Below are 57,671 nucleotides of genomic sequence, written 5' to 3'. Positions count from 1 at the left end.
TGCGGCCAACACTGGCTGTGACAATTCTAATGACCATATTGAGCTGTGCATTGGTAGACAGTCGTCACGGCCTATGTTTCTTGTCAGAGTGAGACAATGACGAGCAATGCCATTGATTTATGTAGATTGGCGCCATTGGCTCGATAGTCGCCCACGAGATCGCCCGAAGTGGATTTCGGGTGTTTGTTCTGAAGGCCGGACGCTCCCCCGGGCCTCGCTGGCGACTGTCCAACAGCGAGGGTTGACCTTCGTCGGAAATGCCTTTGTTTCCGGATATTTGAGCCAATCAGGAAAGTGGATGAGTGATACCCGATGAGTTTACAGGACTTCCGCTCTGCCATCCCCGGCGGCAGGGTCTTGGAAATAACTACGACGACAGGCTGTATCGTCGGACGTTCTTATTGTCCGCAGGACAAGTTTGCCGCGCGGCAAAGAGCAGTATCTCACATCAAGCATCTTTGCCTTGAAGATTTCAAGCGATGTGTGGGGCGCGTACCAGCAACTGTCGACATTAGCTTTGCCGGCTACTCGGAGCCTTGGCTCAATCCGAAGTGCACCGAAATGGTCGAGCACGCTTGCGCATGTGGCCATGGCATCCGAATTTTCAAGACACTTGTAGGAATGAACGGGCGAGATCTACGACGCTTGCAAGCGATGCGCTATAGGGTTTTCATGGTCCATGTCTTCGATGATGGCGCCTACATGAATAGCCGCCTTGTCGGGCAAGAGTATCTCGATTTGATTCGTGAACTGGTCGACGCAGATATTTCCTCGATTCGATTCGTAGCCTCGGGAGAGGTCCATCCCGATCTCGTTGAGATAATCCCTTCCGGAGCGCTAATTCGCACGCCGCCGCTGAGTAGCAGGGCCGCAAGCGTCGATCCGAAGATGGTTGAATCACGCGAGCCAGCGATTGGACCACTGACCTGTGCTGACGAACGACAGTATCGGAATGTCCTTCTCCCAAACGGGGACGTTACTTTCTGCTGCATGGATTTTGAGCGGCCTCACGTTTTGGGCAATCTTCTGCACGACGAATACGAAGATCTCTTCAAAGGGCCCATTTTTTGCGAAATCGTCGATCGCATGAACGGAATGAATGGCTTTCTGCATTGCAGGATGTGTGAAGCTGCCGAAAAAAAAGCGTCGACATGCTGACTCGGATAGCTGCGCACCGCCTTGATGGTGGGCCGGCGATTGCGCCCTGGCGGCGATATGAAGTCTCTACATGCCCGGTCGAATTTGAGATGAGAAAGCACGTGTGGGCGCGCTTGCGGGTGAGCTCGACATGCTCGTCTAAGCACCATGGTCGATCATCGCGGATTGCGCGCGAGAGCGGCCGATCGCCTCGAGAACGCTCCCCGCCGCTCCTCAGGCTGCAGATGGCCGCTGGGAATGGCACGTGCGCAAGCCCCCTTCTCCGAGCTGATCCGCAGGATTGTCCCAGCTGGCATCTCGGCCACTGTGGCTCAAACTCATCAGACAGTTGGAAAAACGTCCGTGGTTGTGAATCATTCTGACTGTTCAAGCGCTCTCGCCTTTAACGATGCTAGGCGAGGTGTGTATGCATTCGCCGCACTTTACGGACTTTCATCACTGCGATCATTGGCATTGTAGTGACGCATGCGATGGATGCGTTTCGATCAAGGCTGTCATCTAGGGCGGCCTAAGAAGCGTCGGTAGGCTTTTCTTTGAGAACGGGTAACGGCTACAGTTTCTTCATGGCAGAGCGAGTGACGGTTTTCTTCTATGGTCTGTTCATGGATCCGGAAGGCCTGGAGGCGAAACGTCTTCGGCCGCTCAACGTCAGGCAGGCCTATATCGAGCGATTTGCACTGAGGCTGGGCGATCGAGCGACGTTGCTGGCCGATCCGGATGGGCGGGTCTACGGCACAACCGCGACTCTCACCCACGCCGAGTTAGATCGGCTCTATTCAGAGCCGAGCGTCGCAGCATATCGACCTGAACCCGTTCTCGCCCAATTTTCCAATGGCACGGCCGAGCTTGCGCTTTGCTTCAATCTTCCGAGCATCGCGCAGGAAAAGACGACCGAACCGAACTACGCAGCTGAACTACGAGCAGTCGCCCGCAAGATGGGGTTGCCGGAGTCATACGTGGCTAGCATCGGAAAGAATGAGTAAGGGCTCACGGCACCGCCTCGCGATGCGGCCAGTGCCAGTTTGCAAACGGCCATCGCCGAGCTGGACGCATCGCACGCACTAACTTGCATCGGACGCATGAACCGGAATCGCCACCGCGCCGGAGGTAGCAGTCTAGCCTACGATCTTTAGCGCTTTGCGAGCTTGCGGCGAGGTGTCGGCTGCGGCTCGCCGTGGGTCAATGCCATGGCACTCCTGGCCATCATCATCAAACCGTCGACAGAAGACACTGCAGGCGAGCTGCTATGAGAAAGCTCAGCATCCTTCAGGCACTTCCTGACGCAGTTGTGGAGTCGCGCAGCCTGCAGGGGCTTGCCATGACGCGTTCGAAATCCGTCAACGGTCCCGGTGGAGAGCGCACCAACGGATCGGCCGCGGAATACTGGCCATCCGTTTTCCCGAATACGTTGCTGTAAAGGTGACAGCGCACAGTCGAGAAATTGCCATCCCAGGACGTCCAGGATCGTCGTCGAGCAGCTAGGCGATAAGATCACCGTAGCAGACGTCGTGCTCATGAAGAAACTTGATTTTCCGGCGACTTAGTTTCAGCTCAGGCAAGGTCTTGCTTGTCATCCCGATCGAAAGAAGGTGTCGGACGGATGCCTAGCCGCCGCCACGCTCCGTATCAGCGTCAGGGATCGAAGCCGCAAGGACCTCGCGGCCTCAGTCCGCGCGAGCGCGGCTGTCGGAGCGAAGGCGCCCGAGGTTGAGGCCATCTCACAACAAAAGCTGCTGAACCTTTTGTTTCAAAAGCGCATCGTCCAGACACACCGCCCATTCCAGCAGCATCTGTCTCACCGTCGTCGGCAAGATGCCGTGAAGCGCAAGTCGATTCAGAACGAGAGATCGGTCCCTGTCAACACGCGCTGCGGTGAGGTCCGAAAGCAAGCGTACGTCATATCCCCGCTCGGCCGTTTGCAGGGCGGCAATAAAGATTTCCTCTTCGAGCCAACTTCCTCCATAGAAAATGATACCGGTTTGGGCTGAAGCCAGATTGTCTGTGAACCGGCGATCCCGCCAAATGGAAAGGGGGTCGACGTCCAGCTGCATCATCGGCTGGGTGAGTTGCTGACGAACGTCAATCCCGGCCGGTTGGCATTCGCCGATAACCGTCAACGGGACGGCGAACATCTCTAAGCCTGTGTGCAGTAGTGAGAAGCTGCTGTGACGCGCGGCAAGACCGGCCGAAATTGGCGTCTTGCCGCGCGACAGATTAATCAACACCACATGACTATGTCGTGGGTCTGCGAACATTTGCGTGCCAATCACCTTTTCCGGGCTCAAGAGGCGCGTGCGGTCAGGCGGCCGCGTTGACAGGATCGGGTGAGAGAAGCACAGGACCGCTGACGGCGGCTCGTTCGTACATCCTGTGAAGCGCTTGTTCGGACGTGTCGAGAAACCCGGCAACGGCCATCGTCGATCCGACCTGCTGTGGCGCAGCGATCCGTCTCAATGGCCAGCCTGCTCGCCGGAGAATGCGCTCCATACGCGTATCGGTGACTGTCACGATGTTGTCTGCGCTCGCGCCGCGTGCCGCCTCTATCATCGCGGCGAAAAGGATAAGCGTGGCGCGGTTGAGACTATTGGCGGCCTGCTCGGTGATAAGCCTAGTGTCGACGCAAAAGCGCGAGCTTTCGAGAATTCTTTCGTCCTGCGGCGCGAGGGTCCCGCCGAGCAGGACGGGAAAGGTGTCGGCCAACATGGTCGGTCCCATGGTCGGAAGCAGACGAACCGAACCAACCGGCTCTCCGCCGTCTGACATCAGAATGAGATAAGTCGGCCCGAGCGTGTCATACACATCGAGCTCAAATTCACCTGAGACGGACACGGACCAGTCGAGCCTGTCCATGAAGACACGGCGCCGCAGCCGATACATCGCCGCGAGCAAGTCCAGATGCCGACCAAATTGAGGTGCGTGAAGTCCAAGGGCATGCATGCCAATCTCCCGAAATTATCAGGAGGCCTCAAGACCAGAAAGGAACTTTCTAATCGCCTGTTAGATTTTACAGGTGGGTCTGGTTCAGCTTGATTTCGCTAGATCTTTTTGGACAGAGTACAATAAATAATGAACGGCGTGACAACCGCGCCAGGTCTGTTTTGCATCTTGCGAAATGGGAGGGTGTGGATGATTACGACAACAAACCGCGTCGCAAGGCCTCGGCGACGCACTGGGCAATAGATGCTGCACCGAGCTTGCGGCGAGCGTTCTCAAGATGAAAAACTACCGTGCGCGGCGCAATCTGGACCAGCACCGCGATATCCGCGACGCTTTTTCCCTGTGCGGTCCATGCAAGGCATTGACGCTCGCGCTGAGTAAGTTCAGTTCCGGAACGTTTATCGGTGGAGGGTACAGCAAGTTTGCTGGAGACATGACTATGAAAATACACCCCAGCGAGTTGTACGAGGCCCTTCCAGTCGGCCACGAGCCGCTCCAGGTGAACGTCGCGGTCGTCCGTCGCCAGCGTAAATGCAGCCATCCGTCCAAATCCGCCCCTGATCGGCACAGTGACGCCTGACCTAATGCCGAAGGTCGCCGCTTCATCGAAGAAGCGGCGCTGCTCGCGATTTCCGACCGGGGCTGAGCCCCCTCCTCCCCAACTGAACAATGCGTGCTCGACACGCGCGCGGCGCACCACAGGGTCAAGCTGCTGATATCCAAGCTGGAAATAGCGGCTGGTCCAGGATTTGGGATAGGACGAAATCAACGTTGGCGCGTCGCCGGTCAGGCGCAGATAGGCAAATCGCTGAAAGCCGAGCTGCTGTGTGAGTCGTGTTGCGACACGCTCGAATTCATCCACGTTGACTGCGGTCTGGATACTATCAATGAATTCCTGGAAGATGCTTTCGACCCGGCTCATTCCGGCTCTACCATCTTGAACACACTAGCCGTACTTTCCTGAGCGCGTTCGGCAAAGGAGCTGTCCGGCAACAGGTCGCGCGATCTACCGACCGATACAGATATGTCCCACGATGCCGCGCGGCCGAGTTGGAGGCGCACCGGCGCTAGTCCTTGCTCCTAGCGCAGCTGCTTCGTCCCAGGCACACGTGTAATAAACCAGAACCATGCGCCAACCTGAACTGCAAGGTTCACTGCAAAGGCGGTCTGGTAAGCAACTTCCGGGTAATGGCCATGCTCAGGCGTCCAATGCTGAAACACGAAACCGAGAAGAGACTGGACCACAAACGCGTAACCGATGTGAAAGACGTTAAGCGCCGCATTCGCACGTCCACCAAGCTCTTTGGGGAAGAAATCGAACAGAATCGCGCCGCTAAGGACGGTTGCAGCGCCGGCAGCAGCGATGATGATCCACGGAGCGGATGATGGCAGAGGGGCTCGCAGGATTATTGCCAGTTGGGCAGCGAAAAACAGAATTGCGACCGAGCCCAAGAGCGCCTGTGGTCCTATCCCGTATCGCCGGAGCTTCTGAGCCGCAACCCCTAGCACCAGGGCGCCCGCACTCAATGCAATTGCCATGGCAAACAGATTGCGAAGCAATCCCGACCGGTCCAGGCCCTCCACATCCGAGAACCACTGGGCAGCCCACAATCCCTGTAGCGCCCAAGCGGTACCAATGCAGCTCGCAGATAGGGGCGCCAAACGCCAGAAGCGAGGATCAGCATAAATCATTCTCAGTCCAATGGTGGTCCCCTTCGCTGCCAATGAGCCCGTGGCCTCTGGCACGACAAGGAAAATTGCAAGCGCACATCCAGCCGATGCGATGGCTAAGAGTTCAAACAATCCCCGCCAGCCGACCGAAACGAGCAGGTATTCGGCCGGCAATGTCCCCGTCACGCCGCCAAGTGCAGCCAGCATGACCATAAGGCCATTGAGCATTGGGACCTGCTCGGCGGGAAACCAGAGAACGACCGCTTTCAATCCGGCCATCAATGCTGCGGAAACGCCGAGACCGATCAACGCCCTGCCGAGAAGAAGAAGCAAAACGTTGTCAGCGATGGCAAACAGCGCTGCGCCGGCGGCGGCTGCCAAAAGCACGACACTCTGGATTCGTCGTGGGCCGTATCGGTCCAACAATATCCCGATAGGAATCTGGGCCGCCGCAAAGGTCAGGAAGTAGATGGACGTCAGGAGACCAAGTTCATCGGCACCCAAACCAAACTCGAAAGTTAGCGGCCCAGCTATCGTCGCATTGATGTTACGAAAGAGAAAAGAAAGGTAGTAAGCAGCGACGAACGGCAAGAACACGCGAAAGATTAAAAGCCAATCTGCGTTGAAGGCTCGTGACCGCTGTTGCGCCGTCGCACGCCAGGGCGGCAAAGCGAACCGCGATATCGCGCCACGGATTGTTTGCTCGGCTCTTGAATCGGGTTCGTGCTCGCACCATGCCCCTCCGGCAGAATGCGGGGTTTGTGGTTTGTTGCCGGCGACAGTCGTTGCACCGGCCTTCTGTTCCGGGTGTGTTGAGCGCGTCAGCGCTTCTGGCCCCACCGGTTCTGTTGCAACATGCTCCCGCTCAGTCGAATTTACCCGCTCGATTGTCTCCTTTATAAGGGAAGTTCCTAGGTTAACCCGCCTTGTCACCTGGGTAGCAAATTCGTCGAAGCGCGCGAGCCCGAGGGTACAAGCGTTAGGTTGGTCGGCAGCTGCAAGCGGCGGCGTGACCGCGAGAAGAAATCGAGCCTGAAGCGCAACAGTCTCGCTTACCATTCGCACATCGTCATGAAGCTGTTCGAGGTTCCGGTGTATGGCGCTCAGCCGCCGATCAATTGAGGCCTCTTTGATGTTACGATCAGGGTCGAGGAAATGAGCGAGCGCAGCCTCAACGATCGCCGATTTGGTCGCCCCTGGACTTTTTGCTGCGACTGCGAGCCGCGCGGCGACCGGCTCCGAAAGATAGACACCGATGCAGGGCTTCATGGAAGCGCTCCGTCGAAAATCAATCGAGCGGCTGTAGACTTCTCATGGCTTGAGACGGACTGTTTCCGCCGATCGAGATGACCCCAGCTTCCTCGCTCTACGGAGCTGAAGAAACCTTCAACATGCGCATTGAATGCCGCAGGCTCTTCGAGGTTGATGGCATGGCCCGTATTGGGGCAGACCCAAATGCCGGCGGACGAAAACGTGGATTTGAGCATCAAGCTGGTTTCAAGACATGCCGTGTCTTCGTCGCCCACCGCGAGCAGCACCGGTAACGGTATGTTTGAAAATTGATCTCGGAAGTCGTACAAGGACGGTCGCACGGCTTGGCGCTGAACCAGAGTATTGGACATCCCGCGTGCAGAATGCTGCTTTAATCGCCCCCCAAACTGTTGCCAGCCCTTGAGGTCTTTGTGCTTCAGTCGAATGCGCGTGGAGTGGCCCGCCATTTTCTCGGCCATGGCATCGATACCTCGTGCCGTCAATGTGCGCGCCAAAACCGTCGCGCTTCTTGACCAACTTTCCCGATTCGACGCTGGAGATCCTAATCCTGCTCCGGCTGCAACGATCGCACTGGCCCCTTGGCGGTACCACAAACCAAAAAGCAGAGATGCAAAGGCACCCATGCTCGATCCAACCACGTGGGCTCGACTGATTGATAGACCGCGCATAACGGCATCAATGTCATGGACGGCGAACTCCCAACCGTACGCGGCTGGATTATCGGGAACGTCGCTCGGCGGATATCCCCGCGCATTGTAGGCGATACATCTATAGCTACGGGAAAAATAGCGGATTTGTGCTTCCCAGCTGTGCAGATCCGATTCAAACTCATGAACGAAAACGATTGGATAGCCGCGACCGTACTCTTCAAAGTAGAGCTTCATTCCACCTGACGCGATAAAAGGCATCACCACCGCCGATCTTTTGGAGCGTCGGCAAGGCATGCCGCGCATCGTGTGGCGTTATGGCCGAGCAGCGACAAAAACGGAGGTGTCGCTTATTCATGATCGGTTTTCGACACACCTGCTTTTCGTATGCCTCGAAATAAAGCTGTCCAATGATTAGGAGTTGGCTGCGGCGGAAGAATCGACCTCCGAATGGCGAGATAGTGACGTCTCAAGCCCGGCGGTGCTCTGAGATCGAAGATCGCCTTGGCATGACGTGCACCAGTGCCGCGGACCTGGCCCTTACCTTCGTGAATCGATGCAAGCTTTCGGGCTTGAATGGCCCTAAAGCTTGCAGCGCTATTTCTGGCATCCATCTCACGCTTATAGGAAGCCTGGAAAAACGTGCCCCATCGCTCCATGCTGTACTTCGCGAGAGAAGGCCCCTGAATTAGGGTATCCGTGCCGCCGCAGCAGACGAAGGTGGCATTGCTGTCCTTCTTGGTGCACATTGCCCAATATCGGCCGCCAACGCCAACGCTGAGATTCTTAGTGATGATGTAGGATGATTCCTTCCAATTGGACGCCCCCGCCAGCGTCCGCGATGATCGTAGAAAGTTGTTCTCTGGCGAAGGGAGATGGTGGTCGCGACCACTGAAATCCGTCCACGGCAGGTAAGCCGCGTCGACGCTCACGCGCCAGCGCTCAAGCAACATGGTCTCGGCGCTGAGGCCTATGCGCGGCGCGTTCCAATCGGTGTCTTGGCTGCCTATGAGCCTTCTGTCACTCGGCGTCAAGCATGGATACGGCGAGACGGTCTGCACGCATCCTACCGAGTCGGACTTCTGGCCATAATAGATCCATCTCACAAATGCGCCCACCTTGTAGGTGCTGCCGCGCAGGAAATCGTAACCGGCATCGGCCGTGTAGTACATGAATTTTCCGTTCGCCTGGCCTGATATCGTGTTGCTGTAGGCTTCGCGGTAGCCGACGCTCGAATCCTCATCGTTCATCTTTCCTTTGTTGAAGCGCCCGATGCCAACATTGCTCTTCAGGAAGCCTCCCAGGGACTGTCAAGACGTCCGAACAATTCGCCGGAAACTCCGTCCAGCCCATCATACGTGAGCCTTGAACTAGGAGTGCCGGCATCTCCAGGCATCAGGGGCGCAAGAATGTAGTCCCATTGGAATTTTCCCCGGCTGAGCCAGAGCCGTGAGCCGCCTTCGAGTGACCAATCGCATATATGCAAAAGGCGCCGCTTTGGCGGTCGCGCTTGTCGGGTACAGGAGCGCATCGGACCATTCCGGCGCCCTCGGATCCATGCCAAAACGATAGTTCAGACCGACCTTTCCGATGTGATAATTGCTAGATAAGCTGCTTGTGTTGGCTGGGACGATTGCAAAAGGCGGAACCTGCACGGTAGAAGGGGTCGCCACATCCGGCCCGCCAAACCCCATGTAGTCGTACTCAAATTTGACGGACCAAGCGGCCGTGAGCGCTTGCTCAAGGCCGACACCGACGGTCCCACCGAAACGACCGCAATCGAACTGCGTTGCCCCCGCGGGAAGCCCGCAAAGTTCCCTTCTCTAAATTCGTTGTTATTGGCGATTTCGCCGCGATTGTTTTGCCAAGCGACGCCTCCTTTGACGTAGGCCAGCGTATGGCCCTGAGGGCCAAAAGCGTAACCCGCACGAGTGGTCCCTGTGACAAAGCCGTTTGGACCTGCCGTGCAGGTCGCCATCACAACAATGGGGGAGAAGGCAAGACAGGTATTTGTACCGTCCGAGACGGCGCCACTGGCATCCAACTCAAGGCCAAAAACCCAGCGGTCCCCCTGCCAATCGTAGCCGATCTGACCTCCGGCGAGGAACACAGGCGTATCGACGACATCGCCGTAAATTGACGGACCGTAGGGATCACTGAACGAAGTCAAGCCGGAGCCCCCCGCCGACGTGGCCGCCGATATATCCTCCGGTCCAGCGCCACAGTGCCGGTCGAGCCTTTACTGCCGGCCTGAGATCCGCCGAATTGACAGCGCCGCTTACTACGACCGCAGTTGCTGCGGCCCCCCAAAAGAGAAGTTCAGATCGCATATCAACTCCCAACACACAACGCGCGCGCCACCTGGCAACGGGCCGAATGGCCGACGTTATGAGCGCCGCTTCGACGCCGCTTATGGGGTGTAGGATCTATGCCAGCGGACGCGACGCGCATTCCCTGCGGGTTTTGGGGGCGCTGTCGTCTTTGCAACAAGACCGGTGGTTGTTGAAACAAGCCGCGCGTCTGATGTCGAACACCAGGCGCATGCTGCACACCGGCACTTGAGGCGGATTGAATAGGTGAGCACTTGTGAAGAGGTTCGTCTCTTGATCCAGTCTCGCGCAATCGTTGCAATGAGATATTGCGTTGAGCGAGTAGTACTTTCGGGGAGTCGGTCAATGTATGGTTTTAGAACCGTTTCCGGAGAAGTCGCGCAATGGCTTCCACATCGTCCTTCGCTCATCCGCGGAAATCTTTCTTGGTACGTTCAGCACGTCTTTCTTTGGTACGTTAAGTACGAAAGTGATGCACCACAGACACAATGTGAAGGTCGCGCAGAAACATACTCTTAAAGCGATCTCGGGGATTACCTATTCTCTACCCTAGACAATGCACGCGGAGTCATGCCTTGAACGCGTTCAGAATACGAGTCCGACGATGATCAGCGAAGATTTGGCAGCCATGCGCACTCATCGCAACCGCATCCACTACTATCGCAGGTTACTTGAAGCTCAGCTGACCGAGCCTGAGCGCCAATATGTCGAGATGCGCCTTTCTGAAGAGCTTTGTGCTTTCGAGGATTTAAAGGCCGCTATCTTTCCCCTAGTTTTCACAATCTCAAACCCGCCTACGGTGCAACGTTGTGCGAGAGCTATATCTCTCTCTTATCCTGTTGATAACAGCGGACTTGCACCTGATCGCCCTCGACAAACAGCACAAACGCGGAAGGGCCATCACGAAGCTGATCCTTGAGTGGTCCTTCGGGGCCAAAAAGCGCAGAGCCGCACGACACGATGTCCACCGGATCCGAACACACGTACGGCATATGCAAGTGCCCGTGAAGAATGATTGAGGGCTTGTTGTCTTGGGCCAACTTCAAAACGCTATCTGCGTCCAGGCAACGCAAAAACATCCTCGCGGCGCGGCCAATACTCGCCGGAGGGATCTATGTGATGGTGCACAAGCACGAGGAGCGGTTGCGAGCTGCATCGATTTTCCGCGAGTAGTTTTCTTGCCGCGGCCAACTGGGCAGTCCCGACAAGGCCGAGCGCATTGGTGATGGGGGAGTTAGACGGCCTCTGATTGCTGTCAAGAATCAGGATGTCAACGCCCCAATTTGCGCCGCTGATGAACGCCGAAAAGCCTTATCGGGTTCGCAGACAGCCGGTTTAGATGGTTTAGCACTTCCTCATGCCGATAGGAGCTGTTGCCGAACAAGCTCTTCAATAAGAATAGCTCCGCCAGATAGGGCACGACTCCCCGAGCCTCGCGTCTCATTTTCTTGAAATGATAGTCATGATTTCAAGGGGACGCACACGAACGGCGGGTCCATCTTCTTCACTTCCGATTCCAGTCGCAACCAAGCCTCGGCGGCGCCTGTATCGGTTGCGTCGCCGCAGCACAGTATGATCCGGGGTCGAGTTCGGGTGATCGCTTCAAGCATAAAGTTCAGAGCAGGTTGCGAATCCTTGGCGCCTTGCAACGTTCCTTCGCCGGGGGCGGTCAGATGCAGGTCGGAGATCACAAGGATACCGCCAGATGCATCGGCCTGGCGGGAGCGACGGCGTTGATCGCCTATCTCTGATGAAGGAGATCAATATCCGGATGCTTAAGGACGTGCCCTAATGACCAGTTCGTAAATCATTCGCGCGCTCAACGCGAAGGCGCCCAGGGCAAATATCAGATAAAACACTGCAGCGACCACATCGCGAAGCAGTCCGGTGAAAAAGGATCGCGTATCACCCACACTTGCGCATAACAAATCACCAGCAGGTACGCCGCAACCTGCAAGGCGAACAGGCCGCAAAGAAGGCTGTATACGAGGTTAAAAATCCGCTCGGTTACCAGGCCGTAAACTCGTGCCGATGGCCTTCGATCGCATAGGGCCGCACTCGACAGAGCCAGCACCAGAGCTAGGCACGCGAGAGACAGCACCATACCGCCCGGTATTATCCATGCGGGCCTTGCGAAATCATGCTCCGAACAAAACAAGTTGCCAGCAATGACGAGTGTCGTCGGATGTAAGCAGTCGTCCCGTGGTGATCAACGAAAAGAATTGGTTCACCCCGGTCGTGATGAGGCCGATAACGACGAGCCAAATTACGAAATCGAAAAGCGACCGAAATGCTCTTAGCAAGCGCCGCAGAACTCTTATTATGGATTCGCTGACATCTCCCATCTAGGCCACCGCTGTGACATTGTAAGCACCTGACTTCTTGACATTCGTGCGGGCAGCAAGACTGCCGGAAAGGGACACTGGGCGTCCCGGATTTGTTTTGGCAAAACCCAGAAGACAACTCCGTATCGAATGCGCGTGTCTGCACGTTATTGGTACTGAAATAGTCCAGAAGCGTTCGGGATACGGTCGTCTTGCCAACCCCACCCTTGTCCGCACCTACCACAATCACAACCGGCTTTGTCATGGAATCCCCCTAAAGCACTCGCTACCGCCGACCGCGACGTGTGCAATCAGCTAATCTCTGCTTTGGATGCGAACATGGCAGAAAGAAGGGATAGTGGAATATTTGACGCCTCACCAACGCGATTGGTGTAGAGTTTCTTAGTGCGAGGCCATCAGTGACGTTGGGATACGAACGACTAGTTGCTGTGAGCGGTGTTCCACGTCAGGTTTGTGAGCATGCGAACCAGCCGTTCTCGGAAAAAAGCCGACTGCGGCGATGATCACCGCGACCACCATCAGATGATCACCGCGACCACCATCAGATGATCACCGCGACCACCATCAGAAGTACATCGCCGTTATATAGATGAGCATCAAACAGCTTGAATCTCACGTAGCGTCAGGTTGTAGGCTTGGAAGAACGATGACCAAGGCTAACCACGCAGGCATCTATGCCTCAAGTGAAAAAATCAAGTTTGATCGGCATGGCTTGCGAAGTCGAGCTTCTCGCTTGCGGATGATGACCGATTATTCAGGTATAGCTTGTGCCAGGAGGGGAAGCGCTCTCAGCGGTTATTGAAATGACACTGAAGGCGAGCAAAGTCGCAATGTGGCCTGGGGAGTCCCCGCGAGGAACGTTGAAGCGCTTCCACCCCGAGATCACCGAGATCGTCGACATGACCACGACTGCGGATCAGATGAAGATCTTCGACACACTGAACTCAGGGCTATCCGTCACCGTGATCGACGCCCGCGAAGGCTTGCTGTCCCCGGCGCTGGCATCCTTGCGCGACATCGGTTTTTTGGATGCCGCGAGGTCCGGCCAGATCACCTTTGCCGTATTCCATATCTTGGGATCCTCCATCGCTTCTCTGGATGAGATCGCTGAGACCGCCGGTTTCATGACTGGTGCAAAGTATTTTCTGGTGAAGAACTTCATCAACGACACTCAATTCTTCCAGTGGGACCAGTCGACCTACAACTCCTACTTCCACCGAATCAAGAACGCGACCGAGCTGACGATCCCGAAGCTCAACGAGATGGCCTATGAGCAGGTCGAAGTTGCTTCCGTCCCGTTCGTGAACTTTGTAGCCAATAAGGGTCGGAACGAGGATGCCGCGAACCACTCCTTCGTGCTGCGCGGCTATGTTCGGCACTGGCTCGCGAATGTCTGGCGCGAATATGATCGCATCAACTTGACCGACTTGGCCGGCGCCAAATGCCGACCATAGCTGATCCGCGACCGCGAGCGGGGTCATTCTCGTCGTCTCCTTACCATGAGAATTCCGAGCAGGCCGAACCCTCTCGCGAGCCGTAGCGGAAGTCGAGAAGGCGCTCCAGCGCACCGAGGGCTATGGCGATTTCAGCAACGGACTTACCCTCGAAGGTGAGATGCGCCTCCTAGAACAAGATGGAGGAAGTCGCTGCCCCCGTTCGCCATCGATTGCGGAACTGCGGCCGCTAGTGTTCTCTCCAACATGCGGCGACATTTCATCGACCGCAGTTCGCTAATGAAATCTCCTGCATCTTGGCTTTGACCGCGCCGAGCGTGATCGCTCGGCGGCTAGGATCGGCATCGTCCCGCCCATTGCCGGATAGATGCGGCTATCTGGGCGATTTGCTCGGCCGAATGCCGGCGCGAATTCCGTTTCGTGCGGCCGTACTCGCTTAAAAGGGCCATGTTTCTATAGCCGGCTTATTCGCCGGTGCGACCATGTAGCCCCTGCAAGTTCGTTTATGGGCGGGGAAAGCCCTATTTTCTATGAGCAAAGCGCAACCCGCCGTCAAATCTGGGCGAATCGGGGGTTCCCGCGTACCCTCCCGGGCGCCTCCCCGTCGCCAGGCCGCAACGACGACAACGCGCGAATCAGCGTCGGCGTGATTTCAAGACCAACCTTCTGCGCGCGTCCTCAAAGAGTGATGCACAGCATTCATGCCTTGCGTCGGTGCTCGTCTCCGACTCCTGCAAAGGCGCACATCGAGTACGCCATGGGAAAGTTTTTCGAAAAAACGGTTTCCCGCTGCGCAACGTCCTGCCGGACAACTAGCAGCGGCGATTGTCAGCCTTGGAACCAATGTCAGCAACTTGACGCTACACACACTTACGAAGTGCCGTCAAAAACCTGCAATTCAATTCGGCACGCCGCTTGCTTCGTTCGCGGCATCCTCACAACAGCAGTGCGGTGATCTTCAGGAGCGGACTCGCCGCAGTTTTCAATCGAGGACCTTGAACACCATGAACAAGCCTACCATGCCTCAGTCGGTTACGGCCGCACCGCAAACCGAGGCGCTCGGTGTTTTCTTCGAACAGGCCTTCGAACGGCAAATCCGACTGAGCCCGATGAGAGAGGCCGCCTTGCTGGGGCGCAAAGATCGCCAGCATCTATGGGACGAGATCGACGAACCAGCACGGGACCAAGCGGTTCGCGAGATTCGGCAGGACCTTGATCGACTGCGCGCGGACTTCGATCCGCAGACGTTGCCGGACGCGGCCAAGCTCAGCTATCGGCTATTCGAGAGTAACTGCGTGACAGCGCTAGAAGCGGACAAGTTCCGGCATTACAACTACCCGCTAAACCAAATGGGTGGCTGGCAATCGTCCATTCCGGCCTTCCTGCTCAACCATCATCCTATCGACGCTGTCGAGGATGCGGAGGCCTACATCTCTCGCCTCGAGGGCGTCCGCAGGTTGGTCGCACAACTCATCGACGGTGTCGAGCTGCGTTCTCGCAAGGGGATTTTCGCTCCCAGATTTGTTTATGAAAGGTCATCCGGGATTGTCGCAATCTTCTGAGCGGCGTGCCCTTTCATGCTTCAGGAAAGGACTCGACGTGGCTTGCGGACTTCCGCACCAAGCTCGAGGCGCTGCCAATATCTTACGCGAAGAAGCCCAAGCTTATTGAAGCAGCCATCCAAGCGATGATCAGGTTCGTCCAGCCGGCTTACGTCGATTTGATTGCGGCGGCGGGCCGGCTCGAAGCCTCGTCCAGCACGGACGACGGCGCCTGGAAGCACCCCAACGGACTTGAGTTCTACGCGCAGGCGCTCAGGCACATAACCACGACGGAGCTGTCGGCCGCACAAATCCACGAGTACGGGCTGGAGGAGATCGCCCGGATCCACGGAGAGATGGAAAAGATAAAGAACTCGCTTGGCTTTGGCGGCGAACTCGCCGCTTTTTTCGAGCACATCAAGACAAACCCCAAGTTTGTCTATCCCGATACCGAGGAGGGACGGAGCACCTACCTCCGCGAAACATCCCGCATTTTGGATGCGATGTACCGCAAGCTCGGCAATTCTTTTGGCAGGCTTCCCAAAGCTCCTTTGGTTGTCAGGCGCGTCGAGGCCTTCCGTGAGAACTCTGGGGCCCTCGCCTTCTATCAGCGCCCGCCGGCTGACGGAAGCCGGCCCGGTGTCTATTACGTCAACCTGTCCAGAATGGAAATCCTGAAGACGTTCCAGCTCGAAGCTCTCGCGTACCACGAGGGCGTGCCGGGTCATCACATGCAGAATGCGATTGCGAGAGAACTAACGGGAGTTCCCGCCTTCCAGAAGTTCGCCTCGTACACCGCCTATTCGGAAGGATGGGCGCTATATGCTGAATCGCTTGCCAAGGACATGGGTGCGTATCGCGATCCGATGTCCGATTTCGGACGGCTCGCGGCGGAGCTGTGGCGCGTTATAGCGCGACAATCTGGATGGGAAGCTGGCGACAATCAGGATGGCGAGTCGGTGTCGCGGCGAGGTGATGATCGCCGCGATGATTGTCGCGCGCAAGAGTTTTGTTGAACTCTGATTGTCGCGGAGCGTCAATCAGCGACGGTTTTGGGTGTCGCGTGCGATGTCGGGCGACCGGGACCGCGTTTTCGTTCGAGGGCGGTCCGCCTGCGATAGCTCTCGACATTCATCTCGACGATGGTGGCGTGGTGAACGAGGCGATCGATGGCGGCGAGGGTCATCGCGGGGTCGGGGAAGACCTTGTTCCATTCGCCGAATGGCTGATTGGCGGTGATCAGCATCGAGCGCCGCTCGTAGCGTGCGCTGATGAGCTCGAACAAGACGCTGGTCTCGGCCTGGTCCTTGGTGACATAAGCGAGGTCATCGAGGATCATGAGATCGAAGCGATCGAGACGATTGACGGCCGCCTCGAGGTTGAGCTCGCGGCGCGCCACCTGGAGCTTCTGCACGAGATCGGTGGTCCGGGTGAAGAGGACGCGCCATCCGTTCTCGATGAGGGCCAAGCCGATCGCTGCCGCCAAGTGGCTCTTGCCGCCGCCGGGCGGGCCGAACAGGAGCAGATTGGCGCCCTTGCCCAGCCATCCATCGCCGGCGGCGAGCGCGGTCACCTGCGCCTTGGAGACCATCGGTACGGCCTCGAAGTCGAAGTTGTCGAAGGTCTTTCCGGCGGGCAGCCGCGCCTCGACCAGGTGGCGCTCGATGCGACGGCGGCCGCGTTCGGCTATCTCGTGCTCGGCGACGCTGGCGAGGAAGCGGGCGGCCGGCCATCCTTCCTTGTCGGACTGCTCGGCAAATTGCGGCCACAGCACCTTGATGGCGGGTAGCCGCAGCTCGTTGAGCAACAGATTGAGGCGCGCTGTATCGACGGTGTTGGCCGTGCTCATGCTGCACCTCCGATCTCGGCGGTGGCACCGATGAGGCATTCATAGGTGGTGAGCGGTGCCAGATGCACGACGACGTTCGGCACGTGAGCAAGATCAGGGGCGAAGCGAGCGCGCAGCCGGTTGAGATCGGGCAGTCGGCCGGCGTCAAGATCGGCCGTGAGCTGATCGGCGAGTTCGGCCTCGCAGCCGCGCTCATGCGCAAGGGCCAGCAGATCGACCATCAGCCGGCAAGCTTTCTTGTCCGGCAACCGTTCGCGCAAGAAGTCGAAGGTTCGGCGGTACGCATCGCGCGGGAACAGCTGATCACGATAAACCAGATTGAGCAGCGCCATCGGCTTGCGCCGCAGCGAATGGATCACGTGCCGGTAATCGACGATCTGATCATGCTTGCCGCTCGGATGCGGCCGGCCGCGCGACAGGGTGAGGAGATGCGTACTACCGACGAACACGTCGAGGCGATCGTCATAGAGGCGAACCCGCAGCTGATGGCCGATCAACCGCGACGGCACGGTGTAGAACACCTTGCGCAAGGTGAAGCCGCCGGTCGACGTCACGCGGACGATCACTTCCTCGTAGTCCGAGGTGCGCAAATCCGGCAACGCCTGCAGGGCGGTGCGCTCGTGATCGATCCGCTTGGCGTTGCGCGCATTGCGGCGGCTGACGATCTCGTCAATGAAGCCGCGATAGGTGGCAAGATCGTCGAAGTCGGCGGTGCCGCGCAGCAGCAGCGCGTCGGCGATCGTCCGCTTGAGATGGCCATGCGAGCTCTCGATCGACCCGTTCTCATGGGCGATGCCGCGATTGTTGCGGGTCGGCCGCATGCCGTAATGGGCGCACAGCTCCTCGTATCGCCGCGTCAGATCGTCCTGAGCATTCCGGTCGAGATTACAGAAGGCGGCCGACAGACTGTCGGTGCGATGGTCCCGCGGCGCGCCGCCGAGCGACCACAGAGCGTTCTGCAGTCCTTCCGCCAGGGCGACGAAGCTCTCGCCGCGGAGCACAACATGGGCGTGCTCAAACCCGGAATAGGCCAGCCGGAAGTGATAGAGACGATGACCAAGCGGCACGCCCGCGATGGTGACGCCCAGTTCGCCCATGTCGGTGAAGTCGGACAGGCCGACCTGACCCACTTCGTGGGTCTGACGGAAGATGACTTCCTGCTCCTTGCCGTGGATTGCCCGCCAGGAGCGGATGCGACGCTCCAGGGTGCGACGGATGCCGGCTCCGAGTTCAGGATGGCGTCGTAACAACTCCTCGAAGATCGCAATCGGCCGCACGCCAGGGGCTGCCTTGAGCATCGGCACGACCTCAGTCTCGAACACGTCGGCCAAGGGATCCGGCCGGCGGCGGTCGCGGGCTCCCTTCCTCCGCGACGGGAGCCTTCTATCCTTCTCGAAGCGATACGCGGTCGAGGTACTGAACGACGCCTTGGCGGCGGCCACTGGCGGGGTATCTGTCTGACGGTACTTCATGTAGAGCCTCATCTGGTGATTGGTTATGTGTCGGCCTGGCAAGCGAGTGATTCCTCTTGGCGGAAGAACCACTTGCACAACCAGCCGGCCGCGATCACCAGTCGGCGCGGTCCCCTGTGGATCGCGCCGACGCCGGGCTCGTAACTCCGGTCGGGCTACGCCCTCCCTGCGTCACGAGCCCGGCGAAGCTCTCTCATCCTGATTGACGCTCCCTTGTCACCCTGATTGTCGCGCGGCAGGCGCGCCGCGCGGCTTGTGGTGGATACCGGCATCCACACTAGTCGCTGGACGCGCCAACAAGCGATCGACTACCTACGCAAGGTAACGCCGAACCCCTTGTCCGAAATCATAAGTGAGGTGGAACGCTATGTCGTCATCCCGGGTCAGGCTACTGCGTACAAGGTGGGCATGCAGCAATTGCTCGCCTTGAGGAGCAAGGCAAGTTCTCAGCTGGGCCGGGCGTTCGACACGCGCGAGTTCCACGATGTCGTCCTCGGCAGCGGTGCACTTCCCTTTGGACTCCTCAGCGAGCTCGTTGATCGCTGGATTGCAAGCAAAGGCCCCGGCGCAACTTCTCGCGGCTAGCGTGCGATGCGCGCAGATACAAGGCGGGACGATCTGATCCTGCTTCTGTCGCGTCATCTGGGCCGGACGAGAAACGAGGAGCCATCTTCCGGGTGGATTATGTGCCGACGGTCCAAATGAATCTGGTCGCCGAGGATCGAGCGGGCCGCCCGCAAAGAGGGTGAAATGGGTAGAAATTTCGATCTCCTGCCCCAGACATCTGAAAAAGGAACTGTCCACCCGTAACTTGGCCGCGGCCGAGGAAGCCGCGGCATTTTTGATTGGTTGGGCCGCGGGCGAGACGACGTGTCCTGCGCCAAATTGATCCAGGTCAATCGTGCGGTTTGGAACGCAGGGCCAAGGGCATTCCAAGCGCCGACACGAGAACAGTGGCAGCCCCTAGCCACTGTCTTGCAGTCAGGGTTTCCTGAAGGAAAACAGATGCGAAGATGGACGTAAACATCGGAACTAGCGGCAGCAACAGCGCGGCCGCGGTCGCGCTCATGCGCTCCAGCGCAAGGCCGTAGAGAAGAAATGGAATTGACATGAGCAGCAATCCGGATGCGACCACCAAAATAACATCAGTGATAGTTGGCGTGAGCGTCGGCAATGGACGAACACCAATCCATACACATCCCACTGCTGCGAACGCGACGATTTGGCTTGCTGTCGTAAGCCGCAGCGCATCGATCCGACGCGACATCAAACGGACTGTGACGCTGTAGAGTGAAGCAAATAGAACACCGCCGAGGACGACGCCGACTCCCAGTCCGCGCGTTGCGTAGGGATCGGGTTCAGAGTGTCCAGCTCAGCAAACCAACTCCGGCAAAGGCCAACAAGCAGAGCAAGCCGACGCCCCGGTTGGGGGTCTCGCCAAGGATCAGCCACGCGAGGAGTATGATCATTGGCGTTTCAACTGCGAACAGGATCGCTTCCACAGAAGCCGGTAGCATCGTCAGGCCGAAGATCGACAAACCAGACGCAAGCGCCGGCTGCAGGAGGCCCGGAAGGCCAGCACGCCAATCGCTCAAGCGTGGCGGCGCGCCTGACCAGATGGATAGTACGGTCAGGCTTGCGGCACTCACAGCCAACTGCCCTGTTAGTAGCGAGAGCGGCTCGATACAGCAGAGGGCGCGGCCTTGGACAGGACGTTGCCGATACTCCAACTAGCCATCGCAAGGGTTCCGCAAAGAAGCGGTACGAAAAGGCTAGGCTGGTTCATCGGATGGCTTTTCGCTTGCATCAGAGCGTGTGACACCCAGGTTCGTGCAATAGATCAGCAGCCGCGGATAACTCCATGGTTGGCTGACACGTCGCAATCAGCCTCCTCCAGAGATAGCGACCAAGGTTCTGGATGGTACCGGATCTGCGAGATAAAGAACCAGGGTGCTAACGTTAGGCATCGCTTGTTTGATCGTGAGGTTGATCACGATGACCGAACGGCTAACGGCCGAGTAATCCAAATCGGCCCGCATCCGTGTGACGCATCGAGCAAAGGAACCAACCTAGCCGCTCCGAGAGAGCTACTCAGCATTTTATCAAAAAGCCGGCCAAGCATCAGGAGCTGCGATCAGGCTCGGCGTCGCCATCTTTTTTGAGCGTCGGCCACTCCTCTGCGCGTCGGGCTAGCTTCTCATATTCCTCGGCGATCTTAAGGAGCCTATCTCTGGACTTGCCTTCAGCGAACGACACCGCTTTGGTCCGCGTCGCTTCCGCACGGCCTCGCCAGAATTTGGGATCGTAGAACGGATCTTTGGGTTTCATGTAGATGAGATGCACTTCGTACATGAAGAGAATGCGACACCAGCCCTCCGTATCATTACGTAGTCGCCCTCCCCGCACAATTCGCAAGGGGCGCGATTCGCTTGAGAAAGCCGAAGCGGGTGCACACGTATTGAGCTGTTGATAAAGTTGCTTTGCTTATGCCTCACACAGCTCGGTGGCAGCCGGACCCAGCAAGATACGACCCATAGGCGCCACGATCTCCTTCGAAGGCGCGCTAGGTCGAGTTTCTTCCAGGACGAACGTGTAAAGGCGGCACATCTAAAGCGCCTGCCATCTCGGGAATAAACGCTCTTCGCTTTCGAACTGCTACCGCCGCGCGCAGTTTACGCTGACAAGGATCGCAAACCTATTCAATGTTTCGATCTCTCCACTTGCCTGCTTAAAGGGATCAGCCGTGCTGGAGCTGTCGCTTACGTGCACGGCTCCGCTCGGGCTAGATGGGAATGGAACTGAGATTTGCCGTGAAAGGCCTCTCACTCTATTCGCGCCAGATGGCTCTTGGGCCTGCGAATTTTAGGTATATCCACACCAGCAGTCCTGGCGAGGGCTTGAATCGCACGTAGCGTCAGATTGTACGATCTTAAAAAACAGGTGGCGCCGCCTCTGGCCACCTCAAAGCTTCCCGCCAAGTGATGAGAATTGCTAATGCCCCACACTCGTGAGCTCACGTCGCAAAATCACGATGCTCGAGCACTTACCCGAAAGCGAACTGGTCTATCGGCCGCATCGCAAACTGGCCACGTTGCACCCGGAACAGGATGCGAATTTGGCCCGATCTGCGCAGCATGTGGGTGATAGCCCCGGCTGTTACAGACCGCTCCTGGTTCTCTCTCCTCAACCAGATGCAGCTTCGGGAGCATGTTGGAGGTCGCTCAATCCACAATTGCCCCCGAGGTATATCTTACCGCTATCGTAACTTCTTTCGTCTAGCCGGGTCGCAATCGTTGTTTCGCTCGGCGTTGGCGGCTCTGGCTCATCGGCCGTTTAGCCGCCTCGATGCGCTCGGAAATTACGGTATCTACGAATAGGCGACCGAAGCACCGCTGCGATGGGTGTGCAGATACGCGAGTACGCTTCCGCGGCCGTCAATGCTTTGAATGGTTCCGACCTGTTTCGCGGTAGACAGGTCATGCTGCGCTTCGCGCAGAAAGAACAATACCGCAGGATTTATCGACTTGAAGAGGATATCGTGAATCAAAAGCAGCGAACGTATCGGTCTTGGTTTTTCAAAGTACACCGCTGTGCAGCGACACTTGCTGTTGCTGCTGTGACGACAATGGGTCTATGCGCCGAACAGGCGGGTGCGCGAGATCGGCTGGCGACGCCGGAGGAACGAGAGGCTTGCACACCGGACGTGCTTCGCCTTTGTAGCAGCCACATACTTGATGCAGGAGCCATCACTGCCTGTCTCAGAGCCAAGTTCGTAAACCTGAGTGACCAATGTCGCTACGTGATATCGTTTCGAGACTCTGCCAAGGGAAAGGAAGGCTCGAAATGAGCCAGCGCCATAGCCCGGCGGCTTCGATTGCCCACGTTCGAGACTAGCCCCTGGGGCTGAATCCAGGAGGGTAACGCCGAATGGGGACAGATGAAAGGGCGCGGGCAATTGAGGCTGCACCAACCGCTTGCGAATGACGGAATTCTCGGCGCTGGGCACTTGCTTGGACGAACAGGCGAATGCGTAAATTACCTTTCCAAACCATTCTGATCGCCAACAGAGGCGAGATTGCCGTACGAATCATCAAGACCTTGCGAGGGCTGGGGCTTCGCTCTGCAGTTGTCTACCACGATGCGGATGCGGGGACGCCGGCTGTCGCCATGGCTGACACGGCGATTGCAATCAGCGGTCGCACGCCGATTGCCGCCTATCTCGATATCCCGCAAATCATTGCTGCTGCCCACAAGGCGAGCGCCGACGCTCTTCATCCGGGCTATGGATTTCTCTCCGAGAATGCTGAGTTCGCCAGGGCCGTCACAAAGGCGGGCATTGCTTTCATCGGGCCAGCTCCGGAAAGCATCGAGCTGATGGGCGACAAAATCAGGGCCCGCAACTTCGTTCAGCGGAACGGTTTTGCGGTTGCACCTTCGATCGAAGAAGATGATCCAGCGACATTCACATTCAGGGCGCGAACTGTTGGCGTTCCTTTGCTGGTGAAACCATCGGCTGGAGGTGGCGGCAAGGGCATGCGGATCGTGCGCGACCTCGCTAACTTGGAGGATGCGATTGCGCAGGCGCGCAGTGAGGCGCAGAGATACTTCGGCGATGGCCGGCTTTACGTCGAACGATACGTCGAAAACCCGCGGCACATCGAAGTTCAGCTGCTCGGCGACTCCTTCGGAAACGTGGTCCATCTCTTCGAGCGAGAGTGCTCGGTGCAGCGCCGGTTCCAGAAGGTCATCGAGGAGGCGCCGTCCCCCGCACTGTCGCCGGAGTTGCGCAGGCGGGTCTGCGAAGCTGCCGCGGGCATCGCGCGTGCCGCCAAGTACCAGAACGCAGGCACTGTCGAATTCATCTACGGCGGCGGAGAGTTCTATTTTCTTGAGATGAATACGCGTCTGCAAGTTGAGCATAGTGTGACCGAGATGATCACCGGCATCGATCTTGTTGCTCAACAGATCTATGTCGCCGCGGGCCGCGAACTTGGATTTTCGCAGTCCGATATTGTCTCGAAAGGACACGCGATCGAGGCTAGACTGTATGCGGAAGCCCCGGAACGCGGATATGTTCCGACGACTGGCAAGGTACTTGTTCTTGAGTATCCGGACGGCGACGGCATACGGATCGACAGTGGCGTCGTGCAAGGCCAGCAGATCACGACAGCGTTCGATCCCATGCTCGCAAAGATCATCGTGCATTCGCCGACGCGCAATGAGGCTGCGCTGAAGGCCCATCGCGCGATCGGTGAACTGGTGCTTCTCGGCTGCGAGACAAACGCACACTTTCTCACACGTATCCTCCGCGACGAGGCTTTTCTGAGCGGACACGTCCATACGGGATATCTTGAGGAAAATCCGCACATCGCATCGGGCGAAGCTGCGTCCGACTTATCGGCCTTCCTCGCCACAGCCGCCCTCCTGACGAGACCTGTCCGCGAATCGGCAGATGCCGTGCCCGAGCTTCACGCCGCGCTGGGCAGCTGGAGAAACTGACGTGAAACACTCTTTTGAAGTTGATGGCGTAGATTATCAGCTATCGCTTTCACGCTGCCAACGGGGCTATCGCCTTCGCTTGTGTAATAAAGTGATTGCCCCAGTCGCGCTCTCCCAGCAAGCCGAGGGTTGCGGCGTCCTTACCATCGCTGGCGAAAGCGAACCGGTCAGGTTCGCCATCGACGGCGAGGTCATTCACGTGCATATCCGCGGCAGGACGCGGATTTTGCACTACCGCGACCCGTTGAGAACGCTCGCTTGCGCGAATAATGAGGCGGATCATCTTCTGACCCGCGCGCCAATGCCGGGCCTCGTCGTGACGACCAGCGTTTCGCCTGGTCAATCCGTTTCCGCAGGCACGGCGCTCATGAAAATCGAGAGCATGAAGTTGGAAACCATCATACGCTCTTCACGGGACGGCGTGATTGACCGAATCCACTTCAACGAAGGCGAGAGCTTCGAGCGAGGCGCAGTGCTGGTTACGCTCTCCGATGAAGGGCGTTGAGATGCAGCGGATCGCTTCTGCAGCGGATGTCAAATCCCACGACTTTTGCCTCAACGAACTCCACAACAAACGACTTGCGGCCGAATTAAAGGAACGGCAACGTGCCGCCCGCTTCAACCGTCCCGAACGGGACCTTGAGCGCCTGCGTCGGCAAAACAAGCTGTTTGTGCGTGATCGGATTGAGGCTTTGCTCGATCCAGAAACTCCGTTCCTCGAGCTTTCGACGCTAGCCGCTAACAAGGCTTACGACGGCGAGGTGCCTGGAGCAGCGCAGGTTGTCGGCATCGGCATCGTATCGGGTCGCGAAGTCATTGTTCACGCGGATGACGCGAGCGTGAAGGGCGGCGCATGGTACCCGCTATCTGTCAAGAAGATCGTGCGCGCTTTGGATATAGCGATCGAGAACCGTCTGCCCGTGGTTCATCTGTGCGACTGTGCTGGAGGATTCCTGCCTTTGCAGGCGGAGTTCTTCGCGGATCGGTATTACGCGGGTCGAATCTTCCGCAGCCAATCCATTCTCTCAAAGATGGGAGTGCCGCAAGTCGCCATCGCAATGGGTCATTGCACCGCGGGAGGGGCGTACGTACCCGCACTTAGCGACTACAACATCATCGTGGAGGGAACGGGCGCGATTTTTCTAGGGGGCCCCCCAGTCGTGAAAGCGGCCACGGGCGAAACGGTATCCGTCGAAGAGCTTGGCGGCGCTCATATGCATACCAGCGTGTCTGGAACGAGTGATTATTTCGCACACTCCGAGATGCACGCGATTGCCATCGCGCGGGACATTGTCGCTCGTTTCAATCGTGTTACGAAAGCCTCGATCAATAGGGTCGCTCCTGAGCCGCCCGCTTACGATGCGTCTGAGTTGTACGGCATTCTTCCCAGGGATCCTCGAGTGCAGTTCGACATGCGGGAGATTATCGCCCGTCTGGTCGACGGCAGCCGATTTCACGAATACCAGCCTCGCTATGGCGAGTCTTTGGTGTGCGGCTTCGCCCGCCTCTATGGATATCAGATCGGGCTTATTGCAAACAACGGCGCGCTGCTCAGCGATAGCGCGCTGAAGGGCGCTCACTTCATCCAATTGTGCGACAAGAATCGAACGCCCCTGCTGTTTCTGCAGAATATCACGGGTTTCATGGTCGGCCGCGAATACGAACGGCGTGGCATCACCAAGGATGGCGCCAAGCTGATCATGGCCGTCTCTGGAGCGTCGGTGCCTAAATTCACGGTTATTTGCAACCGCTCCCACGGAGCGGGGACATTCGCTATGGCGGGACGAGCTTTCGATCCACGCTTTATGTTCTCCTGGCCGCAGTCTCAGATTTCAGCGATGGGTGCAGAGCAAGCGGCAGGCGTGCTTACCCATGTCAAGGCAAGACAATTGGCCCGGGCGGGTGGACGTTTATCGGAACAAGATTTGGCGGCCATTCGAGAGCCTATTGTCGAAGAGTATCGGGAACGATCGAGCGCCTACTATGCAACTTCCGAAATCTGGGACGACGGCATTCTCGATCCCGTCGACACCAGAAACGCGCTCGCAATCGTCCTGAGCGCTTCGCTCAATACTCCCATCGAGCCGCCACGTTACGGCGTCTTCAGACTGTAGCGATCGGATCAGGCGCAAAGCGAGAAGGCGCTGATCATGCCGATCCTTCGATTTGACGGCTTCCAAATCGGCGGCTGGGTCTACCTCCACACTCACGGAAAGGAAGATAAGTGGAAACGCATCACCTTCGCCGCGGCCTTCAGCCGATGAGAGCCGGATCTGAACTCAATGTGCTCCAGTATCGATACTTTCGAAGCAGCTAGAGGAGACCGGGTTCGAACCCGCTCCGGTGGCGACCACTGAGGCGCTGATGCATCAGCGAAGTTTAACGCAACACGCGCGACCGGTTTCAGAAACGTTCTGTGCCAGCACCAGGTCATCACACGAATGGGATTCATCAGCTTCCGACGCCGATATGTCCTTGAGCGAACGCGATTTGCTGTCTCAAGCACGCAGCTTGCGCTTATCGCCTTTGGGGCCCGACTAGCTTTTCGCCTCTCAAAGGATCAAATCCCGCGACCCAAGCGCCCGAAGCGACGTTCTCGTCGCCCCGAACGGACCGAAGAGCACACCTAGTGGACAAGCCCAACAAACAATCAACATTTGAAGAACACTTCGATCAAGGGCAGGCGGTAAAAGACGGGAAATGGCATCACGGCCTGAACCGCGAAGCTACTCAGCGCGCCCCTCGCAAGGTCCAAGTTCGCACATTTGTCAGAGAGGCTGCCCTCGATTCAGTCCCGATTGCGCTTCGCGCTCTGATATTGATCAACTGTGGAGCTGGGCTTGCAGTCTTGTCATCTCTCGAAGGCGTAGAAACCAGAGCCACAATCGATCTGAGCCTTATCGGCGCCCTCTCTTCAGCAGCGATGTACTTCGCGTTGGGGGCTGCGCTCGCTTTCCTTGCAATGTTCGCCGGCGCCGCTGCTGAAATGGCGGTTTCGAGGCTCAGGACTTGTGAGCCACAACGGATCCAAGAGGCGCGCCGCTTGCGCGCTGCGAACGCCGCGCACATTTGCCACGTCTGTTCGTTTATTTCCGCGCTGGCCTCGCTAGCTTTATTCACTTCTGGAATGGCCGAGGCGAGCTCCACACTGCCGATGCTTCTGCAGAGGTAAGCTGCCCAAGCGCCTTTGGACTTGACTAGAACCGAGCTCGCGAGCTGAGAACTGGCAGGAGCCCCTCGCCCATGCAGTGCCCGAAATGCAACTCCGATGATTGGTGCGAAATCGCGTCACATGATCCCTGGAGCGGCCGACCGATGATTGCCTGCAATGTCTGCGGCGAATATACTGTGCACAAGCCGGCCGAGCGCGAGGAGGCGTACGCGGTCATTGCCGGCGCCCTCACTGGCGAGCGCCAACACGATGCGCCGGCTGATGCGGGCAAGATCCTGGATGCCCTGGAGAATGCTGGTCTAATGATCGCGCGCACCTGAAAACGAATAAAAGACCGACCCGTCCATGAACCACACCGTTCTAAGCCCGCAGACCAGACGTCCCGCGGGCCGATAAAAGGGGACTATCGAGGCGGTGCGTGATCGTAATGCGAGGCTTCACGCCGCTATCACCGATCTGAAGCGGCAGGTCGAGCGAGTGGCATCGAGCCAGCACGATCAGCATTTTAGGCGACTATTTCCGTACCCCACCCTCTTGCGCCCGCACCACCTCGAGGAGACCACATTCATGAATGCTGCGTAATGGCTCGCGGCTCTGAGCCGCATGTATTGCACAGTGGAAGATACGCTCGCTCGGGGATTGGTGCGCGATCCGGTGGAGCTGCTGGGTAGTTGCGCCGAGATCTATGCAAGGTCGAGGGGCCCGGTCACGTCATTGTGCGTGTCGTTCTTGGGGCAATAACAGTCGCCGTTGTCGACACAACTTGGCTAGGTCACGGCGGGTTTCCTTTTGGATTCGTTCCTCTCATTCTTTGCGCCCCATCGTGATCTTAAGCTTCTTGGGTTCAATAATTACAGCGTCGACCGTCACGTGGTGGCGATGTCGCGCGCGGCGCAAGGAGCGGAAGCACGATTCAGGAGGCTCAGCCGCTTTGAAGTTGTCAGCCTCGACGATCCAGAAGCTAAACGACTTCCAGACACTGCCTAGCGACTGTTACGAGTTCTCGACTTCGCGCCTGCCTGTGCGGAATCCGGGCCTTTGTCGTGAACAGCCGGTAAGCGATCGCCATTGTCCGCGGATGCTCCGGATGGACGATTGCGCCCTCGAGCCCATCTGACACGACAACGCTAGGTGTCGTGACGATCTCGATGAAAAAGATCCTAGGATAACCATGTAACCTACGGGCCGTACGGCTGTTGTCGGCGATAGTCGTCCAGCCATGTTCGTCAGCCCAAGCCAGGATGAGTTCTGAAGGCTTGATCTGGCGTCCATCCCGATCGATTCGATAACCAGCATGAATGTGGGAAGTATCATGACTTGCGCGAGGACCCCTGCACTGGTGGCCGCCGCGCGCGGCCCGCTCCTCGGCCGCCAAGATTTCTCAGTCGTCCTGGTCTGCCCGGAAACACGCGCAGAACGTGTTTCCATTCAGCTAAACTGCCCTGGGAGGGCGGTTTCTCAGAGGGCGGCGGGCTGCACTTGGTCGCTTGTGTCCCCGTCACTCTGGAACGCGCGAGATTGCATATTGGGCGGCACAAACGTTTCAGCCAAGCCATTAAAAGGGATTGAACCTGACGCTGCGTCAGGTTGTAGGAATCAATTATGACCAAACCTACGCCACGCAAGCCATGGCTACCGGCTGACGCGCCCGCCGGGTCGCCGAACGCATGAATGCCAATTTGCAACTGACGCCTGTTCGAATCGACCTTCCGCTGATGAAGCCGGAAGGCTGGCAGATCATGCCGCCTGTCGATTTCGCATCCGACGAGGGCAAAGAGCTGAAAGAAGGCCCTCAACACATGTTGTGCGACAAACAGCGCGCGGCCTTTGTCACTAAGCTGGAACATGGAGGTCGGCACATCGATCAAAGAGGCTACCTTCGCCCTGGCAAAACGCTGGCAATAGCTACAACCAAGCACGTTCGAAAGCACGATGGACGCCCTCAAATCGATTATTGGCAAGCTCGCCAGTGGCGCCACGTTGACCTGCGAGGAGACGGCATCAGCTTTTCACAGCATGATGTCGGGCGAAGCCACACCCTCGCAGATGGGCGGACTTCTGATGGCGCTGCGGGTGCGCGGCGAGACGGTGGACGAAATTACCGGCGCCGCTTCCGCGATGCGGAGTAAGATGCTGCGAGTCAATGCGCCGCACGATTCCGTCGACATTGTCGGCACTGGCGGCGACGCTTTGGGCTCGGTCAACGTGTCGACCTGCGCCGCTTTCATCGTCGCTGGTGCTGGCGTACGGGTGGCCAAACATGGCAACGGCGCACTGTCCTCGCGCTCGGGCGCTGCTGACGTGTTGGCGTCGCTCGGTGTGAGGATCGACATCACCCCTGAAGACATCGCTCGCTGCGTGCGCGAAGCCGGCATCGGCTTCATGTTTGCGCCGGTCCATCATCCCGTTATGAAGCACGTCCGCCCGACCCGGCTTGAGCTTGCGACCCGCACCATCTTCAATCTGCTCGGACCGCTGTGCAATCCGGCGGGCGTCAAGCGACAGATAGTTGGGGTGTTTTCGCGGCAGTGGGTGCTGCCTTTGGCGCAAGTGTTGAAGACTCTTGGCGCTGAGTCGGTGTGGGTGGTGCACGGCTTGGACGGACTTGATGAGCTCACCTTGACCGGCCCGACCTTTGTTGCCTCGCTTGAGACCGGCGAGATCCGCACCTTCGAAGTGACCCCCGAAGAGGCCGGTCTCCCCCGCTGTGCCAGCGAGGGACTGAAGGGCGGCGATGCCGATGCCAATGCAGTGGCGCTGCAAAGCGTGCTCGACGGCACCCCAAGCCCGTATCGCGATATCGCGCTTCTCAATGCGGCCGCGGCATTGATCGTGGCCGGCCGTGCCAAAACCTTGAAGGAAGGCGTCGCTCTTGGGCAGAAATCGCTTGGTAGCGGTGCCGCGGCGGCGCGGTTGAAACACCTAATCGCAGTATCCAACGCTTAACAGCCGAGCCTAACCGATGTCCGATATCTTGACGAAGATCAAAACCTACAAGCGCGAAGAGATCGCAGCCGCCAAGCGCGCCTTGCCACTTTCAGAGGTCGAAGCGCTGGCGCGGCAGGCCTCGCCCCCGCGGGGTTTTCTCGCCGCCATCTGCAACAAGCACGCAGCAGATGAATATGCGCTGATCGCCGAGATCAAAAAGGCCTCTCCCTCCAAAGGCCTTATCCGGAGCGACTTCGATCCGCCCTCGCTAGCCAGGGCCTATGAAGGGGGCGGCGCGGCCTGTCTGTCGGTGCTGACGGACACGCACCTCTTTCAGGGGGACCCTGATTTCATGGTCGCGGCGCGCGCGGCAACATATCTTCCGGTGCTGCGCAAGGACTTCTTGTTCGACACCTATCAGGTGGCAGAAGCGCGCGCTCAGGGGGCCGACTGCATCCTGATCATCATGGCGGCGCTCGAAGACGAAGCCGCTCGTGAGATAGAGGCTGCGGCCATGGCCCATGGTATGGATGTGCTGATCGAGATCAACGACGTCGACGAGATCGATCGGGCGCTAAAACTTCGCTCGCCGATGATCGGCATCAACAACCGCAACCTGCGCACCTTCGAGACCTCTCTTACGATCAGCGAAGCGCTGGCGCCGCTCGTACCGAAGAATCGCGTGATCGTCGGCGAAAGCGGTATCCGCTCGCAGGGCGATGTTCTGCGTCTTTCGCGGCTTGGCATTTCGACCTTCCTGGTCGGAGAAAGTCTGATGCGGCAGGCTGATGTGAGGGCGGCGACCCGCGCGCTGCTCTCGCGCGAGGCGGCGGTTTCAACCGGAGCGCAGTGATGCGCGCAAAACCTCCCAGCCAAGCTCCCTTCGCTCCGAATACTGCTCGGCGTCGCCGCTGTTCGACGACGGCTATTCAGCATTCAGAAGGTTCGCGGAACTCAATCACGTCAGCCCGGAGCCGTGGTCTCCCTTGTTTTGAGAGGGCCGATAAGTGCAGCCGGTGATGGAGAGGCGAAATGCACCTTTTGAACGAAATAGCGGTGCCCTAGCCCGGGGATTTTAACGGCAGAATCATGGAAAGTTTTCAAAAATCGAGTCGGAGATTCGTCAGATGAGTGCGGTCTATGCTGTGTTCAGCTGCATCGCCAGATCAGTCAGATTATCGGTGCCACCAAACGCGAACAGCGCGGAGGCAACTTCAACGGTCGCGAACCTACGCAATCTCCGCATGCCTCAAAGGTTCGAAGTCAAACGCCACTCTGGAGCTAGCCTATGAGCTGCCAATCGCCTCCCGGGATAAGCGATATTCGGTCAATCGAGGCGATCGAGTTTCGCCAAGCCATGCGAAATCTGGCGAGCGGCGTGTCCATTGTAGCGACCGGAACGGCCCACGGACGGCGCGGCTTAACTGTCAGCTCTATTACCTCGATCTGCATGGAGCCTCCCTGCCTGCTGGTCGGCATTAATGCCAGTTCCGAAACTCACGACGCGATACTGGCCAACGGCACTTTTGGCGTGAGTCTTCTCGGCGGCAATCAGCAGGACCTCGCACTGCGTTTCGCCGGCCGGCATGGCGCAAACGGTGTCCATCGTTTCGATACAGCGCCATGGGATCAGGGCGTCCTTGACGTACCAGTACTGCAAAGCGCAGTTTGTGTGCTCGAATGCGTCTTGCATCACCACCAAATCATCGGCACTCATGGGATCTTTATCGGCCGGGTTGTCGCGACGCGAGCAGCTCAAGGCAATCCACTCATCAGCTTCCGTGGCGAGCTTCGAACGCTACTGTACGGCTGAGTGCGTGTTTTCACCGCAATTCGCTATTCGTAACGAAACTCTGCGGCTAGGCTTACGTTGAAAGCCGCAATGAAGGAGCCGAGTTTATGATCTTAGAATACTCGCCCGAGAGAGGGGTGCAACTGGCGGAGCCCTTCGATTTTTGCGGGTTTAAGCTCGTCTTGAAGGGCCCGCATGCCGCCAAGCCTTCAGACTTGAAAGGGATCACGCTCGTTGACCACGACAACGCGCTGGTGCCTATTGATTTATGCCTATCCTGCCTGGCTGCCCCAAGGACAACGAAACCTGGGAAGCAGCCTATGCCAAGATGGTCGCAAGCGCGCGCGAGCGCGGCTGGATTGACGCTAAAGCAAATGCGATTCGCGCACACATCGAAAGAAGGTTCTGATCAGAAAAATCCGAGGCAGCTCGCATCCTGAGTTAGTGCCCTGCATGCGAGTGACACTCGTCCCTAATCTGTCTCGATAGCGACTCCTTTGGCAGCTCGGCTTCTTGCCCAGAAGCGGACAGCATGATGGCGGCAAGAAGATCAGCCCTGAATGGGAACCCGCCAGGCATCAGCTGCGCCGCTCACCAAGACGGCGCCCTTAAGGCCTTGGCGCTGGCACGCTAGCCCGGCTCGGGCCAGATGAACATATGCACACGACGGCCGCCCAAAAGGACTTGAATCGCACGTGGCGTCAAATTGTAAGATCTCAAAACAGGTGGCGCCGGCTTCCGGCCGCGCCGCGCTCAATCCGAGAAGCGTGGTTTTGTTCTGTCCGCACAGCCCCCTGGGAGCTGGTATGGCGACAAGATCGCGCAAACGCATAAAAGTCGACTGGGTTGCAGAAGCTCCCAAGGAGCTGTGGCGGCAAGCTTCGCTCGCCAGGATCGGCGCGACATAGAAGAGATTTCCGAGTATCTCGGAGCGGGAATGTGAAAAGACCTGACGGCTCCAGGAAGGTCTTGCTAGTCAACCACACTGAAGGCCAATGCCGGGCCATTGTCGGCCTCAAAGATGGAGATGCCGGAGCCGCCTATATGTGTGGCGAGCCTGTACTGAGAAGATCGCGCACGAGACTCTCGTCATGGTGCGCTTATCACCATTGTCGGATGCACGCAGCCCCTGTCGGGCAAAACTGAAGTACGTGAGCAAGAGCCTACACTTTGAGTCTCCGGATTACATCCACCCTATCTGAGGCCCCATGGCTTCGTCACAAGCTGCACTCTTGCAGATACCTGACGGGAGACGCCTCATCTAAGACAATAAAGCCGTAATTGATACCTTTCGAGCGACGTTGAGGAGCTCTCATTGGCCGCTTCGGCAGGGAAAGTACTGCGCAAGCCAGGGAAAACGGAAGACTAATGATTGATCTCTGCACGCTGATTGAGCGCAACGCGGCGTTCTCTCCCGACAAGCCCGCGATCCGTTTCCAGGGCGAGACCTTGAGCTACGCGCTCTTCAATCAACGGATCGAGCAGGTCGCGCGCGCCCTAAAAAGCCAGCTCGGTGTGGAGAGAGGCGATCGCGTCGCGATCCTCAGCCTTAACCGGCCTGACCATCTGGTGCTGCTCTATGCGTGCGCGCGGCTCGGCGCAATGCTCGTGCCACTGAACTGGAGGCTTGCGCTCGCCGAGCAGCTCTTCATCCTTTCCGACGCCGCCCCCAGGGTGCTGGTGGTCGAACAAGCCTTCGAGGCACTCCTGCCGGTGCTGGCGGAGCAACTGCCGGATATCTTTGTCGTCGGCTTGGATTTTGTGCCCCTCGGCGGAAGTAAATGGGATGGCCTGCTGAACCGAGGGCGCGGCGATGGTCGCAATCCGCACACGGACCTGTCCTGCCCGCTTCTGATCGTCTATACCTCGGGCACCACAGGGCGGCCGAAAGGGGCTGTGCTGCGCCAAGAGGCGTTGCTGTGGAATGGGGTTATGAGTCAGCACATGCATGGCCTCACCTCGGCTGATCATGTCTTGACAGTGTTGCCGCTGTTCCACGTGGGTGGCCTCAATATCCAGACGACGCCAGCGTTGCATCACGGCGCGACGGTAACGATCCACACGCGGTTTACGCCAGAGGCGACGCTTGCTGCGTTCGAGCGCGAACGGCCAACTCTGACCGTGCTGGTGCCTGCCACGATTCAAGCCCTGACCGAGCATCCCCAGTGGTCGACCACCGACCTGACCTCACTCAGAGCAATTTCCACCGGCTCAACCATGGTGCCGCAGCACCTGATCGAACGCTTTGTCACACGCAGCGTACCAGTGCTGCAGGTGTATGGATCGACGGAGACCTGCCCAATTGCTGTCTATACGAGGCTCGGCGGTGATCTCTCACGTGAGGGTACGACTGGCCTGCCCGGCCTTCTCTGCGAAGCGGCAATCATCAATGATGGGCGCAACAAACTGCCGCCAGGCACCCTGGGCGAGATCGCCGTGCGCGGGCCTAATGTCTTCTGCGAATATTGGGGCAATCAAGAAGCAACGCGCGAGGCGCTGCATAACGGCTGGTATCACACTGGCGACATCGGCCGCCGCGATGCCGATGGGTATTTTTGGGTCCATGATCGTAAGAAGAATCTGATCATTTCCGGCGGGGAAAACATTTATCCGGCGGAAGTCGAGCGTGTGCTTGTGGAGCATCCCGATGTTGCAGAATGCGCTGTCGTGGGTCGGCCCGATTCGCGTTGGGATGAAGTACCAGTCGCCTATGTGATCAGGCGGTCGGGCGCGCGGATTGAAGCGGAAGCACTGAACGCGCATATGCAGTCGCAGCTCGCCCGTTTCAAAGTGCCGCGCGAAATCATTTTCACGGAAGAATTGCCGCGAACGGGGTTGGGCAAGATCCAGCACTTTATGCTGAAAGCGCTCGATGCGCGAAGCCAGCAGGGAGGCACCAAATGAATATCGCGGATTGGGTCTGGCAATATTTCCCTTGCTTCCCGCAGGCGATCTTCCGTCTCAAGCTCACTGAGCCGTTTCGATCAACTGCTCTACATTAATACGCTGCCGCACGTTAATCGTAGTGCGGCTTGCGCTTCCGTCGCAATATGCCAAGTACCACGGAGCTCGTTGATGCCGCGGATCCTAATTATGAACGCCGGTACCGCCCAAATGTCGGGTGCCGATCTGACGGCAATCCAACTTTCGCTTGCAGCCAAGTCGGCCTGGCGCTCCGTATGGTTTGCGCAAGCGGGCGACCTAATTGTCTCTCCGGTAGCGATCCCAAATGACCTGCTTCACTACGTTGGCGCGACGCTAAGGTTCGACCCATCGACTGTCCTGGTGCTCGTGCCAGAAAACGCGGACGAGACCCGAGTCCTTTGTGACTTCACTCTGCAGTCCAATACAATTGTGGAACAAATCCGCCGCCACATTCGTGAGAAAACACATTGGGAACTATGTGCTTGCTATTCTACTGAAGGCGTTGCGCGCTTGGCGGCAATGCTCGGCATACAGCAGAACGGGGAGGACTTCGCTCTGCAGCGAGGCCCTGATCTATTGAATCGTAAAAGCCACTTCCGTCAATTGGCAACAAGCGTCACGCTTCCGTTGCCCAGTGGATGCATAGCAACAAGCTCAGAAGAATTGTTCAGAGCGGTCAACTCCCTAAAGCTTGAAACCGGCAGCGTCATTGTAAAGTTAGATAATGGAGCCGGCGGGGTTGGAAATGTCATATTAACTGGCAAGGAGAGCGCTCCACTACCTGGGGCAAGGGAGACGCGGCGGGTCCTTTGGCCGTCGTTTGATCCTGATGCACTTTGGTCTGAGATGACAACCCCCTCCTGTAAAACAGTCGTCGTAGAATCATACCACTTGGCCCGTTCTCTGTTCTACCTCGAGTTTGAAATCGAGGAAAATGGTTCAATCGCATACGTCAACAGTGGAAACATACGTCTGCATCGAAGCGAAGATCGGGCCGAAAGAGCTCTCGTCTGGACTGGTCTAGAGCTTCCGAGCGACCTGAGCAATGAGCAGTACTCGACCGCTTACGCGCACGCCTATCGATTTGTGGAGCTTGTGCGGACATTGGGTTACCGCGGAATGATCAACATAGATGCCATTTTCTCGATCGACGGGCGGCTGCTGTTTAATGAAGCGAACGGTCGGTGGGGCGGAGGCTCGGTACTGCACAGCATTGCTGACCGGTTGCTAGGAGCGGACTATTCCCATTCCTACGTGATTTCATCTGTGCGGAATGTCCGACTAAACTCCCTCCGAACGGCGCTTGATTGCTTTGTCGATGAAGGATTGCTATTTGATAGCATACACAAGGAAGGCGTTATTCCGCTTGCCGCCGACCAAGAGGCAGGCACGGTGGAGTGTCTCGTGATCGCGCGCGACAGGCTGGTGGGCCGGAATTTCGAGCATCGATTATTGAGGATAGTCTGATCTGGACCACTGCCCCATGTTCCACCCTTCAAGATGCTTTGTTCGGTCCATTTATTCCAACTTGCACAACAGCCCTGTTCTCAACCATCTGCTGGAGCCCAAAGGCGCCTGATGAGATGGCAAAGCACTCTCTTCAGTGGCCGCTCGCGCCGCTGTCTTATTCTGCCATTCCAAACCCACCTTGTTCGGCGCACGAATTGTCACGCTTCTCATGAACATACCACAACCGTGCAAACGGTTTAGTTTCTGTACTCCCGACGCGCGGAGCACCAGACTTCCGGAGCGATGCAGATCGGCAGCCAACTTTGCGGTAATTGGCCCTGTTCTTCAGTTGATCAAAGTAGTTAGGCCGGCGCTGCGGCGTTTGTCGGTGCCATCTAGATTCCGCGCGCGAGTGCGACAGTATCGAGCAAGATCGTTTTCGTAAGCTTACGCTAAGTTACCAGACTACAACTAGTTCTGCTACGACATGGCATGAAGCGCGGCAGACCTGCCGACCTGACCGAAGGACGCGTCCGCGACGGCGGTGCTCGACGTGAGAGCTCTCCACGGGTTCGCGGCTCGCGATCTCTAACTGGGCACGATCAATTCGGCTCGTGTCCTTTCGCGCTTGGCGCCCAAACCCGAGACGCTCGTGCGTGATCGGTGGCGCGGGCTCCGGCGACGTTGACGGCACGCGATCACTGGGCCAGAGCGCGAGCATGCGCGCGAGCGTTGTCATTGTTGCCCATCGTCGTGCCCCGGGCTTCTCCGGCAGGAAGAGTTTGCTGGGCATACCGAACCAGCACAACCAACGAGCCCTGGGCGACAGGGCGATGGGTTGGCCAGAACAAAGTCCTTCCGTTATAGCGACGGGCGACGAAGACCACAAAGTATCTTTGTGCGCAGCTACGGGCGCATCCAGTTAGGGCATCCGGCCTGCATCAATAGACCTCATTCGCGACGCCATCACACGCCGTGCCATCTAGCTAGCCGACCGCACGCGAGCGGAATGGTCTTCGACTATCCGGCGGTTCGCACCGTCGTATTTTGAACAAAAGTAGACGAGTGACCGACGTTCCCCCGCGTGCACCTGCCTTACCTCATGCCAGAACCTACATGTTGTGATAAGCACTGTTCCTAAGTGTGGACGAAACACTTGGAGTTTACGGTCGGTTGGATACACGACGAACTCACCGCCCTCGAACTCTGTCGCGAGCTGAACTATTACAGAATACTCGAAGTCGGGGTCGCTCTCAGCATCCAAATGGATACCAACGAAGGACCGAGGCGGCATGCGATGCACTTGGCATCGACGAATCACGTACTCCGATGACGCTCCGAAGATCCTTCTAAGCGCAGAGACCCGCTCTTTTCTTTCCAGCAGTTCGATGATCTGCGCTGAAGCTGTACCATTCACGTTGCTAGGATTATGGCCGGCGTGATCTAGCCGCACTCGTTTCACAAAAACATTGTGACAATCGCCGGCATCTCCCTTCCGAACCTGTTCTTCTGGAATATCGGACTGCAGCTGATCGATCCTCGTCAACTCGTCTTTGGTGAACAGCGTATCGGGGGCAATCAGGACCGTACCTTTATCTGCCAGCTCTGCACGGTATTTCGCGATGGCATCTTCTGAAAGCAGACCAAGTTTATCACTCATTGTGCGCGCCTTTCGGATTCACTCAAATTCGACTCTTCTAATCTGCCTGCAACGAGCGGATCGCCAGATCCCAATTCTGGCCGTCGAAATCATCTATTCTTATGCTTTCGATCGTCGCTCCATCTAGGCATCGAACATTTACGCTGAATCCTGAAGGATTCGATCGCGGCCGATAGAATGGCTTGATGCCGCAAACCCGACAAAACGTATGCCGAGCGATGTTCTTATTGAACTTGTATGTAGTGAGGAGTTCTTCGCCGCATTCAATCCTGAGCTTGTCGTCGGCAACGAGCATGTGCAAAAATCCAGACATTTCGCAGATTGAGCAATTGCACTTCACTGCAGAAATCTCTGCTGGCGCTCGTACGTAGAACTTGACAGACCCACAGTGACAGCGGCCACTGTGTTCAACCTCCGGCCGACCATCTCCGTCAAGCGAATCAATTCCGACTAGATTGCGGCACCACTCTAAGCTGAGATCATACGCCCGGTCGAATTCATCCAAGAAACGGCTATTGCAGTCGGCAGGGACCAGTTCGCTAATGAGCCTGCTTGTCATGCTCTCCGTGATATTTCTCCGCAGGATCCTCGCCGCCAACATGGACCTGGAAATACTCAAGATCGTTAGATCGAGCATCAAAGGTTATGACTAAAGTGGTCCAAAGTGCCTGGATTATTTCCGCAGCATGTAGCTCAAAGGCAACCATGTAGGCGCAGCGCATTATGGGGTCTCTCGACGACAAGCCATGATATAGCGCACGCAAGTAACGGCTCGTTCTGGCGCTGTAGTTAGGTTGTATTTCTCGGCCAAGTAGGCGCCACGCATCTCGTTTAAAGAGCTTTGAGTGGAAGTTTTCTGTGTTCAGAGTGCTGGGTAACGCAGCGTTGCCGCCTTGTAGAACCCGACTATGACCTCCCGTTTCATCCCAGCAGATAAAATTTGCGACCACACTGGTCAGCTCAACGTCCCTCGGGAGGTCTCGATTGCGATGTATTGCGTCGAATATGAGATCCCTTTGCGATCCCGCCTGCAGGTACGGGAACGCTTGTGACATCGCCAAGTATTCTGGCAGCAGACTGGCAACCCGATCTTTGGACATCTCCGCAGCGAACGGATGGGGACCAAGCAGAGCCCGGGCTCGGCTAGCCAAGTGCTCGCCAACTGGTATCTCTGAAGGTTGTTGCAGCTTAGAAGGAGAAGCTTGGGATAACGTCATTCGAACCCGGGCATGCAGAGAGAGAGATAGAGAATTCAATGGCTTGGCAACGAAGCAATACGCAAGCTTAGCGAAAACACCTAAGCCAGGGGACAAGTTTCAGCGCGCCCTTTCCTTGCCGCTCGAGCCTGATTTGCCATGAGCGATAGACGCTTGCGTCGCATAGCGTTGATCTTCGCCTTTTCCACGCTACAACCTGACGCTACGTGAAATTCAAGCACTTAACTACATATCCATACCGATGATGTGCAGCTGATGGTGAAAGCAGTGATCATCACCGAGCGCCGTCGCCGCACTTCTCTTCCAAATTATTGCAAAGCTGACGTGGAGCACCATCAGTATTGTTCGCATGCATTTCGCGATACGTCGTGATGGAATGATATTAGAAAGCCCACCAATTGCTTTGGTAACGTCTCAAAGATCCGCTTGTCCCTTCTTTCTGCCACGTTTGCCTCCAAAGAAGTGTTCGAGACTTGCTGATCGCGCGCTTCGCGATCGGGGTTAGCGCTTGTGAAGGGAATTCCATGGTAAAGCCGGTTGTGATTGTGGTGGGTGCGGATAAGGGCGGGGTCGGCAAGACGACCGTGTCGCGGACGCTCCTGGATTACTTCAGCGCCAACAACGTGCCGACCCGGGCATTCGACACCGAATCACCGCGCGGCACTCTGAAGCGCTTCCATCCCGACATCACCGAAATCGTCGACATGACGACGACCTCCGACCAAATGAAGATCTTTGATACGCTGAGCTCAGGGGTATCCGTCACTGTGATCGACGTCCGCGCGGGCTTGCTGTCACCTGCGCTCGCATCACTGCGCGACATCGGCTTCTTGGATGACGCGCGGTCCGGCCAGAGCACCTTTGCCGTGTTCCATATTCTGGGATCCTCGATCGCCTCGCTGGACGAGATTGCCGAGACCTCGCGTTTCATGAGCGGAGCCAGATATTTCCTGGTGAAGAACTTCATCAACGACACCCAGTTCTTCCAGTGGGACCAGTCGACCTACAACTCCTATTTCCATCGCATCAAGCACGCTACCGACCTGACCATCCCCAAGCTCAACGAGATGGCCTATGAGCAGGTCGAGGTCGCTTCCGTCCCGTTCCTCAACTTCGTCGCCAACAAGGGCCGGCACGATGACGCCACCAACTACTCGTTCGTGCTGCGCGGCTATGTTCGGCACTGGCTCACCAATGTCTGGAGCGAATACGACCGTATCAAGCTGACGGACCTGGTCGGTGCCAAGTCGGTGACGCGCGGCGGCGAAAAATAGTCGCCTCGTTCCGTCGCATGCAGAGCTGGATTATGCACGAACTTCGCCCGATATAGCTGCGATGTCAGCAACGCCCGTCTACGTCATCTGCTCTCCTACCCCGCAGGTCGGCAAAACCCTGATCGCGCGGCTGTTGAGCGAGTTCTTGCTCTTGAAGAACGGCAAGGTGCTCTCCTTCGATATAAATCTGAGGGAGCCCTCGCTGCTCGATTACCTGCCCAATATCACCGAGACCGCAGACGTGATCGACACCTACGGCAAGATGCGGCTGATGGACCCGCTGATCGTCAATGACGGGTTGGCAAAGGTGATCGATCTCGGCTTCCACGCCTTCGACGAGTTCTTCAAAATGTGCGAGGAGATCGGCTTCATGAAGGAGGCGCTGCGTCGCCGCGTTGCGCCGGTCATCCTATTCGTCGCCGACACCAACCGCGTGTCCGCGCGCAGCTATGAGATGCTGCGGCGACACATTCCGCCACGGGCGCTGATCACCGTCCACAATGAATTCGTGCTGCGGAGCCAATCGCCAGAGGCGTTGGACCTCGGCCGCGTGCTCCATTTCAGCGCGTTGCCAGTATTTCTGAAGATCTATATCAACAGACTGAGTTTTTCCTTCACCGGCTATCTGCGCCAAGAGAGGGATTCGTCCAGCGAGCTGCATCAGTGGATCCGGCGGAACTACACCATCTTCCGCGATCTCGAATTGAGTCTGATGGAGCGATCGTCTTGAGCCGGAGCTCAATGCAGCCGGCTCCCGTCGCGCACGAGCTCATTGAAGTGCGATCGGATCGCTTTCATCCATGTCCGGTCTATGGTGCGGTTGGTTAACTGCCGGCCACGTTTCGGCGATGCGTGGCCTACTCAACCGTGCAACCTGTCGGCCGATGAGCTCCGCGCATCTGCTCACATACCAAAGCCCCATCTACCTGCTCGTCCGTTGCGGTTGCAACAGGACAGCAGCATTTTGGAAACTCACGCTCGTACACAGCGTCAGATTGTACGTTCTCAAACACAACGAGACAAACTGCCCATGTGCCCGGCCAGCGGCCGGCGACAAGGATCACAGAGTTTAGAAGAGGACTGTCATTAGCTCAGACGATACCAGTATGATCGCAGAATGACGGCCAACCCAGCACAGCTCCTATTCCACGTGCTCATCGGCTCCGTTTAACACTTTTGGGTCTCTGGCAAGGTTGTCGCTAGGCATCTTTTTCGCGTGGCGACGTCGCCATGCAGCGAGGCGACGACGGAGCGCCGGCGTACCGGACCTGTCCAAAGCCGCGTCTAAGTCGACGCTATTGCACAGACGTAGGGATGTGCGTTGCGAGGTTCGCCGATCCGGGCAAGCACAGGTTCTTTGCATTAGTGTATCCGACCTGTGTTTAGTGTGCTCGGGGCTATCATGGTTGCTAACAATGCGATCTGATTAGCGGTGGCCACCAGTGTACGCATGCGCTGGAAAGACCGGTTCCCCACGTCGTCTTCATCCTGTCCTCGACCTTGCAGGGCGATCCCCATGAATCGGCCCTTCGCTTGTTCGGAATGCAAATTGGGATTTGTGCCATGGCGCTGATTTCCAGTACATCAGGACGAAACAGTCGAGGATGCCTCGGCGCGGATCTTCAGACGCCAGGAAACACAGGCCGTTAGTGTCGGAACGTTCGGAAAGGCCAACTGCGCCGCGATATAGGTGCGGATCCCGCCCGCCGTGCTTTGAGAACGATTGCTTGAACAATGCGGGTCTTCGCCTTCTAGTCGAGCCGGCGGTACAGCTCTTGCCAACGAGAGACCGAATCCGCCAAGCTTTTCCCGATCTTCAGAAGATGCCCTGCGAAATAGAACAAATTGTTTCCGCGGCCGCTCGGCATGATCCGACGGCGCGAATGTCGCGGATGAGTCCGTCACGATAGCGCCTCGATCCGCGCAAACAACATCGCGGCTTCGGATGGTCCAAGCCCAACGACGCCTACGAAGCTTACTGGCGGCATCGGAATGTCCTGGTTGATCGGTTTCCAGAGATGGAGGCAATACCGGCTGTTATTCACGTACTGCGACTGAGGCGGATGCAGTTGCATTACACATTCCTCTTCATCCCAAAACAGGTCTTTGACGAAACACATCTCTTCCCAGTTCGGACAACGCCGCGGCGTCGAGACGGACACATGCTCCCACCCTGGGCGGACAAATCCAATGATCTTGAGTTTACATCCGCAATGCCCTTGCACAAAGAAGTGACCGCAAGGACCTGAACCCGGCGCGTTGGCAAACTGGCCATGTCGTACGCGGCCAGCCTCAAGTTTTTCCCCAATTTGCGCTCTCACTAGCCCCTCCCCACCTGGCAGGTGCCTTTGAAATCGACGTGGACCACATTGTCCTTGCAATCCTCTATCGCCTCCAGCGAGAACTGCTGCGCAATATCTGAATTCGGTCCTTCCGTTTGCATTATCATCTGGATCTTCAAAAACCCGTTGCGCAAACCATAGATGTAGATCATCTCACTTTCTCCTACCAACGCCCGTGAGCACACGCCGCCAGGCCCGTTTCCGATGTCAGTACACCCCCCGGTGCGCCGGACAGGGTTCCATCTCCTTCAGCCTCGTCTCAATGAAGGCGTCAGCTTCCGCACGTATATGCTCGATCTGGTCACAAAGAGGTTTGTCGAGCAGGGTTTTGCTTTCAGCATCGATTCTCCTTTTCGATGGCGCGCGGCAAGTTCCCATAGTGCACGGTGGGGGTCCGGAAAGGACCCGACTAGCTCAAAAGCAGCGCGCGGCGAGCTCCTTTCGCCCGCACACTCGATGGCTCAATTTGAGCGAGCCGCGTTGAACACCTCGATCATGGCGCAGTCCGGCCAGGCACCGCCCAGAGCACTGCCATGTGCTCATCGACGGCCACAAGTCATCGCGATCCAGCACCTCTGGTGCGAGATGCCCCGGATCGAACGAACTGTGCCGCGTCGGCGACCGGGGCGGGTAGATGATGATTCAGCTAACGCCTTTTCACATCGTCAAAGCTGGCTCGGGACGAGCTCTCCAATGTAATCGCAACGAGGATCTTTGCTCCGTACTCTGCGTCATGGCTGACGAAGTGCTTGGGCAGCTGGGCGAGTCATGGGGCCGGAGGCCGCGATTCTGCCGGTCTGATGCTGCATCTCGATCTAGTACTGCTCATTCTTAAGCCTTTCGCTGCTGGCCGAGCCTGAAACAGTGCCAATGCGTCATCTATGTGGCGAAACTTGATTTGCGTTGAGAGCCCGAATAGAGCTCGCACTTGGCGCCGCTGCACCACGCGGCTGCGGGCATCAGGCCGTTCAACCCGGCGGAAGGGAGTTTCGGACGCGGAGGTGCCTTTCGAGTGCGCGGGTCGGTCGCAGGTTTGAATGTCATCCGTGGGGACGCTTGGTGAACACTGGACGGATCTATCCGCATCGCCTGAGCAAATTTTGCCGAGTGGCGGCTCTTCGCGGTTTTAGGTTGGTGCAAGTCGTGAGCGCCCTCAGAGATCGTTCGCAGGCGGACGAACCCGTTTAACATCAATGGATGGCCTAAGGCGTAGCCCATTCGCAGGTGGCCCGTACCTCTCAGCGAGCACTCTCGACGTGTCGGCGAAGTCGCCTGCTTCAATGAAGCTGGGCACGATGCGCCCGGCACCCAAAGCAAAACACCGCAAGTCCGCCGCAGATGCTGGCCGTTTGGCGGCACGAGGTTCCGGCGGCATTTGCTCTTGTCGTACGAGCGCCATGTCCGGTTGACGACACGACGTGGGAAACCTGACTACAGCGGCTAAATCATTTCGCCGGTGCCGCGGCAAACACGTTGTTTTTCTCTCTTCGATGATTCTCACAGCACTTTCTCGTCCGGCACGCCGATTGCTGAGATGAAAACCGCTGCAGCTAGAGGCGGCGCACTGGTCAATGTCCCAGGAGTTTAAATTGAGATTTGGTCTACTGACCTTGATCGGCATTAAAGCCGATCCGTAACTGCACAACCGCCAGATATCGATGCGTCACGAACTTCACCGAATCGACTGAGGTCGCCGCGACGATCAAGCTGACGACCCCGGTTATGAGACAAGCTTTGAGCTTCGGCGCGGAGGGGGCAATGCAGCCGCATCTCGCAGGCGCGCCACTCCAGACGATCAGGCTTAGCAGCCTAACGACCGTGTTTCCACCAGCGTCGGGACGCTATTCGCCTGATTTGGTGGTCTTCAATACTGATCAATTAGCCCACGCAAGAATATGGTACGAACAACGCACTGGCGCAAACAAAGACTGCGCGTGATTGAAGGCGGCAGAGCCGGTATCGCATCGCGTCCTGATGCTTCGCAACCGGCAACATGGAATTTCTGGCCCCTTGTGGCGATCCTCCTTAACGCGCTGCTCTGGGCCGGCATCTACTGGGTGATCAGTGCGTTCTCATGAGCGAGACGGTTCCGGCCAGCAGTTCTGAACGTGCCGGATCTGCACGACGTTGTTGAATCTGCCGCGCTCAAGAAGATGCCCGCGATAATTTGTGTGCCCCTCATCCGACACTTTTGTTGTTGCGCACCGCTGGTCTGGGCATTGGTCTCCATCGCACCGAACCGCAGCGTGCTGGTCGAACTGGCAGCGCCACCCAGGCGACATAGCTCTGCTGGCTCAGCATGCGGGTGTTCGAAAGCGCGAGCATCTTGATCTTAGCCGATGCGTATACCCGAATTCCCGACCGCAACGCACTTCCAGAATGTTTATACTGAGACTGTTGACGTTGTCGAACGCGCGTTTTGAAGCGGATCGTTCACCCGGCGCTACCACTGCGCTAGCGCCGCCGGTCCGCTTGCCTATTGCATCGCGCCACTAGGCCGGCAGCTCGATCGACGGAGCAACGTAATCTGCACTTACAGCACGCCCGCCGAGCAACGCGACCATGAATCACGAATGAGAGCAGACTCGCGCTCTTAACAATGCCTTTAGGCAAGTGCGCGTCCTCGATCACTTTTCGCAATGGCGCACCCGGATTTCCAATGAGCTCCCGGAGCTTTCGTTTGCGTGAATTTCACTATGACACGTGGCGCGTTGAACAGTGACTCGAACCCTAGTGCGATTTGATCCATCCATCTGATATCTGCCAAACAGCAAGGAAATGCCCGACGCACCCGGGGGAACGGATGCGTCGGGCCCCAACCCGGGCTGGTTGGGACATGGGGGGATCCATGCCCAAGACTAATCATGCAAGTGATATGCCGCTAAGCTATCCATGTGCGTCCAGCCGGCGAGCCGCTGAGCGATATTGCAGCATTGAGAATTGTGCGCCCATTTCCACACGGCCAACGACAGACTGTCGGGAATCGAACAAACGTATCATCGAACGAGGAGCCAGATCCGTCTGTTTTCAACCCATCGCATCTCATGCGACTCGATGCCGGAGATCGCCAGTCATTTGGGCGCTCTCAAGAGCGCCGCATCGGTTCCGCGGCGCGTTAGGGCGGCTACGATCTACTCGACGGATTGGATCGCGACAGGCGCTCGTCGTAACGCACGCAGACGTAAAACGCTTTCTGCTGGCAAAGCCTTGTGTACAACGATCGGCGCACACGATGTACTCCGCCACGCATTGCTCTTGCACTTATCAGGAATTCCGCCGACAGCAGGCGTTGGGGTCCCTACTGCAATCTGGATCGGAAATTTTCCCGTGTTGCTGATAGTGTTCGAACCCCAATACACAATTGTTACGCCGGGAGGTCTAACTCCGTCTGTAAAACGCTGATTGTTGCGTGCGCGACAAGTGTTCCAAATCCCACAATGCAAGTAGAAATCGCGCCGCTGCGCCGATCATCCAACAATCGGCTAAATACGACTAAGACCAGGTGATGCGCCTGAGCGTCCCTCCTCCTATGCTGAAAGCCATGAAAAAGCCCGACGCACGCTGCCGGGTACGAGGTGCGTCGGGCCAGTGGGTTATCGGCGCGGTACCAGACCGTGTCGCCCACAGACCACGTATTGCAAACCACGTGCCGCCCATCAAGCTACCGAGATGACTAGCCCGACCAGCCTTTCAACGGGGCGGGGCGTTCCTATTTGCAGGCGCGCGTGCGTACGGGTACTCTGCCCCGGCCATATGCGCTATCCATCTCCCTTCCACGCTCGGGGTGCCACGGTATCCTACACGGCAGTCTCTAGACTTTTCTCCCCTACTGCTCTGGGCGTTTCAAGCGATGGATTGACTTCGGTTACCTCAGAGTAACCAGGGCTCGGACGTCGAGGACAAGCTGCTTGCATGGCCGGGCGCGACATGCGGCAGACTGGCTGATAAAAATCACCGGAAACCTTTAGCCGCTCTGAGCGTGAGCCACCTGGGACTTGTCGAGAAGCAGCGAAGCATTAAGAATGATTGGACTCTGCATCCCGGTCCTCTCTTAACGTCTGCCATTCTTCCGCTCGCCGGGCTAGCCGCTCATATTCCTTGGCGATTTTAACGAGCCTGTCTCTGGATCTGAAACAGGCGAGCGACTCCGCTTTGGTCCGCGTTGCTTCCGCCCGCTGACGCCAATGTTTCGCACCGTACAATGGGTTTTTCGATTTCATGTAGATGGTCATGCAATCGCTGGGCCAAGCAAGCGCGATCGCCTTCCGAACAGCAAGGCATCTGCAGAGAGAGAGAGAGAGAGAGAGAGAGAGAGAGAGAGAGCTACGTCTTGGGAATACCAAACGAAGCAGCGAACGCTAGCGGCAATGCCCTCGCTGCAAACAGACAATCCCTAACCGTCTTCCGACGGAAGTTGCCGTGATGTGTTGCAGCGTCACTCCTTTCGACCGACCGCCTCCCCGCGTCTGTCCACGGATCAATGTGCTTGTCGGCCCCTCCGCAAATGAGGTGAACTGCGAGTCGTATGTCAGTTTAGGCCTGACATTTGAGCCACATGCTTCTCGAGATTTACGAGTCTGGATATATTCACACGTCGTTTCTCGATGGGGCTTGAATCGTACGTAGCGTCAGATTGTACGGTCTCAAAGCAAGTGGCGACGGCCTCCGGTTGTCACGAAAATCGTCCTGACAGGTACTAAACATTGCGAATGTCTCAAACGCCCAGTGCGAAACAGACCCCACCCACGAGTCTCTTGCCAGATGGATTGCTGCCTCAGCGTCCCACTGCGCATGAGGGAACGCCCGGATAGCTAAGGGTTCAGCGTGTCTCTTAGCGGCCATCGCAACGCCGCTCCGCGGTCCTTTCCCCCTGCGTTCGTGGCGTGGGGTCTTATCGGTCGGCTGCCAGGTACAACAACACTGATAATGGACTTCGGCACAACATCGGAAGCTCAACATGTCAATTTCTCTCGCGATTCACCTGCAACTGAGCCGGTCTCTTTCGATCTTGATTTCGGTTGCGAGCGCCGCCGAGGTTGACATTACGGTGGTGGGACCGAGCGCCGCAAGCAGCACTGAGATTGGCGTGCCGGCCGGCAACAGTGCTTTTCGGCCATCGATGCTTTCAGTGGCTGCGGCCCGTTCCCGATAGGAAGAATATTGCGCATCGCGCAGAAAGGGCAATACCCCAGGATGTTCCAACTAAACGAGGATATAATGAATCAAAAGCAGCGCACGCGTGGGTCTTGGATCTACAGAGCACATTACTGGGCAGCAGTCCTTATTGTTGCTCTACTGACGACAACAGCTCTATGCATCGAACGGGCGAGTGCGCGAGATCAGTCGGCGACAGCGGAGGAGCAACAGGTTTGCACACCGGACGTGTTTCGCTTTTGTAGCAGCCGCATACCGGATCCGGACGCCATCGCAGCCTGTCTGAAGGCCAAGTTGTCAAGCTTGAGTGACCAATGTCGCTACGTGATATCAGTTCGAGATGCTGCGAAGGCAAACGCACGATCAAAATGAGTTGCCGCCAACAAGCCGGTAAGCTTTGATTGGCCCCGTCCGGACTAGTACCCAGCCTCATCTGGCGTGCGGTAACGCCGATCATGTCGCACTTCAGGTGCTCGGCGACGCGTTCGGAAACATGGGCTACTGCGACTTATTGCGAAAGCTTGCTTCCGGGAACCAGAGGCAGATCATCTCGTGGCCAGCACCCGATGCCGGGCGTCGTCGTTACGATCAGGGTTTCACTTAGTAATCGGCCTCAGCAAGCACGGCGCTGATGATAATCGAGGGTATGAAGTTGGAGACGGTCATACGTTCTCAACAGGACGGTGTCGCCGACCGAATTCACTTCAAGGACGGCGAGAGCTTCAGAACGTTGCGTTCGTTCTTAACGTCTTGTTCGTCGCTAAGATCTTCTACTTCAAGAGGTGCGCATGAAAAACTTTGTCATCAGATCCCGATAGCCATGGTTGCTGCGGGAGGGCTAGCCAGCGGAGGTCCGCCGCACGCCCGTTCCACTTTTCTCATTCCCTCGCCCAGACTGTTCTCAATTGTCCAAGCGAGACAGCCGAGGGTTCCTCAATGCCGGCCTGCATTTGGCAGGTTGTGTCCCTCTGCCAAAACACGTCTTTAGGTTGCGCGAAAGTGCATTTTGAAAATGCCGGTCGTTGCCGCCTGCCAAAGACGCTTAAGCGAGTAATCCACTGATGTCATCCTCTTCAAACAAGATCGCGCTCTTTATCGATGGCGCCAATCTTTACGCGACCGCCAAGACGCTCGGCTTCGATATTGATTACAAACGCCTGCTCCAGGAATTCCAGAGCCGCGGCACGCTGCTGCGCGCCTTCTACTACACGGCGATGGTTGAGGATCAGGAATATTCGTCGATCCGTCCCTTGATCGACTGGCTCGATTACAACGGCTACACCGTGGTCACCAAAGCGACCAAGGAGTTCATCGACGCCTCCGGCCGCCGCAAGCTCAAGGGCAACATGGACGTCGAGCTGGCGGTTGATGCTATGGAGCTCGCGGAGCACATCGACCAAATGGTGCTGTTCTCCGGCGACGGCGACTTCCGCTTCCTCGTGGAGGCGGTGCAGCGCCGCGGTGTGCGAGTCACGGTGATCTCGACCATCTCGACCCAGCCACCGATGATCGCCGACGAACTGCGCCGTCAGGCCGACGCCTTCATCGATCTTGTGGAGCTGCAGTCGAAACTGGGCCGAGATCCGTCCGACCGTCCGGCGCCGCGCGAGTCGGCTCACCTGCAGCGCGCCACGGTGGCGCCTGGAGGCGGCGATGACGACTTCGACAATCAAGACTTGCTGAGGCCACAGTGAAATAAGGTTCAGCAAGAGCACTCAAGGGCTTGAATACCACCTAGCGTCAGGTTGTAGGCTGCGAATCCGACAATGACCTATCGTAGCCTACACAACACAACCCTCGATAGGGGTCGGCTGTGGCGGCAGGCTTCCCTGCGCACGAATGGCAACTCGCCGCTATGATCGCAGTCTAGGTGCCGTGCACACGAATGCTAATGTGCAATTGATAGCTGTTCGAGTCGAACTTTCGGTAATGAAGAGGGAAGGACGCAAGCTTATGTAGGACCTAAGGGGTTCCGCATGCCGGTCCGCGGAGCAAGACCGAAGCGGGGAAAAGAGGAGATCCCAGTCTCGGCCGATGACTCGGCCTGTCCTGCTGCGGGATCGCCGTGGTCTACCGTCACCGTGGGGGAATCTAAATTATCGTCTTTAGTAGGTGGCTGCGGTCATGATTGGGGGCTTTCATGAAGCAACTGCGATTTGAGCAGATGGATACGGAGGAGCTGTGGGCTTTGCATCTTCGGGTGTTGCAGGCTTTGGATGAAAAACTGAGCGCCGAGAAGGCCGTGCTCGAGCAGCGTCTGAAGCAGCTCAGGGAAAGGTCGGCCGCACCGGCGCCGGGCGCCTCCGAAGGCAGGAAATATCCCGCGGTTTTACCGAAGTATCGTAATCCGTCAGATCCTTCGGAGACGTGGTCGGGTAGGGGCAAGACCCCGCGCTGGATAAAGGCGGCGCTGGCATCCGGCGGCAAGCTGGGAGATTACAAGATTTGAATCCCCGAGAGTTTCCATCGGCGACGTTTCGCTGTCAGGGCATAATTTCGGAGCCTGGAGGGGCGCTAATGACAGGTCTACCGGGTCGCAGAGGACATTGAGGCCGTCGCCATGGCGCATAGCATGGACGTGCTGGTCGAGATCCATAACCGCGCGGAACGCGATCGCGCCCTCACCTTCGCTCGCCCAGAATTGGCATGAACAACCGCAACCTGCGCACCTTCGAGACGAAACTTGCGACCAGTGAGACGCAGGCACCTCATTACCATAGACTGCCTGACCGTCGGCGAAATCAATTCGCACCGGCCGATCTCATGCGTCTTTCGCGATTCGCCATTCCACCTTCCTGGTTGGCCAGAGTCTGACGAGGCAGGCCAATGTGACAGGCGGAACGCGTGTGCTGCTCTCGCCCGGAGCGAGCCTTGAGACAGGGGCGCTCTTCCAGCCGAGCTGTGTTCGCTCGCAAGGTTGCTCACCGCGGGCGGCATTGAGGCGCCGCGTCGTTCGAGGACGACCACATCAGTATTCAGAAAGCCCATCAGCACCGACGCCGCGCTCTCTCGCATTCTGACGAGGCGAGCTGCGGGCGAGAGACATGGTCAGCATCGGTGGACGAAATGCACAGCTTCAACAGAAAACCGTGCATCCAACTAAGACGGCAAAGGTAAGTCATGAAAATGCTTCACAAACCGAGACGGAGCTTTGTCAGATGGAGGCGGCGCAGGCCCAGCGGCAACTCGCATGTCAGGCTAGAGGCCAACGGAAACAATTTTGTCGAGCGGATCGAGGCCAGAGCGCCGCGCGACAATGGACCGCCGCTTGGACCGCAGACGCCGGCGCTACGTGTCCGGCCGAGATCGTCGACATATCCGCCCGGATCGCTTGCACGCTTTCGCGCCAAAGGAGACACACAATGATGTCCTGGCGAATGACCATGGTACTCGGATCGATCGGAAACATCGAACGTATCCTTGGCAAATTTCGGGAACTGATCGATACAGACGATTCGATCTCACCCGAGCTGCGGGGTGCGCTGCACACTACACTGGATGGGCATCTTCTGTCCGAGAGAGAGCGCCTTCTCAAGATTGTCGGCGAGCAATAGGGCGAGGCTCATCGCGAGCCAAGCAATCTCCGCATGGCGCAAGCGTTCGAAACCAACTACCAGTCCGCAAGTGGGCTATGAGCCACCAATTGCCTCCCGATATGAACGAAACTAAGTCCATCGGCCAGATCGAGTTTCGCCAGGCGATAGGAAATCTGGCGAGCTGCGCCGCCATTGTTGGAGCCGGAAAGGCGCTGGGACGCCGCGGGTTAACGGTAACCTCTCTTACCTCGATCTTCATGGAGCTGCCTTGCTTGCTGGTCGGCATTAATGACTGCTCTGAGACTCTCACGATGCGATACTCGCCAGCGGCCGCTTTGGCGCCAGTCTTCTCGGCGGCGATCAGCGGGAGCTCGCACTGAGTTTCGCTTGCTGGGATGGTGCCGGAATGTCCGCCGCTTCGATACAGCGCCGTGAGATCTAGGCGTCCTCGACGTACCAATTCTGCAAAGGCAGTGTGCGTGCTCGAATGCGTCTTGCATCGCCCGCCATAGAATCTTTATCGGCGGCATCGAGTGACGCGACCAGGTTAAGGCAATCCACTCATCAACTTCCGGTGCGAGCTTCGAACGTTACCGCACGGCTCAGTGACGCTTCTCGCCATGCGGTCATTAGAAGCGCACTGGGGCTATCTCATCGTACGCATACGACGAAGACCGCCTGATTGACGCATGCGCACGGGCACGGCGAGTTCTATGATGGCGATGCGTGAAGGTCAGGCGGCTTGCTGATCGGTGGGGTTGTCGGCTTGGCGCAGGAGCTTCCATTCCCAGGGCAGCAGCTCGTGCAGACGCGATGCGGGAAGATCGGCGATACGGGCGAGGATGTCGGCGAGCCAGGCTTTGGGATCGACGTCGTTCAGGCGACAGGTCGTGATCATCGTCAGCATGATGGCGGCGCGGTCAGCGCCACGCAGACTGCCGGCGAAGGTCCAGTTGCGCCTTCCCAAGGCGATGCCGCGCAACGCTCTTTCGGCGGCGTTGTTGCTGAGGCAGATCCTGCCATCGTCGAGGAAGCGGGCGAAGTCGTCCCAGCGCCTGAGCATGTAATTCATAGGCTTCAGGACCTCGGAGGAGCGCGATAGGGTTTCTCGCTCGCGGAGCAGCCAGGCGTGCATGTCGTCGAGCAGCGGCTTGCTTCTCTCCTGGCGCACGGCACGCCGCTCGTCGGCACTGCGGCCGTTGATGGCGCGCTCGATCTCGAACAGGGCGTCCAGACGCCTGACCGCCTCCAGCGCGATCGGGGAGACCGGTTTGCCTTTCTGTCCGTCCCGGGCGGTTTTCTCGATATCGGCCAGCTCGAAGAAGCCCCGCCGCGCATGGGCGAAGCAAAATGCCGGCGTGATCGGCAACACCTTCTTCTGCGGGTCGAACAGCGGCTCGAAGCCATTGTAGCAGTCGGCTTGCAGGATGCCGGTGAAGGCGGCCAGATGCTTCTGCGGATGCTCACCTCGTCGGTCGCTCGAGGCGTAATAGACCGCCGCCGCCGGCGCAGGCCCACCGTAGGGCCGGTCATCCCGCACATAGGTCCAGATTCGCCCGGTCGTGCACTTGCCCTTGGCCAAGATGCGGATGGTGGTGTCGTCGCCATGAAGGCGCTCGGCCGACAGCACATGCCGCTCGATCAGTTGGAACAGCGGCATGACGGCGAAGGTCCCGTGGCCGACCTGGTCGGCCAGCGTCGATAGCGGCAAATCGATCATCTCAGCCTTAAAGCGCACGCTCTGGCGGTTGAGCGGGATATGCATGCCGAACTTGTCGAACAGGATCGTCGCCAGCAATTGCGGACCGATGAAGCCGCGCGGCGTGGCATGGAACGGTGCCGGCGGCTGGCTGATCTTCTCGCAATCGCGGCAGGTGAACTTTTCCCGTACCGTCTCGATCAGCTTGAACCGGCGCGGGATCTCCTCCAGCGTCTCGGTCACATCCTCGCCCAGCTTCGCCAGGCGCGATCCGCCGCAGCATGCACAGCTCGTCGGGGCCTCGATGACGACGCGCTCGCGTTCGATGTCGTCCGGCCACGGCTTGCGCACCGGCCGCTTGCGTGTGAAGGCGCGCACGGCCTGGGTTTTCGCCGCGGCGGTACGTGCGGCAAGCTCATCCACGCTCGCCGTGGTAACGAGTTCTTCGAGCTCCAATTCCAATTGCTCGATCAGCCGCGCCGTGCGCTCGGAGCGCTGCCCGTACAGTTCGCGCTTGAGCTTCTCGATCCGCAGCTCGAGGTGCGCGATCAGCGCCTCGTTGGCCGACAGCTCCGCCCGGGCACTGGCAGCTACCGCCTCGGCTTGCAGCCGCGCCTCACGCTCGGCCTGCAGCGCCGCCAGGGCACTCACGAGGTCCGATGGAAGGTCGTCCGGCTTCGATATCATGAAGCCATTGAATCAGATCACGTTGCAGATTCAAACAGTAAAACGGCTATCCGACCCGCGTTGGTCGCAGCGCTTCTTGAGGGTTGCGCCAATCGATTCCGGACAACAGATAGCTCATCTGCGCCGGTGAGATCGTCACTGCTTCGCCCGCAACCGATGGCCAGATGAACCTTCCTCTCTCGAGTCTTTTGGTGAACAGGCATGCCCCCTGGCCATCGTGCCAGATCACCTTCACAAGATCGCTTCGGCGACCGCGGAACACGAACAGATGACCGCTGAGCGGGTCCTTGCGCAGCACCTCCTGCACTTGGAGTGCCAACGACGGAAAGCCTCGGCGCATGTCCGTGTAGCCCGTCGCCAGCCACACTCGCGCGCCCGTCGGAACCGGGATCATCGGCGTACCAGAGCATCGAGAACGCGACGTAGCGCGTCTCCATCAACGTCGCCATCGACCCGGATGCGGTGCCCGCTACCAAGATCAATCTCGATGATGCGCTGGCTCTTCCGTCGACGCGCCGCCGTCGTCGTCAATGGCACTTCGGCCACCTCCCGCGGCGGCGCAGACGGCCCAATCTCGACCGGCACGAACGGCGCTGTACTCGCTTCACCATGCTTGCAAAGCTCTTTGCGCCACCTGAACAGCTGGCTCACATGAAGGCCGGCCATGCGAGCCACCTCGGAAACACTGGCTCCGGGCTCGAGCGATGCTGCAACAAGCCGTTCCTTCTCATCCTGCGACCACCGGCGCCGCCGCTCGACCGATGTGATAACCTCTGCCCGCGAATTCGTCATAGCGCTTCTCCTAGGATTACCCCTAGGACCTGCAGCCCTCGCGTCCCTCAAACAAGACGGCCTTTGGCGGAGGGATACATCTCATCTTCCCGAGCCACAAATATGGAGTAGCATACTCGCCCGGAAAGCGGCGTGCACTTGGCGGAGCCCTCGATTTGCAGGTCGCTTAATACCCATAAGCGAACAGCATGATTGCGGCGAGAAGATTCGCCTGAGAGAGACCCGACACCGCGTCAGCTGAACCCCTCACAAAGGCGGCACCTTAAGATCGCCCGCTAGCAACGACCGATGCTTTGAGGAATGGCGTTGCTTCCTTCAATTTTCGTATGATCGTTGCTCCTGGAGCCGACGAGTTGGGACATATTTTTCTACCAGCGCCCTAAAGGGACTTGAATCGTACGTAGCGTCAAATTGTACGGTATCAAAGTAGGCAGCACCGGTTCCACGTGTCCCAGCTCCAAGAAAGTAACGATAGTCGAAAAACAGCAGACGTGATTCCTAGTGCGCTTGCGCGAGCCGCCTGTTTCGCGCGTGTGACGGCTTGCTCCTCCGTGCCAGCACACAACCAGCTCAGGTCGAAGGCTTTTGTTATGTCCGCACAGATCACTGGGAGGTGATATGCCGACTAAACGCAGAAAGGTCGAGCTTTGGCGGCAAGCCTCGCTCGCCATGACCGGCACGACATTCCAAGAGATTGCCCGTTACTTCGGAGCGGCAACGTGAAAAAAACCCGACGGTTCTAAGAAGGTCTTGCTAGTCGATCACATTGAAGGCCAGTGCCGGGCCATTATTGGCTTCAAAAATGGAGAGCCCGGAGCCCCCTATATGTGTGGCAAGCCTGTATTGCGAGGGCCGCGCATGAAAATGTCGTCTTGGTGCTCTTATCACTACGATCAGATGCACTCAGCTCCTGTCGAGCAGTACGTGAGCAAGAGCCTATTCCCGATTCGCCCTTCCAAGCAAAAGAAACGCGCGGAGCTCAAATTGTTTGTGTCCACCCATGGCGCCTCGGCAGGCTTTGGCCGAGCCGGAGCTTAACTTAGGTCCATCATGGACGTGTAGAAATTGCGTCGCTGGCATCCGTCGTGCGTGGGTACGTCAGCTTCTCTCGCCTTTTCGCAGATCGCGCAAGCTGCCATCATTCTGGCCGGTGACTCGATGCGGCCCTCAAGGATAAGAGCACGGCGATGACGAACCCGGGCGCGATCGAACAGGCGAGCCAGCACTGGCTAGCGCAGCATGTCCCGACCGCGCTTCCCGCTGACGCGCATAGGAGCCCCGCGCCCATACAAACCCGGAATGTAACGTCGATGCTGGCGCCACACAGCGTCGCGTCATCCTTGTTCCCGTCGGCCAGTGTTCGCCTACAAGGTGTACCGCAAATATGCGGAGTGCGAGCAAGCGCACACGACTATTACTATGGTCCCAGCAGCTGGCGTGTTCGGCAGCGAGCACCAAAGTGGCCGAGCGAAACTTTCGGTGTGATCGAGAATCGCCGCCTCATGATCGCTCGCTCCTGAAACGCCACTCGACGCAATAATACCGTGGTCCAGCTCTTCCAAGGAGGTGGAGCGCCCTGCCTTGATCGCGTTGGGAGGGATTTAGTGCATTCATCGTTGGAGGATGGCAATAACATTAAATGCCCCCAGATCCCCTTCATGCGACGGTTCCTAGTCATAATTTACTCCGCGCTTGCCGAGCGCGACGACGGCCTCTCTACGCGTGACGATCTGCCTGGCTTTCCTTTAGCGATTCACGTCTATCCGGACGACGACCATGGCCGCCGTGCTGGTAAAGTCGACCTCTCCGCCTCCGGCGCGCTGTTGACGCGACTGAAGTTCTGTATCGCCTTCGAGACGAGCTGCTGACGGGTGAGAAGAAAATTTTGCGGCTGCGTATGCAGCAGCAATAGCATGTCATGCCTTTTCGCGTGCTTAAAGGATCCATCCAGCATTTTCTTGTATAGTGAGAGGCTATCCCATCTCATGAGATCGCCGCGCGACTTCACGCGGAAGATCGCTTCCGCGGCAATTCTCCCTGAGATCATTGAAACATTCCCGCCTTGGTGATCGATGGTGTCGTTGGGCTGGGCGGCATCCCCGACAACCACCCAGCCCTTGCCATAGAGCCTAGGTATGGTGTTGTAGCCGCCTTTGGAAATGAGGTGTGCGGAGTATTCTCTAATATTCGAGCCGTCGATTAGCGGTACGATCGACGGGTGACGCTTGAAACGGTCGAGTAGCTCGTAGGCTGTTTCTCCCGTGCGCTGGAACTCGGAGACTAAGCAGCCGATCCCGAGGGAGATGCTCTCTCTATTCGCGTAGATGAAACCTACGACCGTCATGCCGCGCGAGATGTTGCCGACGGCCTCGATCACAACGCCTTTGTCGCCCTTGAGATTGAGACGGGCTTCGATGGCCTCGCGCGGCAAACAGTGCATTTCTTTTACTGTCAGCGCAACCTGATCGGGCTTCGGCCTTTCGCGCAAGCCCGCACGCGTGCCGAGCAAGCCATTAACGCCCTCGGCGAGCACCACCACATCGGCGTAAATTATGCCAACCTGGCGGTCGGTACGCACACCAATGACACGGCCACGGCGGTTCTGTGACAGCTCCGTAACGTTGGTTTGGCACAGGACGGTGGCACCCGCCTCCCTTACCTTGGAGGAGAACCATTTGTCGAACGGGGCGCGGATAATGGTGTAGCGGTTGGAAGGCCCGTAGCTGAAATCGTCAAAGCGATAGCGCAGCCCCATGCGGGAGCAGTCATCCAGCATCCAGAACCGCTGCTCGGTTACATGACGCTCGAGCGGTGCATCCTTGCGGAAGTCCGGGATCAGCTCGGCCAGCATGTCGGCATTCAGGATTTC

At 57.8% G+C, this 57,671-nt stretch carries 41 protein-coding genes and 3 pseudogenes (1 of these 44 running past the window's edge); 24 read left to right on the top strand and 20 right to left on the bottom strand.

Translation table 11 applies throughout. The features are described 5' to 3' along the window. The first annotated feature begins 312 nt into the window (after window positions 1-312). Window positions 313-1,158 (top strand): SPASM domain-containing protein, encoded by an 846-nt coding sequence (locus IVB05_RS10390; RefSeq protein ID WP_247784065.1) that lies wholly within the window; start codon window positions 313-315, stop codon window positions 1,156-1,158. 575 nt (window positions 1,159-1,733) lie between these two features. Further along, a complete protein-coding gene (locus IVB05_RS10385; protein ID WP_247784064.1) occupies window positions 1,734-2,141 on the top strand; it encodes a gamma-glutamylcyclotransferase family protein in 408 nt (135 codons plus the stop codon). A gap of 735 nt (window positions 2,142-2,876) precedes the next feature. On the opposite strand, the gene IVB05_RS10380 is transcribed toward IVB05_RS10385, so the two are convergent. The 6 genes from IVB05_RS10380 to IVB05_RS10355 all read right to left on the bottom strand — a co-directional run bounded on the left by IVB05_RS10380 (window position 2,877) and on the right by IVB05_RS10355 (window position 8,935). Then, window positions 2,877-3,443, bottom strand: a complete 567-nt coding sequence (locus IVB05_RS10380; protein ID WP_247784063.1) for a hypothetical protein — start codon at window positions 3,441-3,443, stop codon at window positions 2,877-2,879. 13 nt (window positions 3,444-3,456) lie between these two features. Continuing rightward, a complete protein-coding gene (locus tag IVB05_RS10375; RefSeq protein ID WP_247520582.1) occupies window positions 3,457-4,095 on the bottom strand; it encodes an acyl-homoserine-lactone synthase in 639 nt (212 codons plus the stop codon). A 193-nt stretch (window positions 4,096-4,288) separates the two neighbouring features. Next, the gene (locus tag IVB05_RS10370) at window positions 4,289-5,017 is read right to left on the bottom strand and encodes an autoinducer binding domain-containing protein (RefSeq protein WP_247784062.1); all 729 of its coding nucleotides are present in this window, start codon (window positions 5,015-5,017) and stop codon (window positions 4,289-4,291) included. A 158-nt stretch (window positions 5,018-5,175) separates the two neighbouring features. Continuing rightward, the gene (locus IVB05_RS10365; RefSeq protein ID WP_247784061.1) at window positions 5,176-7,035 is read right to left on the bottom strand and encodes an MFS transporter; all 1,860 of its coding nucleotides are present in this window, start codon (window positions 7,033-7,035) and stop codon (window positions 5,176-5,178) included. Then, on the bottom strand, window positions 7,032-7,946 hold the full coding sequence (locus IVB05_RS10360; protein ID WP_247784060.1) for an alpha/beta hydrolase: 915 nt from the start codon (window positions 7,944-7,946) through the stop codon (window positions 7,032-7,034). The genes IVB05_RS10365 and IVB05_RS10360 overlap by 4 nt, the downstream gene beginning before the upstream one ends. Before the next feature lie 89 nt (window positions 7,947-8,035). Next, entirely contained in the window at window positions 8,036-8,935 is a 900-nt protein-coding gene (locus IVB05_RS10355; protein WP_247784059.1) for a hypothetical protein, read from the bottom strand. 1,684 nt (window positions 8,936-10,619) lie between these two features. Between IVB05_RS10355 and IVB05_RS10350 the strand changes: the two genes are divergently transcribed. Further along, the gene (locus IVB05_RS10350; protein WP_247784058.1) at window positions 10,620-10,934 is read left to right on the top strand and encodes a hypothetical protein; all 315 of its coding nucleotides are present in this window, start codon (window positions 10,620-10,622) and stop codon (window positions 10,932-10,934) included. A 541-nt stretch (window positions 10,935-11,475) separates the two neighbouring features. Here IVB05_RS10350 and IVB05_RS10345 read toward each other — a convergent pair. Beyond that, window positions 11,476-11,706: a metallophosphoesterase gene (locus IVB05_RS10345; protein WP_247784057.1), complete on the bottom strand. Its 231-nt coding sequence runs from the start codon at window positions 11,704-11,706 to the stop codon at window positions 11,476-11,478. A gap of 1,496 nt (window positions 11,707-13,202) precedes the next feature. Between IVB05_RS10345 and IVB05_RS10340 the strand changes: the two are divergent. The 3 genes and pseudogenes from IVB05_RS10340 to IVB05_RS10335 all read left to right on the top strand — a co-directional run. Beyond that, window positions 13,203-13,814, top strand: a pseudogene (locus IVB05_RS10340) (hypothetical protein); the annotation flags it as partial. A gap of 1,004 nt (window positions 13,815-14,818) precedes the next feature. After that, window positions 14,819-15,376: a DUF885 family protein gene (locus tag IVB05_RS43740; protein ID WP_346771844.1), complete on the top strand. Its 558-nt coding sequence runs from the start codon at window positions 14,819-14,821 to the stop codon at window positions 15,374-15,376. Between the two features lie 5 nt (window positions 15,377-15,381). Beyond that, window positions 15,382-16,371 (top strand): DUF885 domain-containing protein, encoded by a 990-nt coding sequence (locus IVB05_RS10335; protein WP_346771843.1) that lies wholly within the window; start codon window positions 15,382-15,384, stop codon window positions 16,369-16,371. A 20-nt stretch (window positions 16,372-16,391) separates the two neighbouring features. Here the strand turns inward: IVB05_RS10335 and istB are convergent, their stop codons facing one another. Both istB and istA read right to left on the bottom strand, forming a co-directional pair. Then, window positions 16,392-17,204: an IS21-like element helper ATPase IstB gene (istB, locus tag IVB05_RS10330; RefSeq protein ID WP_247783850.1), complete on the bottom strand. Its 813-nt coding sequence runs from the start codon at window positions 17,202-17,204 to the stop codon at window positions 16,392-16,394. Continuing rightward, window positions 17,201-18,754, bottom strand: a complete 1,554-nt coding sequence (istA, locus tag IVB05_RS10325; protein WP_247783851.1) for an IS21 family transposase — start codon at window positions 18,752-18,754, stop codon at window positions 17,201-17,203. Before istA ends, istB begins: the two co-directional genes overlap by 4 nt. Before the next feature lie 147 nt (window positions 18,755-18,901). On the opposite strand from istA, the gene IVB05_RS10320 reads away from it, so the two are divergent. Continuing rightward, complete coding sequence (locus tag IVB05_RS10320; RefSeq protein ID WP_256473234.1) at window positions 18,902-19,261, top strand: DUF885 family protein; 360 nt, start codon at window positions 18,902-18,904, stop codon at window positions 19,259-19,261. 310 nt (window positions 19,262-19,571) lie between these two features. Here the strand turns inward: IVB05_RS10320 and IVB05_RS10315 are convergent, their stop codons facing one another. From IVB05_RS10315 to IVB05_RS10305, 3 genes are all read right to left on the bottom strand, one after another. Beyond that, window positions 19,572-20,009, bottom strand: a complete 438-nt coding sequence (locus IVB05_RS10315; RefSeq protein WP_256473440.1) for a DMT family transporter — start codon at window positions 20,007-20,009, stop codon at window positions 19,572-19,574. A 25-nt stretch (window positions 20,010-20,034) separates the two neighbouring features. After that, window positions 20,035-20,406 carry a DMT family transporter gene (locus tag IVB05_RS10310; RefSeq protein WP_256473232.1) on the bottom strand — a complete coding sequence of 124 codons (372 nt, stop codon included), beginning with the start codon at window positions 20,404-20,406 and terminating at the stop codon, window positions 20,035-20,037. Between the two features lie 391 nt (window positions 20,407-20,797). Further along, window positions 20,798-21,028 carry a hypothetical protein gene (locus tag IVB05_RS10305; RefSeq protein ID WP_245319848.1) on the bottom strand — a complete coding sequence of 77 codons (231 nt, stop codon included), beginning with the start codon at window positions 21,026-21,028 and terminating at the stop codon, window positions 20,798-20,800. Window positions 21,029-22,301: 1,273 nt separating this feature from the next. Between IVB05_RS10305 and IVB05_RS10300 the strand changes: the two genes are divergently transcribed. The 11 genes from IVB05_RS10300 (at window position 22,302) to IVB05_RS10250 (ending at window position 36,459) form a co-directional block, all read left to right on the top strand. Beyond that, entirely contained in the window at window positions 22,302-22,523 is a 222-nt protein-coding gene (locus IVB05_RS10300; protein WP_247786649.1) for a hypothetical protein, read from the top strand. 179 nt (window positions 22,524-22,702) lie between these two features. Then, a complete protein-coding gene (locus tag IVB05_RS10295; RefSeq protein WP_247784054.1) occupies window positions 22,703-24,175 on the top strand; it encodes a biotin carboxylase N-terminal domain-containing protein in 1,473 nt (490 codons plus the stop codon). 1 nt (window position 24,176) lies between these two features. Further along, entirely contained in the window at window positions 24,177-24,680 is a 504-nt protein-coding gene (locus tag IVB05_RS10290; RefSeq protein WP_247784053.1) for a biotin/lipoyl-containing protein, read from the top strand. Beyond that, entirely contained in the window at window positions 24,667-26,289 is a 1,623-nt protein-coding gene (locus tag IVB05_RS10285) for a carboxyl transferase domain-containing protein (RefSeq protein WP_247784052.1), read from the top strand. Before IVB05_RS10290 ends, IVB05_RS10285 begins: the two co-directional genes overlap by 14 nt. 515 nt (window positions 26,290-26,804) lie before the next feature. After that, on the top strand, window positions 26,805-27,347 hold the full coding sequence (locus IVB05_RS10280; protein ID WP_247784051.1) for a hypothetical protein: 543 nt from the start codon (window positions 26,805-26,807) through the stop codon (window positions 27,345-27,347). A gap of 143 nt (window positions 27,348-27,490) precedes the next feature. Further along, the gene (locus tag IVB05_RS10275; RefSeq protein ID WP_247784050.1) at window positions 27,491-27,667 is read left to right on the top strand and encodes a hypothetical protein; all 177 of its coding nucleotides are present in this window, start codon (window positions 27,491-27,493) and stop codon (window positions 27,665-27,667) included. 1,612 nt (window positions 27,668-29,279) lie between these two features. Further along, window positions 29,280-30,293: an anthranilate phosphoribosyltransferase gene (trpD, locus tag IVB05_RS10270; RefSeq protein ID WP_247520595.1), complete on the top strand. Its 1,014-nt coding sequence runs from the start codon at window positions 29,280-29,282 to the stop codon at window positions 30,291-30,293. A 16-nt stretch (window positions 30,294-30,309) separates the two neighbouring features. Then, on the top strand, window positions 30,310-31,128 hold the full coding sequence (trpC, locus tag IVB05_RS10265) for an indole-3-glycerol phosphate synthase TrpC (protein ID WP_247520596.1): 819 nt from the start codon (window positions 30,310-30,312) through the stop codon (window positions 31,126-31,128). A gap of 435 nt (window positions 31,129-31,563) precedes the next feature. Next, on the top strand, window positions 31,564-32,088 hold the full coding sequence (locus tag IVB05_RS10260; RefSeq protein WP_247784049.1) for a flavin reductase family protein: 525 nt from the start codon (window positions 31,564-31,566) through the stop codon (window positions 32,086-32,088). 1,350 nt (window positions 32,089-33,438) lie between these two features. Continuing rightward, window positions 33,439-34,971, top strand: a complete 1,533-nt coding sequence (locus tag IVB05_RS10255) for an AMP-binding protein (RefSeq protein WP_247786648.1) — start codon at window positions 33,439-33,441, stop codon at window positions 34,969-34,971. Window positions 34,972-35,160: 189 nt separating this feature from the next. Next, a complete protein-coding gene (locus IVB05_RS10250) occupies window positions 35,161-36,459 on the top strand; it encodes a hypothetical protein (protein WP_247784048.1) in 1,299 nt (432 codons plus the stop codon). 964 nt (window positions 36,460-37,423) lie between these two features. Here IVB05_RS10250 and IVB05_RS10245 read toward each other — a convergent pair. Both IVB05_RS10245 and IVB05_RS10240 read right to left on the bottom strand, forming a co-directional pair. Then, on the bottom strand, window positions 37,424-38,101 hold the full coding sequence (locus IVB05_RS10245; protein ID WP_247784047.1) for a 2OG-Fe(II) oxygenase: 678 nt from the start codon (window positions 38,099-38,101) through the stop codon (window positions 37,424-37,426). A 37-nt stretch (window positions 38,102-38,138) separates the two neighbouring features. Further along, on the bottom strand, window positions 38,139-38,396 hold the full coding sequence (locus tag IVB05_RS10240) for a hypothetical protein (RefSeq protein WP_247784046.1): 258 nt from the start codon (window positions 38,394-38,396) through the stop codon (window positions 38,139-38,141). Between the two features lie 1,446 nt (window positions 38,397-39,842). On the opposite strand from IVB05_RS10240, the gene IVB05_RS10235 reads away from it, so the two are divergent. Both IVB05_RS10235 and IVB05_RS10230 read left to right on the top strand, forming a co-directional pair. Continuing rightward, window positions 39,843-40,592, top strand: coding sequence for a hypothetical protein (locus IVB05_RS10235; RefSeq protein ID WP_247520601.1), 750 nt, complete (start codon window positions 39,843-39,845; stop codon window positions 40,590-40,592). A 61-nt stretch (window positions 40,593-40,653) separates the two neighbouring features. After that, window positions 40,654-41,322 carry a hypothetical protein gene (locus tag IVB05_RS10230; protein WP_247784045.1) on the top strand — a complete coding sequence of 223 codons (669 nt, stop codon included), beginning with the start codon at window positions 40,654-40,656 and terminating at the stop codon, window positions 41,320-41,322. A gap of 1,171 nt (window positions 41,323-42,493) precedes the next feature. On the opposite strand, the gene IVB05_RS10225 is transcribed toward IVB05_RS10230, so the two are convergent. After that, on the bottom strand, window positions 42,494-42,913 hold the full coding sequence (locus tag IVB05_RS10225) for a hypothetical protein (RefSeq protein ID WP_247784044.1): 420 nt from the start codon (window positions 42,911-42,913) through the stop codon (window positions 42,494-42,496). Then, window positions 42,913-43,086: a hypothetical protein gene (locus IVB05_RS10220; RefSeq protein ID WP_247784043.1), complete on the bottom strand. Its 174-nt coding sequence runs from the start codon at window positions 43,084-43,086 to the stop codon at window positions 42,913-42,915. Before IVB05_RS10220 ends, IVB05_RS10225 begins: the two co-directional genes overlap by 1 nt. Before the next feature lie 6,063 nt (window positions 43,087-49,149). On the opposite strand from IVB05_RS10220, the gene IVB05_RS10215 reads away from it, so the two are divergent. From IVB05_RS10215 to IVB05_RS10200, 4 genes and pseudogenes are all read left to right on the top strand, one after another. Beyond that, on the top strand, window positions 49,150-49,782 hold the full coding sequence (locus IVB05_RS10215; RefSeq protein WP_247784042.1) for an NYN domain-containing protein: 633 nt from the start codon (window positions 49,150-49,152) through the stop codon (window positions 49,780-49,782). A 446-nt stretch (window positions 49,783-50,228) separates the two neighbouring features. Then, a complete protein-coding gene (locus IVB05_RS10210) occupies window positions 50,229-50,537 on the top strand; it encodes an H-NS histone family protein (RefSeq protein WP_247784041.1) in 309 nt (102 codons plus the stop codon). 87 nt (window positions 50,538-50,624) lie between these two features. Next, a pseudogene (locus tag IVB05_RS10205) lies at window positions 50,625-50,958 on the top strand (indole-3-glycerol-phosphate synthase TrpC); the annotation flags it as partial. 174 nt (window positions 50,959-51,132) lie between these two features. Then, the gene (locus IVB05_RS10200) at window positions 51,133-51,642 is read left to right on the top strand and encodes a hypothetical protein (protein WP_247784040.1); all 510 of its coding nucleotides are present in this window, start codon (window positions 51,133-51,135) and stop codon (window positions 51,640-51,642) included. A gap of 715 nt (window positions 51,643-52,357) precedes the next feature. On the opposite strand, the gene IVB05_RS10195 is transcribed toward IVB05_RS10200, so the two are convergent. The 4 genes and pseudogenes from IVB05_RS10195 to IVB05_RS10180 form a co-directional block, all read right to left on the bottom strand. Continuing rightward, window positions 52,358-54,010 (bottom strand): IS66 family transposase, encoded by a 1,653-nt coding sequence (locus IVB05_RS10195; protein WP_247784039.1) that lies wholly within the window; start codon window positions 54,008-54,010, stop codon window positions 52,358-52,360. Between the two features lie 46 nt (window positions 54,011-54,056). After that, the gene (tnpB, locus tag IVB05_RS10190) at window positions 54,057-54,404 is read right to left on the bottom strand and encodes an IS66 family insertion sequence element accessory protein TnpB (RefSeq protein ID WP_065726633.1); all 348 of its coding nucleotides are present in this window, start codon (window positions 54,402-54,404) and stop codon (window positions 54,057-54,059) included. Continuing rightward, window positions 54,401-54,802 carry a transposase gene (locus IVB05_RS10185; protein WP_247784038.1) on the bottom strand — a complete coding sequence of 134 codons (402 nt, stop codon included), beginning with the start codon at window positions 54,800-54,802 and terminating at the stop codon, window positions 54,401-54,403. Before IVB05_RS10185 ends, tnpB begins: the two co-directional genes overlap by 4 nt. Window positions 54,803-56,588: 1,786 nt before the next feature. Next, window positions 56,589-57,671, bottom strand: a pseudogene (locus IVB05_RS10180) (FAD-dependent oxidoreductase); its annotated part runs 141 nt beyond the window's last position; the annotation flags it as partial.

This window comes from Bradyrhizobium sp. 170, from assembly GCF_023101085.1.
In the GTDB taxonomy this organism is placed as follows: Bacteria; Pseudomonadota; Alphaproteobacteria; order Rhizobiales; family Xanthobacteraceae; genus Bradyrhizobium.
The sequence above is the reverse complement of the archived record's forward strand: the minus strand, read 5'-3'. Positions and strand labels throughout refer to the sequence as shown.

Excerpts from the sequence above, each read along its gene's own strand:
- IVB05_RS10390 (WP_247784065.1), top strand. The coding sequence starts at position 313 with ATGAGTTTACAGGACTTCCGCTCTGCCATCCCCGGCGGCAGGGTCTTG.
- IVB05_RS10375 (WP_247520582.1), bottom strand. The coding sequence starts at position 4,095 with ATGCATGCCCTTGGACTTCACGCACCTCAATTTGGTCGGCATCTGGAC.
- IVB05_RS10370 (WP_247784062.1), bottom strand. The coding sequence starts at position 5,017 with ATGAGCCGGGTCGAAAGCATCTTCCAGGAATTCATTGATAGTATCCAG.
- IVB05_RS10365 (WP_247784061.1), bottom strand. The coding sequence starts at position 7,035 with ATGAAGCCCTGCATCGGTGTCTATCTTTCGGAGCCGGTCGCCGCGCGG.
- IVB05_RS10360 (WP_247784060.1), bottom strand. The coding sequence starts at position 7,946 with ATGCCTTTTATCGCGTCAGGTGGAATGAAGCTCTACTTTGAAGAGTAC.
- IVB05_RS10355 (WP_247784059.1), bottom strand. The coding sequence starts at position 8,935 with ATGAACGATGAGGATTCGAGCGTCGGCTACCGCGAAGCCTACAGCAAC.
- IVB05_RS10350 (WP_247784058.1), top strand. The coding sequence starts at position 10,620 with ATGATCAGCGAAGATTTGGCAGCCATGCGCACTCATCGCAACCGCATC.
- IVB05_RS43740 (WP_346771844.1), top strand. The coding sequence starts at position 14,819 with ATGAACAAGCCTACCATGCCTCAGTCGGTTACGGCCGCACCGCAAACC.
- istB (WP_247783850.1), bottom strand. The coding sequence starts at position 17,204 with ATGAGCACGGCCAACACCGTCGATACAGCGCGCCTCAATCTGTTGCTC.
- IVB05_RS10305 (WP_245319848.1), bottom strand. The coding sequence starts at position 21,028 with ATGTACGAAGTGCATCTCATCTACATGAAACCCAAAGATCCGTTCTAC.
- IVB05_RS10300 (WP_247786649.1), top strand. The coding sequence starts at position 22,302 with ATGGGTCTATGCGCCGAACAGGCGGGTGCGCGAGATCGGCTGGCGACG.
- IVB05_RS10295 (WP_247784054.1), top strand. The coding sequence starts at position 22,703 with ATGCGTAAATTACCTTTCCAAACCATTCTGATCGCCAACAGAGGCGAG.
- IVB05_RS10285 (WP_247784052.1), top strand. The coding sequence starts at position 24,667 with ATGAAGGGCGTTGAGATGCAGCGGATCGCTTCTGCAGCGGATGTCAAA.
- IVB05_RS10275 (WP_247784050.1), top strand. The coding sequence starts at position 27,491 with ATGATTGCCTGCAATGTCTGCGGCGAATATACTGTGCACAAGCCGGCC.
- trpD (WP_247520595.1), top strand. The coding sequence starts at position 29,280 with ATGGACGCCCTCAAATCGATTATTGGCAAGCTCGCCAGTGGCGCCACG.
- trpC (WP_247520596.1), top strand. The coding sequence starts at position 30,310 with ATGTCCGATATCTTGACGAAGATCAAAACCTACAAGCGCGAAGAGATC.
- IVB05_RS10260 (WP_247784049.1), top strand. The coding sequence starts at position 31,564 with ATGAGCTGCCAATCGCCTCCCGGGATAAGCGATATTCGGTCAATCGAG.
- IVB05_RS10250 (WP_247784048.1), top strand. The coding sequence starts at position 35,161 with ATGAACGCCGGTACCGCCCAAATGTCGGGTGCCGATCTGACGGCAATC.
- IVB05_RS10245 (WP_247784047.1), bottom strand. The coding sequence starts at position 38,101 with ATGAGTGATAAACTTGGTCTGCTTTCAGAAGATGCCATCGCGAAATAC.
- IVB05_RS10240 (WP_247784046.1), bottom strand. The coding sequence starts at position 38,396 with ATGCTCGTTGCCGACGACAAGCTCAGGATTGAATGCGGCGAAGAACTC.
- IVB05_RS10235 (WP_247520601.1), top strand. The coding sequence starts at position 39,843 with ATGGTAAAGCCGGTTGTGATTGTGGTGGGTGCGGATAAGGGCGGGGTC.
- IVB05_RS10230 (WP_247784045.1), top strand. The coding sequence starts at position 40,654 with ATGTCAGCAACGCCCGTCTACGTCATCTGCTCTCCTACCCCGCAGGTC.
- IVB05_RS10220 (WP_247784043.1), bottom strand. The coding sequence starts at position 43,086 with ATGATCTACATCTATGGTTTGCGCAACGGGTTTTTGAAGATCCAGATG.
- IVB05_RS10215 (WP_247784042.1), top strand. The coding sequence starts at position 49,150 with ATGTCATCCTCTTCAAACAAGATCGCGCTCTTTATCGATGGCGCCAAT.
- IVB05_RS10210 (WP_247784041.1), top strand. The coding sequence starts at position 50,229 with ATGAAGCAACTGCGATTTGAGCAGATGGATACGGAGGAGCTGTGGGCT.
- IVB05_RS10200 (WP_247784040.1), top strand. The coding sequence starts at position 51,133 with ATGGTCAGCATCGGTGGACGAAATGCACAGCTTCAACAGAAAACCGTG.
- IVB05_RS10195 (WP_247784039.1), bottom strand. The coding sequence starts at position 54,010 with ATGATATCGAAGCCGGACGACCTTCCATCGGACCTCGTGAGTGCCCTG.
- tnpB (WP_065726633.1), bottom strand. The coding sequence starts at position 54,404 with ATGATCCCGGTTCCGACGGGCGCGCGAGTGTGGCTGGCGACGGGCTAC.
- IVB05_RS10185 (WP_247784038.1), bottom strand. The coding sequence starts at position 54,802 with ATGACGAATTCGCGGGCAGAGGTTATCACATCGGTCGAGCGGCGGCGC.